The following is a 55,599-nucleotide window of genomic DNA, read 5'->3' as shown; positions in this document are numbered from 1 at the left end:
GTTGCGGCACTGCACTGATTGATGCGGGAGAGGCAGCTCTCCCTCGTTCCTTTACGCTGATTGTTACGCGCCCTGCAAAAATCTTTTGCTAAATTGTTAACTTCTCATTTTTTGTGATTGATGTCATGCTTTCGCCTTCATTGTTCTGTGTCGCCCGACGACACGGTGTCTGGAGTTGAAGTATGAGAATCAATTTTCCGCTGCTGGCCCTTGCCATCGGTGCCTTTGGTATTGGTACCACCGAATTTTCGCCGATGGGTCTGCTGCCGGTTATCGCCCGAGGGGTAGATGTTTCTATTCCCGCGGCAGGTATGCTGATCAGCGCCTATGCCATCGGGGTGATGGTGGGGGCACCGTTGATGACGCTGCTGCTGTCGCATCGGGGCCGCCGTAACGCCCTGATCTTTCTGATGGCGATTTTTACTGTCGGCAACGTGCTGTCGGCGCTCTCCCCGGACTACACCACCCTGATGCTGTCACGTATTCTGACCAGCCTGAACCATGGCGCATTCTTTGGCCTCGGATCGGTGGTGGCAGCCAGCGTGGTGCCAAAGCATAAGCAGGCCAGCGCCGTAGCCACCATGTTTATGGGGCTGACCATCGCCAATATTGGCGGCGTGCCTGCTGCAACCTGGATGGGTGAGGCGATTGGCTGGCGCATGTCCTTCCTGGCCACCGCGCTGCTGGGCGTGGTGTCGATGATGGCATTGTTCTTCTCTCTGCCTTCTGGCGGTGCGGGTGAAAAGCCGGAAGTGCGCAAAGAGCTGGCCGTCCTTCTGCGTCCGCAGGTCTTATCTGCCCTGCTGACCACCGTCCTGGGTGCCGGTGCGATGTTCACTCTTTATACTTATATTGCCCCGGTACTGCATGACCTCAATCAGGCGACGCCGGCCTTTATCACCGCCATGCTGGTGCTGGTTGGCGTCGGTTTTTCCCTCGGCAACTATCTGGGCGGCAGGCTGGCGGATAAGTCCGTAACCGGCACCCTGAAAGGCTTTTTACTGCTGCTTATCGTGATCATGGTGGCGATTCCGTGGCTGGCGCGGAATGAAGTGGGTGCAGCCGTGGCAATGGTGGTATGGGGTATGGCGACCTTTGCGGTTGTCCCCCCGCTGCAGATGCGCGTTATGCGCGTAGCCAGCGATGCGCCAGGGTTATCTTCTTCGGTGAATATCGGTGCCTTTAACCTGGGGAATGCGCTGGGGGCGGCGGCCGGTGGGGCGGTTATTTCCAGCGGGATGGGTTACAGCTTCGTTCCGGTAATGGGGGCGATCATTGCCGGTCTGGGGCTTATTCTGGTCTTGGCCTCCGGGCGAAAACAACCTGAACCGGTTTGCGCAACTGAGTAAAAAAATAACGCCGAAGGAGTTTCCTTCGGCGTTTTGTTTATGCCGCGAAGTTCTTCGCAACAAACTCCCAGTTTACCAGCGCCCAGAAGTGCTCCAGGTAATTCGGGCGCGCATTACGGTAATCGATGTAATACGCATGTTCCCAGACGTCAACGGTCATCAGCGGGGTGGCGCTGGTGGTTAATGGCGTCCCGGCATTGGAGGTGGAAACGATAGCCAGCTTGCCGTCCGCTTCTTTGACCAGCCAGGTCCAGCCTGCGCCAAAGTTCTTCACCGCCGCATCAGTAAACTTCCCTTTAAACTCCGCAAAGCTGCCGAATGCAGCAGTAATGGCTGCCGCCAGCTCGCCCGTTGGCTCGCCGCCTGCATTGGGTGCCAGGCAGTTCCAGTAGAAGGTGTGGTTCCACACCTGAGCGGCGTTGTTAAACACGCCGCCTTCGGAGGTGCGTACGATCTCTTCCAGGGTTTTCCCTTCGAATGCGGTGCCGCCGATCAGGTTGTTCAGGTTGGTGACATAGGTCTGGTGGTGTTTGCCGTAGTGATATTCCAGGGTCTCCGCCGAAATATGCGGGGCCAGGGCGTCTTTTGCATACGGTAATGCAGGTAATTCAAACGACATTGCTACTCTCCTTATTATAGTGATCCATTTAATAGCCATACTAAATGAAGGGATAGAGTAGCAAATTGAAAGGCCATGCAAAAGAGGAACTTACCCCGCCAGCGTACCGGCGGGGCAGGGAATTAACGGAGGGTGTTGGCCTTCATTACGCGACGCGCGCCGACATAATGACGCTGCCAGTAGTCTTCGCTGAGGGAAGTAATCTGGATGTCCTGGCCGGTGCGTGGCGACTGAATAAATTTGCCATTGCCGACGTAGACGCCGACATGATCCGCCGTACCCCGACCCTGGGTGCGGAAGAACACCAGGTCACCGCTCTCCAGCTCACCGCGATCGACCGGTGAGGCGTCACGCAGGTGGTACATTTCGTTAGCGGTACGTGGAATGCGGAATTTAACCAGATCTTTATAGGCGTAATAAACCAGGCCGCTGCAGTCGAAGCCGGTACGCGGCGACGAGCCACCCCAGCGATAAGGTTTACCAATCTGGCCCATCAGTTTATTCATTGCCGTTTTCTGGGCTTTTTGCACCCGAACTTTATGCGCCTCGGCAAGGGTGGTCGTTTTACTGGTTTTCACGCAGTGCGTTTTGCGCCCTTTACGGGTGGTGCATTTTTCTGTCACAACGCGAGAGGCGGTTTGCGTGGTTCGGCTGGCACTGCGTGAGGAGGTTCGGCTTTTTTTGCTGGAATTTGTTGACTGCGTTTTAGCGAGGCTTTTTTTAGTGCTGCTCTTTTTACTGGTGCTCTCTTTTTTTGTGGTTTTGCTGGTACTGCTTTTTTTCTTGGGTTCGGTTGCTTTTGCCAGATGCGTTTTATGCGCGGCAGAAGGCCGCGCCTGCTCTGAGGCGTTAGCCATCGGTGTGCAGGTGAGAGACGTAAACAGCAAGGCACAGAGCGTGATCGAGAATGTATTTATTCGCGCCACTGGGCAATCCCCTGGTAATAGCAGGTTATAAATAAACCTGCGTATGATTTACAAAACTCGTCGATTCTAATCTATAAAAAGGCCCGACGTTAATAAACTTTTTGCATCTAAAACCACGTTTCGTTAGCTAGCGCAAAAATATCACTCTTTCACCTGGGCATTTTGTGTATTAGCTGAACAAAACCGCAGGTAATCGCGCGATAAGGTCGTTTCTGAATGCAACTTTAAGGGACGCGCGGTAAAATCATATAAGTGACAAAAATGTTATTTTCCGTTGTCGGTCTGAAACGCTACAATGTCAGACGATTGCCGTAACAGAAGTTTAAGGAAGCAAAACATGAGCACTACTATTGAAAAAATTCAGCAGCAGATTGCTGAAAACCCGATCCTGCTGTACATGAAAGGTTCTCCGAAACTGCCAAGCTGTGGTTTCTCCGCTCAGGCGGTCCAGGCGCTTTCTGCCTGTGGCGAGCGTTTTGCTTACGTTGATATTCTGCAGAACCCGGATATCCGCGCTGAGCTGCCAAAATACGCTAACTGGCCGACCTTCCCGCAGCTGTGGGTTGATGGCGAACTGGTAGGCGGCTGCGATATCCTGATTGAGATGTATCAACGCGGTGAACTGCAACAGCTGATCAAAGAGACGGCTGCGAAATACAAATCTGAAGAGCCAGGCGCCGAGTGATCCACCGGGCCAGGTAAATAAAAAGCGACCAGAAGGTCGCTTTTTTTATGCGTCGTTATCGGCTTCCGGCAGCGGCCAGCCACCGAGGCGTTTCCAGCGGTTTACGATTTCACAAAACAGTTCCGTTGTGCGCTCGGTATCGTAGAGGGCAGAGTGCGCCTGGGTACCGTCAAACTCAATGCCGGCAGTGATGCAGGCTTTCGACAGCACGGTTTGCCCCAGTGCCAGCCCGCTTAACGCGGCGGTATCGAAGGTCACAAACGGATGGAACGGGTTTCGCTTCAGTGAGGCGCGCTCCGCGGCGGCCATCATAAAGCTGTGATCGAAGGTTGCGTTGTGCGCCACCATAATCGCGCGGTTACAGTTCTGTTCTTTCATGCCCTTGCGCACCATTTTGAAAATGGCATGCAGCGCCTCATATTCACTGACCGCCCCGCGCAATGGGTTATGCGGGTCAATGCCGTTAAACGCCAGCGCCTCTGGCTGCAGGTTCGCCCCTTCAAAAGGTTCAACGTGAAAATGCAGCGTGGAGTCCGGCAACAAATCGCCCTGTTCATCCATTTTCAACGTGATGGCGGCAATTTCCAGTAGCGCATCGGTTTTGGCGTTAAATCCAGCGGTTTCGACATCAATGACTACAGGATAAAAACCACGAAAACGGTCGCACAGACCGGTAAGTTGAGCGTTATCGGACATCTGGATCTCTTACAAGGGGAAAAAAGCAGTGCGCATTATGGCAAATTTTGCAGTGAGATGCAGTAAAACAAAGGGCGCATGGCGCGCCCTCAGGGATCAGTTGCCCAGACCGCGGCCCGCGTCTTTGGCTTCGATCAGTTCGATTTTATAACCGTCTGGATCTTCGACAAAAGCGATAACCGTGGTGCCGCCTTTAACCGGACCCGCTTCGCGAGTCACGTTGCCGCCGTTGCTGCGGATACGCTCGCAAGCTTCTGCCGCGTTATCCACTTCCAGCGCGATATGACCGTAGGCGGTGCCCAGCTCGTACTGCTCAACACCCCAGTTATAGGTGAGTTCAATAACAGCTTCGTCGCTCTCCGGGCCATAACCGACAAACGCCAGGGAGTATTTGTACTCCGGGTTTTCGCTGGTACGCAGCAGGGTCATGCCCAGCACGTTAGTGTAGAACTCGATGGAACGTTGCAGATCGCCAACGCGCAGCATGGTGTGAAGTAGGCGCATATTATCCTCTTAGCTTTTTATCATCTTGAACAGAAACGATGTTTTAGTATAGCGGCGAAAGGTCGCCGCTATCAATGAAGGGATTATAAAGAAGGGTAGTCGGTATAACCTTCAGCGCCGCCGCCGTAGAAGCTCTCCGGGCGCTGCGGGTTCAGCTCGGCTTTGCGCTCCAGGCGCGCGACCAGGTCCGGGTTAGCGATATAGGCGCGGCCAAAGGCCACCGCATCAATCAGCCCTTTGTTGATCAGGTCTTCTGCTTTTTCTGGCGTATAAGCGCCTGCACCAATGATCACACCCGGGAACACGTCCCGCACTTTCTGGCGGAACGCGTCGGTGTAAGGCTCACCACCGGCCCAGTCTGGCTCGGACATGTGCAGGTACGCAATGCCGCGTTTAGCCAGCTCTTTAATCAGGTACAGTGCGTCGGCTTCTTCGTTCGGGCCGTTATCGACATTCTGGAAGGAACCGATTGGCGAGACGCGGATCCCGATGCGATCGGCGCTCCACTCTTTGGATACGGCATCAATCACTTCCAGCACCAGACGAGCGCGGTTCTCTACGCTGCCGCCGTACTGATCGGTACGCTGGTTAGAGGACGGAGACAGGAACTGGTGCAACAGATAGCCGTGGGCACCGTGCAGCTCAACCATGTCGAAACCGGCTTCACGGGCATTGGCGACAGCCTGACGGAAATCGTTGACGATGCCCGGGATCTCGTCCAGCTCCAGCGCGCGCGGCGTGGTGGTGTCGACGCGAATGGCATGACCGTTTTCATCGCGCAGGGAGGTACGGGTTCCTGCGTTAAGGGCAGAGGCTGAAACCGGTGCCTGGCCGTCAGGCTGGATGCTGCTGTGAGAGATGCGGCCAGTGTGCCACAGCTGCACTGCGATGCGACCGCCTTCGGCATGCACGCCGTCGGTGATTTTCTTCCACGCTGCGATCTGCTCCGGGCTGTGCAGGCCAGGTGCGCCAGCATAGCCTTTGGCCTGGGCGGAGATCTGGGTAGCTTCCGAGATGATCAGACCCGCGCTGACGCGCTGGCGATAGTATTCGCCCATCAGCGGCGTCGGGATATCGCCCGGCTCAATGCTGCGCAGACGGGTAAGAGGCGCCATGAAGACACGGTTTGGTGCAACGATCGCGCCCACGTTAAACGGGGTGAATAATTTTTCGGCTGACATAGTGGCTCCTGAGTAGACCGGTCGTCTAGTAAATCGTGAAATAAAAACGCCTGTTATGCACCAGGCGTCGCAATGATGTTTTTAACATGGTCCAGCGCGCTCTCCAGCGGCAGCGCGCTGCGGGACATTTTGGCCTGCAGGTTAGCGCCCAGCCACAGGGAGTAGAGCACCTGCGCCTGGGTCAGCGGCTCACCGACGAAGGCCAGTGATTTTTCATCACGGCCTTTCGCCAGCGCCTGTGCCAACAGGGTGATCACACCCGTGGCCCCTTTATCCATCGCGGTGCGCATATCTTCAGAGAGATCGCACACTTCGGCAGAAAGTTTCACCGTCAGACAGCCGCTGATAATGCCCTGGGCACAAAACTGGGTCAGCGTCTGCTGGTAATAAGCCAGAACACGATCGCGGTAATTGCCGTTGCCGCTGGCAAAGTGCGTGGCCAGTCGCTGGTGATAGCCCGCATAGTGGCGCTCCAGCAGTGCCACGCCAAACGCCTCTTTGGAGCGGAAGTAGTGATAAAACGACCCCTTCGGCACGTCAGCGGTTTTCAGCAGTTCGCTCAGCCCCATTCCGGTAAACCCGCGGTGCATACAAAGTTGCTCGCCGGTGGCCAGAAGGTGTTCGCGTGTATCGTGTTCAGTATGCTTATTCATGTCATCAATGTAATAGACCAATCGGTCTAATGCAAGTCTTAGGTTCGACGGCAGTGGGTGAGCAGATCCATTTGCGGCTGATAGACCGCCGTCCGAATGTTCATCATTCCCAGCACCGTGGAGAAGAGATTATCCTGCGACACCGCCTCTTTCGCCGCCTGGTCGCGCAGACACTGCGCGTCAACGCCGAAGTTCTGTTGGTAGTCCTTTGAAAGCCAGAATATAAACGGAATATGTGTCTGCTGCTCAGGAGCCAGCATGTACGGCGTGCCGTGCAGGTACAGGCCGTTTTCCCCCAGCGATTCCCCGTGATCGGAGAGATACACCAGTGCCGTGTTGAGCGTCGATTGCCGCGCCTTCAGGGCATCAATAGTTTTACTCACCACGCTGTCGGTATAAAGAATGGTATTGTCGTAGGTATTCATCAGCGCCTGATGCGTGCAGTCCTGGATCTCATTGGTGTCGCAGGTCGGAGTAAAGTGACGGTACTGGGCCGGGTAACGCTGATAGTAGGCCGGGCCGTGGCTGCCCATCAGGTGGATCACCAGCACCGTATCCTGTTTCACACCATCCAGCATGTCATCCAGGCGCCAGAGATTCACGTCATCAATACAAGAGTTGTCCTTACAGAACTGCTGAAGCTTCCACTGGGTCATGTCGGTGTGCGGAATGCGGTTGCAGGCGCCTTTACATCCACCGTCGTTATCCCGCCACAGCAGATTAACGCCAGCGTGGCCCAGCACATCCATCAATCCTTCCTGATGGTGCGCAAGATCGGCATCGTATTTTTTCCGGGGCATCCCGGAGAACATACATGGGACGGAGACGGCGGTTTCGGTTCCGCAGGAGGAGGCCTGCGGGAAGTTAATCACATTCTGTTTTTTAAGCTCGGGGTTGGTCTCGCGATCGTAGCCGTTCAGGGAGTAATTTTCCGCCCGGGAGGCTTCCCCGACAACCAGCACCAGTACGGTCTTTTTCTGCTGCGCCAGCAGTACCGGACCTTTTCGGGCATCTTCACCGAGACGGATCAAGGTCTGATCGCCGGCGAACCAGCGCGCCTTGCTGTATTTGGCGATAGCGCTGACGTAGTTAGCCGGTGTCACCATTTTGACGATGCCTTTGTTATTGCGAAAAAGCGAGGCATAGTCCTTATAAAAGACCGCCGCTACCAGAACAATCACCACTGCGCTGGCGAGCATTGCTGCGAGGCGTATCAACAGCGTATGCCACCATTTACCCGGCCGGATGCGAATCATCGCCAGCAGGCTGGCGGGAAGCATTCCGGCGACAACCAGCCACACCACCAGTTGCGGGGTCACCAACGCTGCGGCCTCCTGAGAGTTGGTCTCAAAGACGTTGACCATCATGTTCTGGTCAATCACCGCCCCGTAGGTAAACATAAACCAGGTTGCCGCCGCGCAGCCCAGGGTCAACAGCACCAGCAGCGGTTTGCGGATGAGGGGGATATTCAGGATGCTGAATACAATCACCCAGCCGCAGAAGAGCACCAGCGGCACCGAGAGGGCGAAGAGCACGTCATGCAGCCGGGCGGGGGAGATCACCTGCCAGCTGCGATGAATAAACAGGGCGTTTAACAGCGTAAATAAGAGCGCACAACCCAACGTAAACTTTATGTCGTTACACTGTAACTTTTTTATGGTCAGCATCATCGTTAAACCAGAATGTATTGATGAGGCGATTATAAGAAGCGAAGATTAGTGAAACCTTAATGCCACAATTCTATGATTGACGCCTTGCGTAACCCCGGCTTAAGGTCTTCACTTTAGGGTATTCAAGGGTTTCGGGAGGGTCGTGTGGCTGAACAACTGGAGTTCTTTCCTGTCCAGAGCCCATGCCGGGGGATTTGCCAGTCTGACGAGCGGGGTTTCTGTCGCGGCTGTATGCGCAGCCGGGAGGAGCGTTTTAACTGGCAAAGCTTCAGTGATGCCCAGAAGCAGGAGGTCCTGCGCCTGTGCCGTCAGCGCCTTTTGCGCAAATTGCGCGCAAACAAAGCCCCCGATACCGAAGAACCGCAGCAACCCTCACTGTTTTAGCCTCGTAAATGCGTATACTCCCCCCAGACTTTTTTTAAGGAAATTGCTATGGTTCAGCGTATTACTCTCGCGCCGCAAGGCCCGGAGTTTTCCCGTTTTGTGATGGGTTACTGGCGTCTGATGGACTGGAATATGTCCGCCCAACAGCTGGTCAGCTTTATTGAAGAACATCTTGATCTGGGGGTCACCACCGTCGACCACGCCGATATTTACGGCGGCTACCAGTGTGAAGCGGCCTTCGGGGAAGCGTTGAAGCGCTCACCCGCGCTGCGTCAGCGGATGGAGATCGTCACCAAATGCGGCATTGCCACCACTGCCAAAGCAGAACATGCGCTTGGCCACTATATTACCGACCGCGACCATATCATCAGCAGTGCGGAACAGTCCCTCACCAACCTGGCGACCGACTATCTTGACCTGCTGTTGATCCATCGCCCGGATCCGCTGATGGATGCCGACGAAGTGGCTGAAGCCTTCCTCGCCCTACATCAGAGCGGCAAGGTGCGTCATTTCGGCGTGTCGAACTTTACCCCGGCGCAGTTTGCCCTGTTGCAGTCGCGTCTGCCGTTCACCCTGGCGACCAATCAGGTCGAAATTTCACCGGTTCACCAGCCACTGCTGCTGGACGGCACCCTCGATCAGCTCCAGCAGCTGCGGATCCGTCCGATGGCCTGGTCCTGCCTCGGCGGCGGACGCCTGTTTAACGACGAAGCCTTCCAGCCGCTGCGCGATGAACTCGCCCAGGTGGCGCAGGAGTTGAATGCCGAAACCATCGAGCAGGTGATATACGCCTGGATTTTACGTCTGCCATCGCAGCCGCTGCCAATTATCGGTTCCGGTAAAATCGAGCGCGTGCGTTCGGCGCTGGCGGCAGAACAGCTGGCAATGACGCGCCAGCAGTGGTTCCGCATCCGTAAAGCTGCGCTGGGCTACGACGTGCCGTAATGCCGTATTCGTCTGATTTCCCGGTGAAATCCTTGCCCCTGGTATAAACTTAAGGGGCAAAAAATAACCGAAGGAGGTCATATGAAGCGTTTTACTCTGGCAATGCTGACGCTGGTGGTTTGCGCAGGTGCGCAGGCTGCCAGTGAAGAAGTAAAGATGAACCTCGTCACCCCACAAGGGATAGGCCAGTCCATTGGGACGGTAAAAATTACCGAAACGGATAAAGGACTGGAGTTCTCCCCCGATCTCAACGCCCTTCCACCGGGCGAACACGGTTATCATGTCCACGCCAAAGGCTCCTGCGAACCGGCAATGAAAGAGGGTAAACCTTCCGCCGCTGAGGCTGCGGGCGGACACCTCGATCCACAAAATACCGGCAAACATGAAGGGCCAGAGGGCATGGGCCACCTGGGCGATCTGCCCGCGCTGGTCGTGAACAACGACGGGAAGGCCACCGATCCTGTGGTCGCGCCGCGCCTTAAAAAGCTTGAGGAAGTTAAAGGTAAAGCGCTGATGATCCACGTTGGCGGCGACAACATGTCCGATCACCCTAAACCACTCGGTGGTGGCGGGGCGCGTTACGCCTGCGGCGTTATCTGATCGCTTAAGGTGCCCGGAGCGGGCGCCTGTTCCAGCTGGGATAGCGAGCAGTGCAGACGCCAGATCAGTGCTGCCAGCTCCTGCCCGGCCGGATATGGATGATGCCCAAGCACGTCGCAGATACGCTGTAGTTCATCGAGAGCAGAGGCCAGCGGCCGCTGCTGCACCCCGCGCTCGCTCATGATATCGCGCAGTAGCGACACGGCGACATCCCGCACCCGGGCCAGCGGGTCCGCGCGGGTCTCCCAGTCCCTTAGCTGCCACACCACATGACTGCAGTTGAGCAGCACCACCCCCCAGCGTAACAGCCAGCGGCGCGACAGGGCATCCTGACTGCTGTTGAGCTGACTCACATGGTGATACACCAGCGACTCATAACCATTTTCACTCAGCTGCGGCTTGCGGCTGAGCTGATCGACAAATCCCCGCCGCAGCTCCCGGATATGACGGCGGCTTTTCCGTGCATCCGATCCCGGGCGTAGCACCGCAAAGGCCAGCCACGTCAGTCCTACGCCAAGAATTTTTGCCAGATCGTCATTAAGGAAATCGGCAAAGTCATACACCGGCGGGTTTGTCACCGAAATAAACGAGCCCATAAACACGATGAGTTGCCCCCACAGGCCGGCCAGGGCAGGCATTTGCTGCTTCAGCAGTTGCATGGTGGTCAGCAGCGGGAACAGGAACAGCAGGAACAGCCACAGGTCGGAGATCTGCACCATCAGGCCAAATTTGACCACAAAGCTAAACAGCGAAAGCAGGATCAGGGTGCGTAACAGCAGGGCCAGCGAATTGAAGGGCGAAGCCGCCACCGAGTAAAGCACACTGCTGATCGCTGCCAGCGTCAGGGCTGCCCCTCCGGCATCCCACTGAGCGGCGATGGTCCAGGCGCCCACCAGGCTGAGAGCGCAAAAGGTGCGAAAGCCGCTCCACAATGCCTCCAGATTATCCGTATGCCGTGCCAAAGCAGGGCTGCGCGGGACGGCGAACACAGTGACCGGGGTGGCGTTTTCGACAGCGGCTATCCAGCGGCTGCTGCGCAGGTACAGGCGACAAAAATAGCGCAGCCGCTGCCAGACGGCGCGATGACGGTAGTCGCCGTCAGCACCCGGATTGAGCGGCGCGATGATGCGGGCCACGGTATAGAAATTTGTGTCGGGCCGTGCGAGGGCAGCGAGCAGTTGCTCGATGATCTCCCGGGTCTGCGCTGGCGGGTTGGGCCAGTTCAACAGCATGCGGCGCAGGCTGGAGATGGCGCTCGTCATCCGCAGCTGCTGGTGGAGCAGATAATTCAGCAGGGCATTCTGACGACGAAAGCGGTAGTGGCTCCAGAAAGCCTGAATGCGCAGCAGGTTCATGGTCAGGATCTGGGCGATGACTTTCTCATGCGCCAGGCGAATGGCGTCGTTGGTGTCGGGCTGCCACAACAGGCTGGCGTGTTCCAGCAGTCGGGCGTGCATTGCTTTCAGGGCGTTGATAAGGGCAGTGCCGTCGGAGGTGCTGGGCAGGATCATCATCATCACCCCACCGCTCAGGATGCCGATAATGACCTCGCACACCCGCGCCTGGGCAATATCCCACAGCTGAGTGATGTCCAGAATATTGATCACCGGGAAGGCGATGATTGCCGCGGTATATCCGGCCAGTTGGAAGGCGTAGGCGACGTTATTGCTGAAATGGGCGCAGGCCCAGGTACAGAACCCGAGCCAGGCCGCCATGCTCAACAGAAACAGCCACGGATCGTTTAGGGTGTGACCGGCAATGATCAGCGCCGCGGTGGCCCCCAGCAGGCTGCCCGCGACACGGCCCAGACTTTTACTGATCACCCCTCCGACGGTGGGGAAGCTAACCACCGCTGCCGAGGTCATTGCCCAGTAGGGTTCGTCCAGGTTGAGGCAGTAAGCGACGGTAAGCGCCAGACACATCGCAATCCCGTTGCGCAGGGCATAGCGCCACTGCGCTGGGGTTGCCCTGAGCCACGGAAGGTTGCGCAAATTCACCGGGCGCTTCCGATAGAGACGGTGCAGGTGGTGCCGGAGACCAGGGTCAGATCCGTCGGCAACGCGTCAAAGGCGATGCGTACCGGAATGCGCTGCGCCAGCCGCACCCAGGGGATATTAGGCTTAACGTCAGGCACCAGCCCTGAATCAGTTTCTACGCTTTGATCATAGATAGCGCGACCGATACTGGACACATGCCCCTGTAATCGCGTCGAGCCGCTGTAGAGGACGATTTGCGCCGGGGCACCCTCGCGGATGTGTCGCAATTTGGTCTCTTCAAAATAGCCCACCACGTAAAACGAATGGCTATCGACCAGGGCGAAGACCGGCTGGCCAGTTGTAGCGTAATCACCAGACCGGGTGGAAAGGTTAGTGACCCAGCCATCAACCGGGGCTTTGACAACCGTCTGAGTGAGTTGCCACTGGGCCTGCTTGAGCGTGGCTTCGGCGACGGCAACGCTGGCCTGCATCGCTTTGACGTTGATGTTGGCGGTATCAAGCTCTTCGGCGGAGATATAATTCTTTGACAGATGGCGGCGGCGGTTGGCTTCGTTATTCGCCTTCGCGAGGTCGGACTGGGATTTCGCCAGCTGTGCTTCGGCATTGAGGATCGCGATGTGATAAGGCGTCTCATCAATATGAAACAGCACGTCGCCCGCGTGGACAAACTGGTTGTCTTTAATCTGCAAGTGAGTGATGGTGCCGGACACCTGCGGCGTGATGCTGACCTGCTCGGCGCGCACCTTGCCGTCACGGGTCCAGGGTGACTGCATATAATAATTCCATAACCACCAGCCTGCGATCAGGGCCAGGGCCAGAACAAGTAATGAAGAGAAATATTTTATGGTTTTCACAGTATCGTCACCATGCAATCAACAGAGCCAGACTCAGGCACACCGCCAGCACAAACAGCGAAAGATCCATTAACATCGGGTGCCAGATTTCACCGGAATAGATCCAGTCGCGCAGCATACGGTGGGTGACAAGCCAGATCAGAAAACCCAGCATTACCGCCTTAAAGAGGGGAGGAAAGTAAACCGAGGCGCCGACAATTAAATCCTGAAGCGGTAACCCCGTGGCGTTAAACGTGAAATTCACGAGCCGGTTCCTTAGCAAAAGGGGAAGTGACCATAATAGCAGTCGCATGACACCCGCGGGCGTCTCTACGCAGTGTAAAACAGACGGCCATCAACTTTTAGACCAGTATTGCATTTGTTTTGGCAATATAAATGCTGCACACTATTCTAAAATCAGTATAATAACTTAGCAAGCTAATTATAAGGAGATGAAATTGGAATCGCCACTAGGTTCTGATCTGGCAAGGTTAGTACGCATATGGCGTGCTCTGATTGACCATCGCCTGAAACCTCTGGAGTTGACACAGACGCATTGGGTCACGCTGCATAATATTCATCAGCTGCCGCCCGACCAGTCACAGATCCAACTGGCAAAAGCGATTGGCATCGAGCAGCCATCTCTGGTACGTACGCTCGATCAACTGGAAGATAAGGGTCTGATCTCGCGTCAGACTTGCGCCAGCGATCGTCGTGCCAAGCGGATTAGGCTTACCGAGAAAGCCACGCCTATCATCACTGAGATGGAAGCCGTGATCAGCAAAACGCGTGGTGAGATCCTCTCCGGGATAAGCCCCGCAGAACTCGAGCTGCTCATCTCGCTGGTCGCCCGGCTGGAAAGTAATATTCACGAGCTGCAATCCCGTGACTAACCTTTAAAAAAGCCTTGCTGATGCAAGGCTTTTTCTTTACCGAAATACCACTACCCGGTTACGCCCGGTCTCTTTCGCCTCGTACATCGCCTTATCTGCGCATTCTACGCAGGTTTCCGCGCTGGTATTGGTCGACGTGGCGGTAAATACGCCCATACTGATGGTGATGGGTTCGGGAAGTTGTCCCCCGGAACTGGCGCTGTCAACGCTGCTCAATTTTAACCTTATCCGCTCTGCAATCTGAAGGGCGGCCTCGGAAGAGGTCTGGTTTAACAGTAAAACAAACTCTTCACCGCCTATACGCGCTGCGATGTCCTGAGGCCGTACTGAATCCATCAGTAGTCGGGAGACAAACTGCAACACCTTGTCGCCCTGAAGATGCCCGTAGTTGTCGTTGATACGCTTAAAACGATCGAGATCGCTCACGATAACCGAGACCGGCTCTCGCTCATTTGCGGTGCGCAGCGATTGGTTTAACGCGTCGTAAAAATAGCTTCGATTGTAGAGGCGGGTCAGGGGATCGCGTATCGAGTTCTGGTAAGACTGTTGATACTTCAGATGCGAAGCGCGATACAGATTAAAGACGTCATACAGCAGGATGAAAATAATCAGCACAGTGGCGACCGTTTCAAATAAACGGGCACGATACCAGGTGATATCTTCTGCCTGGTCGCCTAAAAAGAGCATAGCCAGGGTCACAATATAACAGACACAAATAAAATTCCCACCGACCCAAAACATATTGCGCACGCGGGTAATAATCATCAGCGTAGCTAATGTAACAACCCAGAATACAATTAAGGCGACGCTTATCGCCTTTTTCCACAGCAGCATGTAATGCCGGGTTTCATTATCGACCAAATCTAATGATAACAAAGGCGAACAGCTGGAATATATCCAGGCTAACATTACTATTACGACGGTAAAAAGAGAGACACCGAAAAGAAGCGAGAAATGAAACCTTCGCGACAGCGGTTTATTACGAATAGCGTACAGCAGCGCTGAAGTGATAAACAGAATTGACATTAACAAATGACGAAACGTAAAGAAGATCATCGCATCATTGTAATTCACAACGTTGTACTGGTGTAGATCCAGCCAGGCCGGGTAGCTGGACAGCGTCCCCGCCATCAGCATAGCGGAGCCGGTATAGGCGAAGGCGAACGCCATCAGATATAAGCGTTTTCTGTCGCACCAGTATTTCATCACCATGAAACAGGCAATAACCAGGTGAAAGACCAGTAAAAATATGGTCAGCATGGGGAATAAAAGCGGTGAGAATGATGAAACCTTTTCTTCAAGCCCAACAAAGAGAAAGTTTGCAATCCCAATGATAATAATGCATCCAAGAAAGAACTGAACATAACTGTTTTTTATATTCCGACTCATCGCAACCATAGGCATCGTTTTAAAGTAAAAAGCAGAGAGAGAGGATTTGCGAATGGTCTCATGAGCGCAGGGGGAAATACTTTGCGCAGGGACAAGTTAAGCGGATATTAAATATATTTGTGATGAATGTATTTTGTAAATATATTCACGGTAATGTTGTGGAGTGTAAAGGGACGTGGCCGAAAGGCCACGCCCACATTGTTCTTAACGCGGAGAAACGGTAACCTGGCTGCCATTGCTTGCCAGCACGACGCGTTGGCCTGCGGCAAAACGGGTGTTGCCCTGTTTCTGCACCACCATAATGGTGTTGCCGTCGTCTTTGCGGATTTCGAGCTCGACGCCCTGGGTTTTGTTCATTGATCCCTGAACGCCCTGACCGGCCACACCACCGGCAACAGCACCTGCTGCAGTCGCCAGAGAACGGCCTGTACCGCCACCTACGGTGTTACCGAGGAAGCCACCCAGCACCGCGCCGCCAAGCGCACCGATTACGTTATTATCATCTCCACCCTGAATCTGCACAGGGCGAGTGTTCACAATGGTGCCGTAGGTGACGTTTTGTACCTGCTTCGCCTCAGACGCACTGTAAACATCCCCGGAGAGGGAGTCGTTATTAACACAGCCAGCCAGAGTGAATCCAACCAGCGAAACGGCCAGTACACGTAAAATCATTTGAATCTCCTGTTCACCAAAAAACGCTCTGTGAGCATCCGTTATGGCTAAATTATATGGCATCTGGGGCCATAGTTCCTATCTTCGCCTAAACAATAGGAGAATAGTACTTGATTCTGACTTAACCAGATATAAACGGGCGTTGACTTCACCCCATATCCGGTAAGGATAATTCCTGGAATGACTCTAACCTGAAGGTATTGTTAAAAAGTATTATCCGGTCATGGAATTGGTGCCGGGTTTATGGTGGAGTGGGCCATCAACCCAGCGAAGTAAGGAAAACGCATGAAATCGGGTCGCTATATTGGCGTAATGTCAGGAACCAGTCTGGATGGTGTGGATGTCGTTCTCGCGGCAATCGATGAGAATATGGTGGCGCAGCAGGCAAGCCTTAGCTGGCCCATTCCCCAGGAAATTAAACAAGCGATCCTGAATATCTGTCAGGGCCAACAGCTAACGCTGTCGCAGCTGGGACAACTGGATACGCAACTGGGACGTCTGTTCGGCGATGCCGTGCTGGCCTTGATGAACCAGGAGGATTTGCGCCCTCAGGATGTGGTGGCGATAGGCTGTCACGGCCAGACGGTCTGGCATGAGCCGGTCGGAGAGGCGCCTCATACCTTGCAGATTGGCGATAATAACCAGATTGTAGCCAAAACCGGGGTGACGGTGGTGGGGGATTTCCGCCGCCGGGATATGGCGCTCGGCGGGCAGGGCGCGCCGCTGGTTCCGGCCTTCCACCATGCGCTGCTTGCGCACCCGACGGAGCGCCGCATGGTACTCAACATTGGCGGTATTGCTAATCTTTCCTTATTAATCCCCGGGCAGCCGGTACGTGGATTCGACACCGGGCCGGGAAATATGCTGATGGACGCCTGGATCTGGCGCCAGGCGGGCAAACCTTACGATAAAGACGCCCAGTGGGCCTGCAGCGGCAAGGTCATCATCCCGCTGCTGCAAAGCATGCTGTGCGATCCCTATTTTGCCGCCCCGGCACCAAAAAGCACCGGCCGCGAGTATTTCAATTACGGCTGGCTGGAACGTCAGCTGGCGAATTTCCCGGGCCTTGCGCCGCAGGACGTTCAGGCCACGCTGGCAGAGCTTACTGCCGTTTCCGTATCGGAACAGGTGTTGCTGAGCGGCGGATGCGATCGTCTGCTGGTGTGCGGTGGCGGCGGCCGTAACCCGTTGCTGATGGCGCGTTTGGCCGGTCTGCTGCCGGGTACAGAAGTAACAACCACCGATCGGGCCGGGATCAGCGGCGATGATATGGAAGCCCTGGCCTTTGCCTGGCTGGCGTGGCGGACGGTGGCGGGACTGCCTGGGAACCTCCCCTCCGTGACCGGCGCGCGTGAAGCCAGCGTGTTAGGTGCTGTTTTTCCAGCCAATCCGCGGCAAAATCAGAGTTAACCGAATTTCGCTTAAAACCACGATGGGTAGAATTACACGAAAAAACGGGAGGGCGTTTTCGCCCTCCGGGACCTGGAAAGTCTTCGGAACTCACCCATGAAAAAACTGCTTCTTGCTTTAACCCCCTTCCTCCTGGCGAGCTGTAGCGTCTACAACCAGTTTGTCGAGCGCATGCAAACCGACTCCCTGGCATACCAGTGCGATGAAAAACCGCTCACCGTGAAGCTCAACAATCCTCGTCAGGAAGTCAGTTTTGTCTATGACAACAAGCTGCTGACGTTGAAGCAGGGGATGTCTGCCTCCGGCACCCGTTACAGCGACGGGGTCTATGTCTTCTGGTCGAAAGGTGACAGCGCGACGGTATATAAGCGCGATCGTATCGTGCTGAACAATTGTCAGATCGAAAATCCGAAGCGTTGAGATTTTGCAGGGGGGGGCGCACAATAGCCTCACCCATTGTCAATGTCAGCTAACGCCATGTCAGATAACGACGAATTGCAAAACATCGCGCACCTGCGCCGCGAATACACCAAAGGCGGCCTGCGTCGCCAGGATCTCCCCGCTGAGCCGCTGGTGCTGTTTGAGCACTGGCTGAAACAGGCCTGTGAAGCCCGTCTGGCGGATCCCACCGCCATGGTAGTGGCGACCGTCGACGAACAGGGGCAACCCTACCAGCGCATCGTGTTGCTGAAACATTACGACGAGAAAGGGCTGGTGTTCTACACCAACCTCGGCAGCCGCAAAGCGCACCACCTCGAAAACAACCCGCGCATCAGCCTGCTCTTCCCCTGGCATATGCTGGAGCGTCAGGTTATGGTCACCGGTACCGTTGAACGCCTCTCTACCCTGGAAGTGGTGAAGTACTTCCACAGCCGCCCGCGCGACAGCCAGATTGGCGCCTGGGTCTCTAAACAGTCGAGCCGCATCTCTGCGCGTGGCGTGCTTGAAAGCAAATTCCTCGAACTGAAACAGAAGTTCCAGCAGGGCGAAGTACCCCTGCCAAGTTTCTGGGGCGGGTTCCGCGTCAGCGTTCAGCAGATGGAGTTCTGGCAGGGCGGTGAACATCGCCTCCACGACCGGTTTTTATACCAGCGCGATAACAGCGCGTGGAAAATCGATCGTCTGGCACCTTAATCCCCGAAATTTGTTCTTTTAAGCGCTGGTACAACGGGTGTCAGCGCTTTATTCTATGTACCTTTCGCGTCTGGCGAAAAGTCGTGTACCGGCAGAGGTGCAGTCGTTTTATACATGGAGAATTTGATGGCAAGCAGTAACTTGATTAAACAATTGCAAGAGCGGGGGCTGGTAGCCCAGGTGACGGACGAGGAAGCGTTAGCAGAGCGACTGGCGCAAGGCCCGATCGCGCTCTATTGCGGCTTCGATCCTACCGCCGACAGCTTGCATTTGGGGCATCTTGTTCCATTGTTATGCCTGAAACGCTTCCAGCTGGCAGGCCATAAGCCTGTGGCGCTGGTGGGCGGCGCAACGGGTCTGATTGGCGACCCGAGCTTTAAAGCCGCTGAGCGTAAACTGAATACGGCAGACACCGTGCAGGAGTGGGTGGATAAGATCCGCAAACAGGTCGCCCCGTTCCTCGATTTCGACTGTGGTGAAAACTCAGCGATCGCCGCCAACAACTACGACTGGTTTGGCGGCATGAACGTGCTGACCTTCCTGCGTGATATCGGCAAGCACTTCTCCGTTAATCAGATGATCAACAAAGAAGCGGTGAAGCAGCGTCTGAACCGTGACGACCAGGGCATCTCGTTCACCGAGTTCTCTTATAACCTGCTGCAGGGTTATGACTTCGCCTGCCTGAATAACCTTTACGGTGTGACGCTGCAGATTGGCGGCTCCGATCAGTGGGGTAACATCACCTCCGGTATCGACCTGACCCGTCGTCTGCACCAGAACCAGGTCTTCGGTCTGACCGTTCCGCTGATCACCAAAGCCGACGGCACCAAGTTCGGTAAAACCGAAGGCGGCGCGGTATGGCTCGATCCGAAGAAAACCAGCCCGTATAAGTTCTACCAGTTCTGGATCAACACCGCAGATGCTGATGTCTATCGCTTCCTGAAGTTCTTCACCTTTATGGATCTTGCAGAGATCAACGCTCTGGAAGAAGAAGACAAGAACAGCGGTAAAGCTCCGCGCGCCCAGTACGTGCTGGCGGAGCAGGTTACGAAGCTTGTTCACGGCGAAGAGGGTCTGGCAGCCGCGAAGCGTATTACCGCCAGCCTGTTTAACGGTACCCTGAGCGATCTGAGCGAAGCTGATTTCGAACAGCTGGCGCAGGATGGCGTGCCGATGGTGGAGATGGAGAAAGGAGCAGACCTGATGCAGGCTCTGGTTGACTCCGAGCTGCAGCCGTCCCGTGGTCAGGCGCGTAAAACTATCGCCTCAAATGCCATCACAATTAACGGCGAAAAGCAGTCCAACGAGGAGTATACCTTCGTGGACAGCGATCGCCTGTTTGGCCGCTACACCTTACTGCGTCGCGGCAAAAAGAATTACTGCCTGATTTGCTGGAAGTAATCATAAAAGCACAGGGGCGTGGGAAACCACGCCCCTTTATTTTTTCAGGGTTGTGGTAAGAAAATGAAGAATATCCTCGCCATCCAGTCCCACGTCGTGTTTGGGCATGCTGGCAACAGCGCCGCTGAATTTCCGATGCGTCGTCTCGGGGCCAACGTCTGGCCGCTAAATACCGTTCAGTTTTCCAATCATACGCAATACGGCAAATGGACCGGTTGCGTGATGCCGCCTGCCCATCTGACCGAGATTGTTCAGGGCATTGCGGAGATCGACAAACTCAAAACCTGTGATGCTGTGCTGAGCGGCTATCTGGGGTCAGCCGAGCAGGGCGAGCATATTCTTGGTATTGTCCGTCAGGTGAAGGCAGCCAACCCGGCGGCGAAATACTTCTGCGATCCGGTGATGGGCCACCCTGAAAAGGGCTGCATCGTGGCGCCCGGCGTGGCCGAGTTTCATGTCCGTTATGCTTTACCCGCCAGCGATATCATCGCCCCTAATCTGATTGAACTGGAGATCCTCTGCGAACATCCGGTAAATAACGTGGAACAGGCAATTGCGGCATCACGCGAACTGATTGCCAAAGGCCCGGAGATCGTGCTGGTGAAACATCTCGCCCGCGCCGGGATAAGCCCGGACCGCTTTGAGATGCTGCTGGTGACAAAAGACGAAGCCTGGCACATTAGCCGTCCGCTGGTGGATTTTGGTAGCCGTCAACCGGTAGGCGTCGGGGATGTGACCAGCGGCCTGCTGCTGGTGAAACTGCTTCAAGGGGCGACGGTGCGTGATGCGCTTGAGCACGTCACGGCGGCAGTATATGAAATCATGATTGCCACAAAGAGTATGCAGGAATATGAACTGCAGGTGGTGGCGGCCCAGGACCGGATTGCCATGCCGGAGCACCTCTTTAGCGCGACCCAGCTTTAACCTCTATGCCCGGCGGCACTGCGTTTGCCGGGCCTTTAAAGAGTGCCGGGTGAACGATAGCGCCACCCGGCAACAAACACTACCTTACTTCAACCCTTCCGCTTCCAGCGCTGCCGCCACGGCAGGGCGCTCCGCCATACGCTGCATATAGGCGTCAATATGGCTTAACCCTTCCATATTCAGCTTCACGGCCCGCGCCCAGCGCAGAACGGTAAACAGATACGCATCGGCAATGGTAAAGCGTGGGCCGCAAATCCATTGCTCGTCTTTTAACGACTCGTTCACGTATTGCAGCTTTTTCTCCAGCAGAGCACGAACGGTCGGCTTGTACTCTTCCGGGGTATCCGGGCGGAACAGCGGGGTGAAACCTTTGTGCAGTTCAGTGGCGATGTAGTTCATCCATTCGAGGGTTTTATAGCGGGCGATGCTGCCGGTCGGGGCCAGCAGCTGGCGATCCGCGACGCCATCCGCCAGGTATTGCATGATGGCCACCCCTTCGGTCAGTAAGGTGCCGTCTTCCAGCAGCAGTGCCGGGACCTGGCCTTTAGGATTCACCGCGAAAAAATCATCGCCGTTTTCCAGACGCTTTTTCATCAGATCAACACCGTTGAGCGTGAAGTCTTTACCGCTCTCGCGCAGCGTAATATGGGAGGCAAGAGAGCAGGCGCCTGGTTTATAGAACAGTTTCATCGGTCACTCCTGTTTACGTAGGTTTACTCTATGGTAGTGCGGCACCGGCTAAAAAAAAAGCCGCTAACGCACAGTTAGCGGCTTCTGTTCAGTCGTTTCCCGATGACATTACACGGTCGCGGTTTTGCTCGCTTTTGCGGTAGTGTCGTCGTCCTGAGTCATACGATTCAGTTTCGGCGCGGTCAGCATCATCAGCACGGCGATAACTGCGGTAGCGACACCAATCTGCAGGAATACATCGCCATACACGTGCAGTGACAGCAGTGGATCGGTTACATCAGATGGCACGGCCATCAGGTTTGCAATCTTACCTGCGATAATCGCGGCACCGGCAGTGGTCAGGAACCAGCTACCCATGATGAAGCCCATCAGACGCTGTGGCACCAGCTGTGCAACCATCGCCAGACCCAGACCAGAGATCATCAGCTCACCGATAGACTGCAGGGCGTAGCTCAGGATCAGCCAGTTGACTGAGACGATACCGGCGTCGCTGGCGAATTTCGCACCCAGCGGCAGCACCAGGAAAGCACCAGAGCACAGCACCATACCAATCGCGAACTTGTGCGGCATTGGCAGGCGGTCGCCCATCTTGTTGTAGATAGCGGCCAGGATTGGGCTACCCACCATGATCCAGAACGGGTTCAGGGCCTGGAACTGCTCAGGTTCGAACGCGATGCCCAGGATAGAGTGCTCAACGTTACGGATAGCGAAGAAATTCAGCGACGTTGGCATCTGGCTGTACAGGACGAAGAAGACAATCGCTTCAACCATCAGGATGAAGGCAACAATCATCTTACGACGCGCCGCACCCTGCATAGAGAAGGCTTCTTTCGCGAAGATACAGACGATACCCAGAGCAACCACACCCAGTACCGCACGGGCGATACCCTGGTTGTGCAGCAGCCAGGTGGCAACAGCGACCAGAATCACCACGCCGACGATGGTCGCCAGCAGTTTGCCCATCTGTACCGGTGCAAAGTCAGGTTTTGAACCGTAGTCCTTCACCCAGCTGCGGCAGAACAGGAAGTTAACCACGGTGATCAGCATGCCGACGAAGCTCAGGGCAAACGCCACGCTCCAGCCGAATTTCGCTGCCAGCCACGGGGTCGCCAGCATAGAGAAGAAGGAACCGATGTTGATGGACATGTAGTACATGGTGAATGCACCGTCCAGACGTGGATCATCTTTCTTATAGCAGGTTGAAAGCAGGGAAGAAGGGTTAGCCTTGAACAGGCCGTTACCGACCGCAATGGTCGCCATACCCATGTAAACCACGCCGGCATCATGACCAGACCAGGCCACCAGGCCATAACCGATAGCCAAAACGATGGCACCCAGCAGAATAACTCGTTTGGTTCCCAGTACTTTATCGCCGAGCCAGCCGCCAATTGCGACCAGACCGTACACCAGAGCACTGAAAGAAGAGAACAGCGTGATGGAATCAGCTTCGGACATACCCAGTTGTTTAACCAGGTAAACAGCCATGATCCCTTGCAGACCGTAGTAACCAAAACGCTCCCACAGCTCAATAGAGAAAATGAGATAGAACGATTTCGGTTGTTTGAAAGCGTTAAGACTTACGCTTTCCTCAGCTGGTTTATTGTTTGCAGTAGACACATATACCTCTTTTTTTACATCCCATATTAACGGGGGTGTTCATAGCGTGATGACCGTAGTCCGTCCGCTTTATAGTTATAGTGGGAGGGGAAACGGCGGGTAATGTTCACTATCCTGACTCGTCTGGCAAGGTGTTTGCAATAATCTGTTACATATAACCCTGGCACTATAATGCGCCAGAAACCTAAATGTTATTTAGCGTTAAATTTTACCGTTGCGTATAAACTGGTTTTTTTCACTATTAATCAGCCCAAAAAATGCGCAGGTGGCGATATGTTCTGCTGTAAAAGGCAATGTGCAGTGATATGGACTAAGTTCTGAAAAATATCCGGTCATATCTTCGGGTTATCAGAGGTGATTTCTTGATGCAATAAGGCTTTGTCGGCATTTCCAATACATAAAATTAACACAGTGTGAACAGAGTGATCCCCGTCACACTTATATAGAAAATTTCGCTGACAAAAAAACAATTAACCTGTTTGATTGTTATATCGCCACACATTACGCGAGGGGCGGACTCGTGCTCAGGTTGAACAACTGCAAAAGGGGGGATCAGCAGGGAGGCACACTTTCCGTAAGGCATTGAAAAGGTGAAAAACCGTCAAATGACGGTTTCAGTGGTCTGTTTTCTCTTTATATTCGCAGAGATCTTCGATTATACAGGAGCCGCAGCGCGGTTTGCGCGCAATACAGGTATAGCGCCCGTGCAGGATCAGCCAGTGATGGCAATCGACCTTAAATTCCGCCGGAACCACTTTCAGCAGTTTCTCTTCCACCAGCTCGACATTCTTGCCGGGGGCAAAGTTGGTGCGGTTGCACACGCGAAAGATGTGAGTGTCCACGGCAATGGTTGGCCAGCCAAAGGCGGTATTCAGCACCACGTTAGCGGTTTTACGCCCGACGCCCGGCAGGGCCTCCAGCGCGGCGCGGTCTTCCGGCACCTCGCCGCCGTGCAGCTCCAGCAGCATGCGACAGGTCTTAATCACGTTCTCGGCTTTGCTGTTAAACAGGCCGATGGTCTTGATGTACGACTTAACGCCTTCTACGCCCAGCTCCAGCATCGCCTGCGGCGTGTTGGCAACAGGATAAAGCTTTGCGGTGGCTTTATTGACGCTGACGTCAGTCGCCTGCGCAGAGAGCAGGACGGCAATCAGGAGTTCAAACGGCGAGGTAAAGTTCAGCTCGGTCGTTGGGTGCGGGTTGTTATCCCGCAGGCGTTGCAGAATGGTTAAACGTTTCTCTTTGTTCATGAAGCCTTCTCAGGGATCCCTTCCTCGACGCTGCGTGCGGCAGCGCGGCGCTTACGTTTCTCATCAATCAGGTATTTTACCGCCAGCATCATGCCGAGGCCGATAAACGCGCCCGGAGGCAGCATCGCCAGCAGGAACGGGGTATCGGTGTGAAACACCTCAATGCGCAGGGATTTCGCCCAGCCGCCCAGCAGCGCATCTGCGCCGTCGAACAGGGTGCCGTTGCCGAGAATTTCACGCATCGAACCCAGCACGAACATCGCCCCCGTTGCGCCCATGCCGATGGCAAAGCCATCCAGAGCAGAAATGAGCGGGTCATTTTTCACCGCAAAAGCTTCGGCGCGGCCTACCACGATGCAGTTGGTCACGATCAGCGGGATAAAAATCCCCAGTGACTGATAGAGGCCAAAGGCGTAGGCGTTGATCAGCATCTGCACGACGCTCACCACCGAGGCGATGATCATCACGTAAATCGGAATACGAATTTCTGACGGCGTCCAGCGACGCAGGGCAGAGATCGACAGGTTGGTCAGGGTCAGTACCAGGGTGGTCGCCAGACCCAGACCCAGGGCGTTGGTGGCGGTCGAGGTGACCGCCAGCAGGGGACACATCCCGAGCAGCTGAACAAGGGCGGAGTTGTTCTTCCACAGCCCCTGGACAATAACCTCTTTAACCTGACTCATGATCACTCCTCACAGGCGGGCAGATTGTTGAGTTGCGCAGGCAGCGTCTGGGCGTATATGCCCGCACGTTTAACGGCATTCACCACCGCGCGTGGGGTGATGGTCGCCCCGGTAAATTGATCGATCTCACCGCCATCTTTCTTTACTGCAAATGCCGGATCTTCACTGCCATGAATGGTTTTGCCGGCAAAATGCAAAATCCAGTCGCTTAAGCGGGTTTCGATTTTATCCCCAAGCCCTGGCGTTTCGTGATGCTCAGTGACGCGCGTGCCCAGCACGGTGCCGGAGAAGTCGGTGCCGACCAGCAGCTGGATGGCGCCGGAATAGCCATCCGGGGCTGTGGTTTCCATCACTGCGCCAACCGGGGCATCCCCTTTACGGGCAATAAAGATGCGGTGAGTGCCTTTGCCTAAGGGGGCTGCCTCGACAAGATAACAACTTTTTTGCAGGTTGTTATCGTAAAGCTCTGCCGGGATCACCTGATCGAACAGCGCCTTTTGCTGACGCGCCGCCTGTTCGTCGATGGTGGGTTTGGTTAGCCCGTTGACGAGAGCCGTCAGGCCGGTCAGCACAGCGGCAAACAGCGCCAGCGTCACGCCGTGTTTTTGCATTGTTTTTAACATGGCGAGTCCCTTAGCGATGGCCGTACACACGTGGTCGCGTGTAATAATCAATTAACGGTACGGTGATGTTCGCCAGCAGAACCGCAAAGGCCACGCCGTCCGGGTAGCCGCCAAAGCTGCGGATCAACCACACCAGCAGACCGGCCAGAGCACCGAAAATCAGACGCCCACGGTTGGTGGTGGAGGCCGTCACCGGATCGGTAAGAATAAAGAACGCCCCCAGCATGGTCGCGCCGGAGAGCAGATGAAGTTGCGGTGACGCCAGCGATTCCGGCGAGAAGGCCCAGCCCAGCCCGGAACAAATTGCCAGGGTGACCAGGAAGCTCATCGGGATATGCCAGCGGATCGCCTTTTGCCACAGCATAAACAGGCCACCGGCAAGGTATGCCAGGTTAACCCACTGCCAGCCCGCGCCTGCCAGCACGCCGCTGTAAATCGGGTACTGCATGATCTGCTCCACGCTGTGACCGGCGTGCAGAGAGGTTTTAAAGGTATCGAGCGGGGTCGCCTGGCTGATACCGTCCACGCCCATGCGCAAGCTGTTCATATCCGCGCCTGTGGCGGTATGGCCAGAGAAAATTACTTGCAGGGCATCCATAAAGCCAGGCACGGTGGCCGCGATCTCATGCGGCGGTAGCCAACTGGTCATCTGCACCGGGAAGGAAATCAGCAGCACCACATAACCAATCATTGCCGGGTTAAACGGGTTATGCCCCAGGCCGCCATACAGCTGTTTGGCGATGATCACCGCAAACACGGTGCCGAGCACCACCATCCACCATGGGGCGAACGGCGGGATACTGATGGCCAGCAGCAGGCCGGTGAGCAGGGCGGAGTTATCGGCCAGGATCTTACTTACCGCCATCTTACGCAGTTTGAGCACCAGGGCTTCCGCCGCCAGCGCGCTCGCACAGCCCAGGATTATCTGGAACAACGTCCCCCAGCCAAAAAACCAGAACTGAACGGCAATGCCCGGCAGCGCGGCCAGGCAAACCAGCATCATAATGCGCGATGTCTGGCGCCGGTTGTGGGTATAAGGGGAGCTTGCGATTCTGAAAACCATTTAATCCTCGTTAACTGCCTGCTGTGCGGCTTTCTTCGCCTGGACGCGCGCAATGGCGGCAGCAACTGCCGCTTTGCGTGGATCGTCATTGGCTGCCGGTTCTTCTTCATGTTGTGCCGCTTTACGTGCTTTCGCACGGGCAATGGCGGCTTCGACCGCGGCTTTACGCGGATCGACCGGTGTCGGTTCTACCTGAATTTCGTCCTGCTGCGCGGTTTTACGGGCTTTGGCGCGGGCAATAGCAGCCTCGACGGCCGCTTTACGTGGATCGACCGGTGCCGGTTCGGCCTCAACCTCGTCCGGCTGCGCGGCTTTGCGGGCTTTGGCGCGGGCAATAGCTGCCTCTACGGCCGCTTTGCGCGGATCGACCGGTGCCGGTTCGGCCTCAACCTCGTCCGGCTGCGCCGCTTTACGGGCTTTCGCACGGGCAATGGCGGCTTCAACGGCCGCTTTACGCGGATCGACCGGTGTCGGCTCTACCTCGATCTCGTCCGGCTGCGCCGCTTTACGGGCTTTCGCACGGGCAATGGCGGCTTCAACGGCCACTTTACGCGGATCAACGGGTGCCGGTTCGGTCTCAACCTCGTCCGGTTGCGCCGCTTTACGGGCTTTGGCGCGGGCAATGGCGGCTTCAACGGCCGCTTTACGCGGATCGACCGGTGTCGGCTCTACCTCGATCTCGTCCGGCTGCGCGGTTTTACGGGCTTTCGCACGGGCAATAGCGGCTTCAACAGCCGCTTTACGCGGATCAACGGAGGTCGGTTCTACGTCAGTCTCGTCCGGCTGCGATGTCTTACGGGCTTTAGCGCGGGCAATAGCAGCCTCGACGGCCGCTTTACGCGGATCCGCTTCTGGCTGTGCGGCGCCGGACTGGGCCTTCTCGGCCTGACGGGCACGAGCCTCTGCTTTACGCGCTTCGCGCGCGGCAATGGCTTCGCTATTGTCAGGGCGCTGACCCGATGGGATCACCACATCCTGAGCGGCGGTGGCTTTCTTCTCGCGAACACGAGCCAGGGCGGCATTAATGGCGTCCTGATCTTTCGCCGCAGGCTGAACCGCTGCTTTTTTATGACGTTCTTCGCGGGCGGCTTTTTCTCGCTCCAGACGCAGCTGGCGGGCTTCAAAGCGTGCTTTGGCCTCGGCAGCGCGTTTCTCTTCCTGGGCGATGGCGTAAATCTCGGCCTTTTCGACGCGGAAATATTGCACCAGCGGAATATTGCTCGGGCAAACCCAGGCGCAGGCACCGCATTCAATGCAGTCGGCCAGGTTATGGGCTTTTGCTTTGTCGTGGACCTGACCTTTGCTGTACCAGTAAAGCTGCTGGGGCAGCAGATCCGCCGGACAGGCATCGGCGCAGGCGCTGCAGCGTATGCAGCCTTTCTCTTCCTGTTCCTCGCCCATCTCGCTGACGGACGGGGCCAGCAGACAGTTGGTAATTTTCACCACCGGGACATCCAGCCACGGCAGGGTAAAGCCCATTAGCGGCCCGCCCATGATCACCATCTGCTCCGCGCTCGGGCAGAACCCGGCCTGGTCCAGCAGGTGACGAACCGGTGTGCCCAGACGCGCCCAGACGTTGCCAGGGCGGCTGACGGCTTCACCGGTGAGGGTAACGACGCGCTCAGTGAGCGGCTCGCCGTCAACGACCGCACGTTTCACTGCATAGGCGGTGCCGACGTTCTGCATGAGCACGCCGATGTCAGACGAGCGGCCGCCGTGTGGAACCTGCTTGCCTGTTAAAATTTGGGTCAGTTGCTTCGCGCCACCGGAGGGGTATTTTGTCGGGATCACCCGCAGGCTGATATCATGACTTCCCGCCAACACCGCTCGCAGCATTGAGATCGCCTGCGGCTTGTTGTCTTCAATACCGATCAGCATTTCCTTCGGCTGTAAAACATGGGCGAGGATGCGAATACCTTCAACAACTTGCGCTGCACAGTCCTGCATCAGACGATCGTCGGCAGTGATGTAAGGTTCACATTCGGCGGCGTTGATAATCAGAGTCTGAATCTTGTCGCCGCCGCCCTGCAGTTTGGTGCCGGTGGGGAAGCCTGCGCCGCCCAGCCCGGCGACGCCAGACTGGTGGATACGGGCGATCAGCTCTTCGCGGCTGTGGCTACGGTAGTCGCTCCAGCCGTCGCGTTCGATCCAGCGATCTTCACCATCAGCGTCAATCACCACACACAGCTCAGACAGGGCAGAAGGGTGGGCTACCGTGTGCGGAGCAATCGCCGTTACGGTACCGGATGTGGGGGCATGAACTGGCAGCATACGCCCGCGGCCAAAGGTCAGCGGCTGGCCGCGTAACACAGTGTCACCGACCTTCACGCACAGCTCACCCTCAGCACCGATATGCTGTTTAAGAGGGATAACAAAACGGTTAGCCAGCGGGATCTGGCGCAGCGGCGTACCGCTGGACTGGGTTTTCATTTCGGGAGGATGAATACCGCCGTCGAAATCCCAGATCTTCTCTTTTCTGAAGGCAGAAAATAACTTAAGCATGTTGTTCCACAGGAATAATGCGAACCGGAATGGTTTGAAGATCCCATTTCCAGCTGTCGGTCGTTGTCGCTACCGGGCGTAACTCAATGCACTGGGTCGGGCAGGGGGCAACGCAGAGGTTGCAGCCGGTACACAGATCCTCAATCACGGTATGCATGGCGCGCGTGGCGCCTACGATGGCATCTACCGGGCAGGCCTGAATGCATTTGGTACAGCCGATGCAGTTTGGTTCATCGATCACTGCCAGCATACGAACCGGCTCCTGCGCACTTTCGTCACCGTCAACCGGCTGCGGATCGACGTTCAGCAAGGTGGCAATCTTCAGCATCACCGCTTCGCCGCCAGGCGCACAGCGGTTAATTTTCTCTCCGCCGTTACCTACCGCCTCTGCGTACGGGCGACAGCCGGGATAGCCGCACTGCCCACACTGGCTTTGCGGCAGCAGCTCATCAATTTTCTCAACGATCGGATCGTCCTCAACCGCGAAGCGGCGCGAGGCGTAACCGAGAATGATGCCAAATAGCAGCCCCAGTACGCTGATGGCTGCGATGGCGATCCAGATTGCATTCATTACAACTTCACCAGACCACTAAAGCCCATAAAGGCCAGAGACATAAGACCGGCGGTAACCAGCGCGATGGCGTTACCGCGAAACGGTGCCGGGATATCGGCGGCGACCATGCGTTCGCGGATCGCCGCAAACAGGACCATCACCAGCGAGAAGCCGACCGCAGCCGAAAAGCCGTACAGCGCCGACTGCAGGAAATTGTGCCCAAGGTTAATGTTGAGCAGCGCCACGCCGAGCACCGCACAGTTAGTGGTGATCAGCGGCAGGAAGATGCCGAGCAAACGGTATAACGCCGGGCTTGTTTTGCGCACCACCATTTCGGTGAACTGCACCACCACCGCGATAACCAGAATAAAGGCCAGCGTGCGCAAATAGGTCAGGCCAAGGGGGAGCAGGATCCATGTGTCAATCCACCAGGCACAGATCGAGGCGAGGGTCATCACGAAAGTGGTTGCCAGCCCCATCCCCATTGCTGTTTCCAGCTTTTTGGACACGCCCATAAACGGGCACAGGCCAAGAAACTTCACAAGAACGAAGTTGTTTACCAGCACCGTGCCGACAAAAAGCAGTAAGTAATCGGTCATTTTTCAGCCTGAGATAAAAAAGCCCCCTATTATCGGACAAGCCGCGGCAGGCGACAACAGGTTAACTGTAAGGTTATTACGGGTTCACAAAGGTGTTCTTCACGCGTGCCGAACGCTTAAAGTAGGGCACAAACAGTGCAGTCACCAGCAGGGGGAAGAGTAACTGACGCACCGCCAGCGCATCGGAGACGGGCGAAAACGCAAAAGCTTTAATAGCCAGTAATACAGAAACCAGTAGCCAGATAATATAGTGTTTCGGCACAGCCCGACGGCGTTTAAAAAACGCAATGGTTAACCAAAGCGTGTAGTACCACATGGCAATCGCAAAGGCGAAAGAAATAAACCACATGACAATATTACTGGTATTTTGCGCGCCCAGCGTTTTTAACGCGTGCGGCGACGTTAACGCCGTAGAGTAAAGGACGAGTGCCAGCGAAGCGCTTAATAATGCCATTAGCAGCCAGGCAAGCGGAGCCAGTAACCAGCCGCCAATTTTTTCTCCAGCCGTTGTGGTCATGTTCTCTCCCGAAGTCAGCGTAACAGTGCAAACTGCAAATTTGCAGGGGCGAGAGTATATAACATTTCCCGGGAATGGCTACCCTCTTATAGCACGTAACGCCACACGGACTTAGGCACTTCGCCAATGTTGAACAAACGCCCGCCAGAGACCAGTTCAGCGCGGCGATGATCTGCGGCGCGGTACATGCTGATAATCTCCTGGTTATCGCTCAGACTGTAGTTCAGATGATCAAACAACTTTTCCAGACTTTCGAGAGAATTAATTTTGCGAAATTTTAATAAATAGTCCTGAACGGTCATATTAATAATTTTCCATATTAAGAAGGAGTGATACCAAAGAAGTAATTCGGTCGAATAGTAAACGGAACAAAAAAGGCGTAAACATTTGCCGAAGCGTAGCGGCAAAAATAAGAATTTTCTTTACATGGCAAAATCAGGCGTCGGTCGACGCCTGGCGATGAAGGTTAACGCTGTTCATGACGGCTGGCAATATGCAACTGACATCATATGTCACTATTTTTGAGCAGTGCATGCGGCTTGGCTTGATTGACACTATTGACCGGTTCCGGCGGCTGGTAGTTGTCGATATGGCTGGCGATGCCCAGCAATATCACCGACACGCCCAACACAATCCATCCGGCTAACTCGATAATTCGATTAATGATTGTCGTCATGATTCGTTATTTTGTTTTATCCATAAATACAGTTTAAGAATTTTACAGCGCAGATTGCCGCCCGGCAAGCGCTTTGCAGTGTTGTTTTGCGATTGTAATCAGCTAGTTATAATTGTTAATCAGAAATTACTGATTGCATATATCGCCCCGAGGCGCAAAACCCAGTTTTAACCTATTGTGACCAGAGTAGAGATAGTGTGAAATATGTGTGTCAAAAGAAGAGAGGCGACGTCATGAACGACAAAATCCGTGTTGGATTAATAGGTTATGGTTATGCGAGTAAAACGTTTCATGCTCCGCTAATTGATGGCACGCCAGGGATGGAACTGGCGGCAATCTCCAGCAGCGATGCGAGTAAAGTGCATGCAGACTGGCCGACGGTGCCGGTAGTTTCCGAGCCGAAGCATCTGTTTAACGATCCCAATATTGATCTCATCGTCATCCCTACGCCCAATGACACTCACTTCCCACTGGCTAAAGCAGCCCTGGAAGCAGGGAAGCATGTGGTGGTGGATAAACCTTTTACCGTGACACTGTCACAGGCCCGGGAGCTGGACGCGCTGGCGAAAAGCCTCGGGAAATTGCTCTCCGTGTTTCATAACCGCCGTTGGGACAGCGATTTCCTGACCGTGAAAGCGTTGATCGCTGACGGGTCTCTCGGAGAAGTAGCCTTCTTTGAATCGCATTTTGATCGCTTCCGTCCGCAGGTACGCAACCGCTGGCGCGAGCAGGCGGGTCCGGGCAGCGGCATTTGGTACGATCTGGCCCCCCATCTGCTTGACCAGGCCGTTAACCTGTTCGGTCTACCGGTGAGTCTGAACGTCGATCTGGCCCAACTGCGCCCTGGCGCACAGGCCACGGACTACTTCCACGCTGTGCTGAGTTATCCGCAGCGTCGTGTGGTACTGCACGGCACCATGATGGCGGCGGCAGAATCGGCTCGCTATATCGTGCATGGCTCCCGCGGCAGCTACGTGAAGTTTGGCCTCGACCCGCAGGAAGATCGTCTGAAAAATGGCGAGCGTCTGCCGCAGGAAGACTGGGGGTACGACATGCGTGACGGCGTGTTGACCCGCGTTGAAGGCGAAGAGCGTGTAGAAGAGACCTGGCTGACGCTGCCGGGTAATTATCCGGCCTATTATGCTGGTATTCGCGATGCGCTGAACGGCGACGGTGAAAACCCTGTTCCTGCGAGCCAGGCGATTCAGATTATGGAGTTGATTGAGCTGGGGATTGAGTCTGCGAAACACCGCGCGACCTTGTGTCTCGCTTAAAAAAGTAAAGCCCGGCACTGCCGGGCTTTTTCTTATCCGCGTGCGACCTTGTCGCGCAGCGCCTGCTTCTCCGCAGGGGTCAGGAAGGCCATCTCAAGCCCGTTGATCTGCGCCTGGCGTATCTGCTCCCGGCTCAGTCCAGCCAGCGAGGCGGCAACCGTATACTCGTGAATAATATCCACGCCCTGAACCGCCGGATCGTCGGTATTCAGCGAGGCCATCACCCCATGCTCCAGGAAGGTTTTCAGTGGATGCTGCGCCAGCGTCGCCACGGTGCTGGTCTGAATATTGGAGGTCAGACAGGATTCAATCCCGATACGCTGCTCTGCCAGGAAGTCCATCAGAGCCGGGTCTTCAACCGCCTTCACCCCATGACCGATACGCTCGGCACCTAACTCGCGAATGGCCTGCCAGATGCTCTCCGGGCCTGCCGCTTCACCGGCATGCACGGTGATGTGCCAGCCAGCATCGCGGGCGCGGTTAAAGTGAGAGAGGAACAGGCTGCCCGGGAAGCCCAGCTCGTCACCCGCCAGATCCACAGCGGTGATATGGTCGCGGTGCGCCAGCAGCGCCTCAAGCTCCTGCAGGCAGGCGTCTTCCCCGAAGGTGCGGCTCATGATGCCAATCAGACGGGCCTCGACGTTGAAGGTCTTGCAGCCCTCACGCACGCCAGCAATCACCGCTTCAACCACGCCTGCCACCGGCAGTTTATGGGTCATCGCCATGTAGCCCGGCGAGAAGCGCAGTTCGACATAGTGCAAACCGTTGCGCGCGGCATCTTCGATATTTTCAAAAGCGACGCGACGACAGGCGTCCAGCGAGGCCAGAACTTTTACCCCCCAGTCGAGCTTGCTCAGGAAACTGACCAGATCCGGCTCGTTTTCCGTAACCTGCACATGTGGGATCAACGTCTCCAGGGTTTGTGCGGGCAGGGTTAAATTATACTGACGGCCCAGGTCAAGGATGGTCTGGGCGCGGATGTTACCATCAAGGTGGCGATGAACGTCAGTTAACGGGAGGGTGGTATCAATCATGGTCGCACTCTTTATTAGTAGAAGTGCGAGCCATTATACTACAGTTAATTAACCTATTAAAAATGCTGAGAAATTCATGCATTTGCAGAATGAAAGGGGCATATAGGGGGCAATTAACCTAATTTGCTGTTTAAAAACTCCACCTGATCCCGGTCCTTATCACACATCCATTTAGAGTAAACCTTATACACCATACTGGCATCAGTATGCCCCATCTGGCTGGCGATGAAAGAAGGGATCGCTCCTGCAGACAACAACCAGCACGCGTAAGTATGGCGAGACTGATAAGGCACACGGCTGCGTATTCCCGCTTTTTTTAGTCCCTGCTTCCAGCTATAGCCCAGCGCGTTTTTTGAATAATAGGGATTTGGAACGGCAAATTTAATTACGGGACGAAACACAAACCGTACGTGCTGCTGATCAGTGCTCGCATACGCACGATGGTTAAATGTGATTTCTGTCGTCTGGTCTGCACCGGTCAGATGGAACTGATCTCTTAACGCTTCGAGGGCTGGCTCCAGCAATGTGATTGTGCGTTCTCCGGCGGACGTTTTGGGCGGCCCGAACTGATCATAGTTGTTCAGATTCCGACTGACGTGAATTTTTCCATTGACCAGATCAACATCATCCCATCCAAGTGCGCACAGTTCCCCATGACGAAGACCAGCGTAAAAGGCCAGTTTCCATAAGTTAACAACTGAAGCCGGTAACACCGAAATGAATCGCTCGTATTCTTCCATCGTGAATGGATCCGGTGCTTTCCGCGGCCGTTTCAAAGAAGGAATATCTTCAAAAGGGCTGTTGGTAATAATGTGGCTACGTTTGGCAAATTTCAGCATGGCGCAAAGTGTGCGGATTTGCTCGTTTACCGTAGCCGGGGCACGGCCCGTTTTATTCAGATGTGGCACAACATCATTGCGTACATCCCCCAACAACAACTCCTTGCGGTATTTCAGAATGTCGATCTGTTGAATATCGGTGATCAGGGTTTCGCTACCAACGATCCGCAGCAGAATCTTGATGATGGAATGCATGTTCCGCGCTGATGCGTAGGACATTTCCAGCTCTTTGGTTCCGCTGTATTCATCACAAAGTTCCTGGAAGGTACTAATCCTCAACGTAGTTGAGAATTTTTTTGCTGCCTTAGAACCAGGAAACTGCAGGCCATAATCGAATATCCCCATCTGGATATCACTGGTGATCTTCGCTCTGAGCTGGCCTGCTTTTTTGAGGTTGGCGTTCGTCACCAGCCAGCCTTTAAGCGTTTCCCGGCAACGAACCCCTCGATAAATGAACCATATCCGAATCTTGCCATTGTGAATTTCAACACCCGTTGGCGCCACGTCACTGCTCCTGAACGAAACTGTTTATCTTTGGGAAGTTGTACCAAAGTGTCGCCCGCGGAGAGTTGTTATCTCCTTCAGTCTGGGTTACACGCTTAAAATGAATACCTTCGATCCAGCGATGAGCGCGGTAGCAGGTTACCTGCCGCTTTGAGAGTCCCGTTCTCTCACACAGCTTCGCCTCAACCACCCACTCTTCGTTAAAAATCACCTGTGCCATCTTTCACCTCAGGTAACCGACATCATTATAAAGATGCCGGTTGTTAAACATTGATATTTCAATATCAGGCGATCTGCCCGGGTAAGGATCGTAGGCGGCGCATGCCGGTCATTGCCGTGGCCACGTAGCTCGCTTTCCGGTTCACCACCTCCACCCAGACCTTCACTCCTTCCACCCTTACCGTGTACGTCTCTTTCATCCGGCTGCGCCCGTAGTTTCCGTACCGCTCTTGATGGGCCGCCAGGGCGATTTCGCAGGCCTGCCGCGCCAGCGGTGACTGTGTGCTGCGGTTAATCAGTCGCATGGTCATCTCCTTCGATACGCTTAAACTCGATCACCCAGACCCACGGGTTGGCCTGCCAACCGTCGTCGCCGTAGATGCTTTTCCATAGGCTACGAAAGCCAAGAAAGTGCTTATCACCAATGACGCAACATTCAGTCGGCGCGCCTACAGCTTTTGCATCCTCTTCACTGATGCCGTTCATCCGCTCGACCCGCACATTTGTAATCTCCAGCAAAATACGGCTGGCCCAGCGCGGCATGTGGATTGATGGGGTCCACCTCTCAACCACCGCCGGTTTGTTGCATTGCTCAATTGGCACGCGGTGTGTTTGTTGAGTCCAGCTCTGCTGCTCACTGGCTTTATAAACCAGAGTGGCAAGGTCAGTTGCCCGGCTATGTACCCGGAACGTCTCGCGCACCCAGATGCGATCGCTTGGCTTACCGAACGGACTATTCCAATAGTTGCCCGCCGCCAGCTCTCCGGCCAATTCGTTGCCTGCTAACTCACAGCCCATGTTCTTATCGATTACCGGGAATTTAACCGGGCGCCGGGTCTGCGTCTTTCGGCCGCCCAGGATCGCCCGCACCATCTGACCGTTAAAAATCATTCCGCGCTCAGTCATTCCAGGCCTCCAGCTCGTTCTCAATTTCTTCGTCGATCTCGTCGTTGGTGGCATCCTCATTGAGATAGCTCAGGGCTTCTTTCCGATACTGCTCACGACGTTCGTCATACCAGGCAGAGAACTCTGGCGACCAGCCACGTTTATCCTGCTGAAAGTCCACTCTGGCATTATCTTCGGCCATGCGTTCAACCATGCAGTCGGCAGTAATCAGGCCGCACTCTCGGATGTATCCGCGCAGATGGTGCTTGCGCCACCATGGGCTATATTTCGAATCGCAACGGCTTTTGAACTCAACTTCCCAGCGGCGGATACAGCGTGCATTTAGTGATTTGCTCATCTCGTTACCGGGAGGGCGAACCCTCCCGCCTCCCTTAGGCCACGTATTCCGGTTTCATATCTGCCAGGGTGATGCTGAACTTATCGTGCAGATCGTCGCCCAGATGACGTTTTGCCGACGCCAGCACGCGTTCAGCTTCCTCGAAGCGCTCGGCACCATCCGGTTCGCCGGGCTGCGGCAGGGAGTTAATTGCCGCCTCGACCCGGTTATACGCATCCACCAGGTGGTAACGCTTCACGGCCTTGTTTTTCAGCTCGGTGTACAGGGCAGAACCCAGCGCATTTTTGGCGCTTTCGATATCGGCCCGAACTGCTTTGGCGTTATCTACGCCCTGAGCTGCCTCAATGCGATCCCGGAAATCATCAGCCATAGCGTCAATGTTGGTGGCTGATTCCTGCGCGCTATGGGTTGTTGTTACAGTGTCACCAGGGATGTCAGCTAAGTTAACGCGCTGCGGTGCCGGATTGATCTCCTTCTCGGTACGTGGCTCAACTTCATCCGGGCTGTAGACGCCGAGGATGACCTCAGGGCAGTACAGGCGCGCCCAGTACTTCACCGCGAGATAGGCGATCTGCTGCTTGGGTGCCGTTTTCCACAGTGGGGAGTTCCGGGTGGTAATGTCAGCCAGGTAGATGTTCTCGCCCCAAGTGATATCCGTCTCGCCGCGCAGGACAGCGCCAACCCGGACAAACAGGCCCAGCTCATCGCGGCCGTCTTTCTTACCGGCGATCTTTTCCCAGTCGCCGCCGTATTCGTAATGGAAACGGCCCACTATGGCGCTTGAACTGGAGATAACTGCGTTTACCAGCTGCGCTTCGTAACCCAGAACGCCGTTAACCAGGTGCGTTTTCTGGGCGACCGCGTAAGGATTCATGCCCCACTGCATGGCCTGCATGACGATCGCCATGCAGTCGGCTGGTTTACCTGCCAGGTGTTTCGGTACAGTCACGGCAGACTGTGCCATCAGTTCAGCAAATGCTGTCAGCTGGCCGAGTGCCTGCACGTTGAATACTGCGTTGCTGGCAGAAATGGTGTTTGGAGTCTGTTCTGCGGCGATAATATTGGTGTTTTGCATTGTCATTCTCTCCATTAAGCCAGGCGCAGCGCTTCAAGGCGGCGCAGGTCGAAGTCGTTCAGTTCGTCGGTGTAGTCTTCGGTGATCGGCGCTGGCCACACGCCAGTGTCGAAAGCGTTAGCGATGCGATTCATGGTCTGGCGATACTCGAGCATGCCCAGCTCAATCAGTTCTTCGCTGGCCTCAACGATGGCGATCCAGTGATAACCCTCGTCTTTGTTAACGAAAATCCAGAAGAACTGGTCCAGTGCAGCGGTCTGCATGTACATGGCCGCGCTGAGGTGGTAATCGCGGTCGATGATTTCGCGGTGCAGGCGGGCGCGCAGGCCGGACTGCTTCACGTTCCACATGCTGATGGTTTTCAGGTCGGCCCCGATGCGTACGGCGTCGATGTCGATTTCCAGATCCGGGCGCACGCGGATTTCCAGCCCGGTCTCCTCATCGATACCTAAATAGCTCGTCTCAACAGCGCGATCAGGGTGCAGCAGCAGCTTGCCGGCGGTCGGGTGCTCATGCAGCGCTTTCTGAATGGCCAGCGCTGTTTGCATCTGCTGCTGGGTCACCAGAATCTTGTCGCCCGGGTTCTCGCGCCACGCATCCAACAGTTCGTCAGCGAATACCGCATCCGGCTTAACGGACTTCACCGCCTGGATCATCTCTGCTTTGGTGCCGGACACTTTCAGCGGTGCAGGTTTCTGCGCTTCCTGTGCCACCAGGTCAGGGTTGATGATCGCCAGCTGCTCGAGGAGCGCATCACGGCTACCGCTGGTTTTAACCGGCGCGGGCAGGGTGGCGTTGTGCTCTTTGATGCAGGCTTTCATCGCGGCAGCAGTCTGTTTCTGGTCAGCCTCAATGCGCTGGAATTCAGCTGGCAGCGTCATATAGCTCTGCGCTGTTTCCTCCAGGCTGCCGCCCATCGGCACCGGCGCGGGCAGGGTGGCGTTGTGCTCTTCCAGCAGCGCCTTGATGTCGTCAGCACTCAGCTGTGCTGGCAGGCTGGCGTTATGCGCATCGATAAAGGTGCGCAGGGTCGCCGCGGTGGTGAATGCCCCTTCCGGGATCACCGGCTCCACGCTGAACTCCTCATCGAGGTTTTCCGGCTGCAGCGCCAGCGCATGCACCAGGTTACCCATATCCAGCACTTTGGAGCCTTCGCGCGGGATGGTCTTGGCGACGTGGCGCGCGTTGAAGTACATCAGGCTGACGCGGGCATCTTTCACCTGGGTCGAGCTGATCCCGTTCGCTGCGTGATAAACGTTATTCGGCAGACCCTCATAGCGGCCCGGTTCGAAGTACGCCGGGTATTCGGCTACTGGTTCGGCCTGATGCGCTTCTGGCTCGATCTGATTCACTTCTGGTGTGTTTTGATGCGCAGAATCGTCATCCTGATGCGCATTTTCCGCATTTTGGTTCACATCGGCCTGTTCCTGGTTAGCCAGGCACGGCGCTGCGGCGGCCAGAACCTCAGCCGCACTCAGGGCATCTGTTTGCGGATCAGCTGCATCAGCGCTTTCGCCTGGTGGAACCGCGTCACCAGTTTCTCCTTCCTGCAGGTTAGTCTCTTCCATCTGCACATCGCTGGTGGTCTCCGTTACTGTTTCCGTTTTTTCGACTGCATTTGAGGGGGTATTGATGACCGGGTCAGCATTTCTACCAATAAGGTTATCGATAGAGAATACGCCGCCGCCGAGGTTGGCGACCTGTGGCTGGCTGGTAGCAGTCAGGTCTTCTTTAACCCACTTCGGATCGACTGGGTCACTGATGCCGTCAACGAACTCGCCGCGTTCCGCAGCTAACTGCTGATCGACAAAGTGGCTATCAATCTCATTCTCCGCAGGTTCGTCAGTAACAGGCTGAAGGGCCACTAACTCAGTTGCAGCATTGAATTCAGCCGTCATCGTCCGGTTCACGAACTCCAGATGCGCGGCTGGCGTCAGGTGGATATTCTCCGGCGCGATGCGAACCAGGTTAAAGATGGCCGCGCGGTTGACAGCCAGAACGCCTGGCTGGTTGCGCAGGATTTTGCTCCATGATTTCCATGGTTCTTCTTTTTTCGCGACAACCTCTTTGGCGCGGCGGTGAATGCTGCCGGGGATTTCCAGATGGTTGAAGTCCATCGGCAGAAGGGCGCAGGCGATCTCCAGATCGAGGGTTTCCAGGGTGTGATGCGCATCTGCGCCGCGGTCAGTTACATACCCGCCGTCGGCATTGGTGCCTGCGTCAGTGCGTTGCACGTGGCTGATGCGGTTACCTGCGGCCCATTCGCGCGTCAGGATCCCGCGGTCGATATAGGGGGTGGCCACCCAGGCCTTAGTGAACTGCAGCAGCAGCGCCAGTTCATGGCGTTTATCCATGCTGAACACTTTGCGAATGGCAGTCGTATAGCGCCACAGGTCTTTGGTATCGAAAGCCTTAATCTCAGAGCAGCTTTCAGCAGCAAGCAGAAGCGTCTGGACATAGCTGTTGTCGGTATCCATCTCCAGTGCATACAGTTCCGCATGTTCACCGCGGGTGACATGATGGCGCAGTTCGTCCACCGTCAGTTGAGCCAGCAGTTGCTGACGGAACGGCAGTTTGCATACTGGATAACGAGTAAACTCATCACCGGTTTTATGGACCCGCAGGCCATTCTCATACCAGTAATCAGGCTCATCCCTGGCCGGGAGCTTTCCACTCTTCCAGTCTTCAGCCAGCTGATTGCGATCACCAGCTTCAGCCTTAATCCAGCTCGACATGAAGACGGCAAGCAGTGCAGGGTCGTGTTCTTTGTCCTGCGGGAAAACGTCTTTGATGGCCTGCACCAGCTTCCACTCAGCATGCAGGCTGAGATCGCTAATATCAGCAACGTCATTTTTGGCCTTCAGGAGACACTGGAAGTAAACATTCCCCTCATCGCTCGCCAGTTCGTTGGCGACGATGTGCTGCTCCTGGCTGATTTCTGAAAGGTATTTGTCACCCAACAGATGAACGGCGAAGCGGACAGCCGGGGTGCGATTTTCAAGCTGGGAGGTGCTGCCCACCTCTGCGGTATCAGTGGCGGTTACCGCCGCGACCGGCTGATTCTCATCGCTGGTGGTGCTGTCCGGGACGGTGGTGGTTTCGCTCTGAGATGCGGCGTCGGGGATCACGTTCCAGGTGCGCTGGTCGTCGGCCAACTGATAGCGCTTACAGAACTCGAAGCAGACGACACCTTCTTCTGGCAGGTCGTCAACAATCGGCATATCGGTGCGTACAGGCTTGGCGTAGTCCTTACCGCGCCCAGTTTCGATGTCGGCGTCTTCCAGCGCGACATCGAGCGTCAGGGCGGCGCGCGCTGCACTTTTCGCAGTGAACCAAATCACCGCATCTTTCTTGCCAGACTTCTGACTGGCCTTAAGCAGATGGAAAAATTCCATGTCAGATCCTCATTTTTGGATGTAAGATCCCCGGGCCAGAGATAGCGCCCATTGGGTGTGTTTTTGGTTTTGGTATAAATTCCGGTGTAACTTTGGTCGGTGGCACCGGACGTAGACCCCGCCTTGCGCGGGTTTTACGTTAGGCTTCGTGGGCCATCTGGTCGTACGAAGCGCAACGCTTGGAGCAATAATCGAGTTCTTCGCGCGCCAGCTGGGCGCCGCGGATGAAGAGCAATACGTTTTTAACTTCTTTGTCTTTCTCGATTGGTTTGCGGCAGTACGCGCATGTCTTCTGCATCATCATCTCCTCAGAACTTAACCGTGGTTTCCGCTGGAACTTCGTCACTGCGAACGATCCGTTCAACCGGGTAGCAATCCCCTGAAACCTTCTGTTCGATAGCGGCCTGCTCGCATTGCTGCTGACTGTCATAAACATCGAGAACGACATCCTGGAATTCACCATTGGTCATGCCGATGGTCAGGACGAGAGCGAATAAGGTGCCCATCAGTGTGTACCTGCCGGAACCAGATGCGGTTCAATATTGCGTGAGGCATACGGTCGGCGGATGTGGCGCAGATTTCCCTGCGGTTCGTGCCAGTACATGCCTTCGCTGTAGTTAAAAGAGACCAGCCATGCTGCGCCGGTACGCTGATTACGCATTGGAACGGCGCGACCGCTGTTTGGTACTGCTGGATTAATTTTCATCTCAATCACCTGTTTGCCCTTGTCGCCAGGCTGGCGGAACATTTCTTTAACCTGACAACGCTGCGCTTGTTGTCGATGTAGAAACATTACAAGTTTATCTAGAAGCTGTAAAGGTGATTTATAGAAAAACTTTAAATTGAGGTCGTGCGAATTGACGCACATGTGATTGCGTTAAAGAATTTTTAGTTCGAAATGTTTTTGATGATATCTGCTACATCGCCCTTAAGAAGGTCGAGTTCCTTTAAAACGCTTTTCGCGTGGACGATCAGACGATTCTTTTCTGCTTCAGGCATCTGGTTGAATAAAGCCAATAACGCCTGCTCTTTGTCATCCAGTGGGGTAGAACGCGCTAACTCTTCCAGTTCATCTGCAGTTGGCTCTTCACCGGGAGGAAGAAAGAACCAGTGTCCCGGCTTGCCTGTCGCAGCTGAGAGGCGCTTAAGGCGCTCACCTCTTGCAGTGGTGTCGCCTTTAGACCATTGATGTGTCGCTTGTGGGCTAACCATGACTCTACGGGCCAGCTCTGAAAGGTTCCAGCCAGTCTGCGCAAGTACTTGGTTAATGCGGAAGGCAAAGTTCTTATTTTCTTCTTTCATGCAATCCATTTTACAAACCTACCTTGTAAACATCACTTCAAGACTTGTTCAAGAAAAACTAGAAATGCTTGAAGGTTGAATGTATAGTTTTCCTTGAAACGAAAAGGAGAACCCATGAACCCTGAATTAAAGCGCCAGATCTGCACACAGATGAGTCAAACAGACATAGCTATTGCGCTTGGAACTACACCGCAAACTGTAAGCCTATGGTTGAGCGGGCAGGTGCCAGCGAATCGCGTAATCCCTCTCTGTAAGGTTCTTGGGTGGAGCATTACGCCGCATCAGTTGCGTGAAGACATCTACCCGAACCCCACCGACGGTTTACCAAAGGAGGAGCATTAACAATGCAAACACTTTCTTTTCAACAGAATACCAGAGCGCCGACAGAGCGCCTGACATTCCAGTTTCAACAAGATGAGAGGGATAGCCAAAAGATTGATCACCGTGCCATCTGTTCTGCCGTTCGCGCCTGGGCAGCAGCAGAGGGGCGTGTGGCTGTAGCCCTGGCAATCAAAGAGGCGGTTGAAGAGGCGGTGCTGGTAGGGATCGACACCAGCTGCAATGCCGATGTGTGGAATGTGAAGCTGTTTCGATGGCTGGATAACAAGGAGAAGTCTCCAGTCTACCGGGCGAACGTCGAGCAACTGGAGCCGGTCATCATTTCGGTTTTGCCGCTGGCGTACCGGGATCGGGTTGTTAAGCACGATAGCTTCGCGCTTCGCATCGCCAAGTCGGTGAAAGAGGATGCCGAGGCCATTCAGGCAGTCGTTCTCAAAGCCCCCAAACAGGAACGCTGGAAAGAGATCAGCGAAAGCATAGTTGCTAAGTACCTGCTGGATGGACCGGATTCAGTCGCGCCAATTATGGCGATGGTCACGACGATGCTTGGAGGTGCGATTTGACGAGTTCTAAAAAGGCGAAAGCCGCGGTGCGTGAACACCAACGGCTTTCAAGTGCAAAAACTGTGCGTAATTGCGGAGGTGAGTATGTCAAATACCGCTGAGATATTCAAATTCCCCGTTCCAAAGCAGGAACAACAGGAGAGCCGCATGGCTGATCTGGAAAATGGCTATCTTCGTTTAGCCAATCAGATCCAGGATGCCCTGTGTATCGTTGAGCCAGCGCTGAAAGACGGCGTCAGCATCGTCGATTAAATCGAAAGGAGCCATAAATGGCAGGTAATACCCTTACTGGTCTGATCCCGACCATCTATACCGCGCTGGATGTAGTATCCCGCGAGCAAACCGGTTTTATCCCTGCAGTTTCGCGTGACGCCAAGGCAGATGCAGCTGCTAAAGACCAGATTGTGCGCGCACCAGTTGCGCCGCCAACCAAGACCGAAGACATCATTCCAGGACCTTCAGCACCAAATACCGGTGATCAGAATATTACTGGCGTAGATGTCACCATCACCAAAGCCAAAATGGCCCCGGTCAAATGGAACGGTGAAGAGCAACTGGCTCTTGGCCCGGCAGGTACCTACAACACCATTCTGGCTGCACAGTTCCAGCAGGCATTCCGCGCACTGGCGAACGAAGTGGATGCTGATCTGGCTGCATTGTATCTGAACTCCTCCCGCGCAGTTGGTGCACCGAAAGATACTCCTTTCAGCATCAAAGACGATCTGTCCGATGCAGCGCTGGCTCGTCAGATCCTGACCGACAATGGTGCGCCAACTACTGATCTGCGTATGGTGCTCGGCGGCGAAGCCATGGCGTCCATCCGCGGTAAGCAGTCCGTATTGTTCAAGACGAACGAGGCTGGCACAGACCAACTGCTCCGTGAAGGTGTCATTGGCAAAATCATGGGCTTCAATCTGCATGAGTCCTTCAGCATTAAGCGCACAGCGAAGAGTAATGCTGCGGGCTATAAGGTCAATGGCGCCAAGAAAGAGGGTGACATTATTGTTGCTATTTCTGCGGGAACTGGAGGTATTGCAGCCGGTACCGCGGTGAAGTTTGATGGTGATGACAACCAGTATCTGGTTGTGGCTGCTACTTCTTCCAGCATCACCATCAGCTCTCCGGGCTTGCGTCAGGATCTTGCAGATCAGGCTGCGGTCACTGTGCTGAGTGAATTCGCGCCAAACATGGCGTTTGACCGCGGCTCATTCCTGCTGGCCAGCCGTACTCCGGCGATGCCGGAAGGTGGCGATACTGCCGACGACGTGATGAACGTGACCGACCCGAAATCCGGCATCACCTTCCAGGTAGCTTTGTACCGCCAGTACCGCCAGGTGCGTTACGAGGTCGGTCTGGCTTGGGGTGTTGCTGCTGTGGCACCACGTCACTCCGCCATCATCATGGGCTAACCGCTGGGGCTTCGGCCCCTTTGTTATTCAGGAGGCCCAATGGCCGGATTGACCAAAGAGCAGCGCGAACAGCGTGAGGCTGAAAAGCTTGCCGCGCAGAATGGCGCTGAACAAACTCCTGTCCAGCAGGACCAGCAGGGTATTGAGTTGGTGGTGATGGTGCGTGATGCGCCCGAATTCCCCGGCGGCCCGCTGAGCGCTGAGGTTCACCCTGACGAGGTGGATAACTGGCTGGCGCTGGACTGGCGTCTGGAGGACTAACCATGCTGGTTGCCGAACCCCATTCGCCTGACTTCAACAGCTACGCCAGCGTTATTGACCTGCGCACGTTCGCGGCGGGGCGCGGATATGCCGTTCCTTCGGATGATGGCGAATGTAGCCAGATGCTGATGCAGGCAATGGACTATCTGGAAGGCAAGACATGGCGCGGCGAGCGCTCCAGTGCATCACAGCCGCTATCGTGGCCGCGTGCGGGCGTGCGCTTCGACGGCGTTGACCTGCCAGATGACACCATCCCACAGCGCCTGGTTGATGCGCAGTGCCGCCTGGCTCTCGAATCGCAGGAGATTGAACTCACGCCGTCGGTCGCTGGTGGCGGTGCGGTATCCGCGAAAAAAACTGAGGCAGGTCGCCGCAGCGTTGTACACGCCAGGACCGACTCTCGCGGAGTTAGCCGCTTTTGGTTTGACGCCTGAGGACGTGGAGGAAGAGGTGGGGATCCTGCCGTCGGTATGGAAATCATTCACCATCTTCTCTGCACTGGCGACTCAATGGCGCGTTGGCGCGGGCGGGGCGACCGGCCTTGATTACAACGTTCTCCCCTGGGTATTTGGGTTACACGGGGTTGATGATGCGGCGGCCTGCATGGCTGACCTTCAGATTATGGAAAGCGAGGCTCTCAAAGTAATGCACAAGGAGACGAAATAATGACAGACCAGATCGCCTCGATTACTTTGCGGGCCGATGTTTCTGACCTGAAAACTGCCAGCAATGAGCTGGATAAACTCGGTGAAGCCGCGGCTGGTGCCGTCGGCAAAGCTGATGACCTTAACAGCGTTTTCCGCGCTGGTGCTGAGTCTGCAAAGCAGGGCAGCGAAGGTATCAAGGAGCAACAGGCTGCGCTGAAAGGCCTGCTTGAGAATATCGATCCGGTAAACAAAGCGCTGAACCGGCTGGACGAACAACAAGCCGCGCTGCGTAACTTCCAGACCAAAGGCTTTCTGGATACCGATGATTTTCAGCACTACAAAAAAATCCTGGACGATACCCGGCTTAAGCTGACGGATACCGGCGAAGCAGCGGCGCGTGCCCAGGCAGAACTTGCGGCCACTCAGGCGGCAGAGAAGCAATCAGCCGCGCTGAAAAACCTGCTGGGGTCAATCGACCCGACGATCCGCGCATTCAACTCGCTGGACGAGCAGCATGCGCAGCTGGTGGCACACTTCGAAGCGGGGCGCATTAACGGCACCCAGTTCGAACATTTCAACACTATCCTCAACCAGACGCGTGAACGGCTCTCTGGCGTGGCTGACGTGCTGCCTGATGCGCTATCCCGACAGGAGGCCGCTGCACGCCGCGCTGGAATTTCTGTGGGGCAGTACAGTGCTGCACTGCGCACGCTCCCGGCGCAGTTCACCGATATTGCTACTCAACTGGCAGGTGGACAATCCCCATTCCTGATCCTGCTACAGCAGGGTGGGCAGATTAAGGATTCCTTCGGGGGCCTCGGTCCAATGCTCCAGGCTCTGAGGGATGCATTATTTGGCTTTAACGAAGAAAGCAGAGAGACCGCTGAATCGGCAACAAACATCAGTGATGCTGCTGAAGGTCTTAATAACACGAGTGAGGCAGCGGAGAAATTGGGGCGGGCGGGTGGTCTGCTAAATACATTTAACCTTGCTATTGCGGGTTCTTTAGCTGTTCTGGCTGTTCTGGCGGGAGCTGCTTATAGCTCATCCCAGCAGTTCGACAATGTTGCCAGATCGCTCATTTTGATGGGGGGGGCTGGCTTCTCATCAATGCAGCAATTGAATGACGCGGCAAAAGATGTTGCAGAAAATGCTGGCGCGTCCCTGGCTGATTCTGTTGATACCCTGGTACAACTTAATGACACCGGGAAGTATACCGCCGACCAGATGACTAAAATCGCCAAATCCATTATGGCTATGGGGGATGCTGGCCTCGATACGAAGGCTGCGCTGGCGGATTTTTCACGGCTGGCAAGCGATCCCATTGAGGCGCTGGCAAGCCTTAATCAGCAATATGGCTTTGTTGATGAAGCTATGATGAAGCACATCATCACCCTTGAAAAAACTAAGGGCAAAACAGCAGCTGCAAACGAAGCGATAACGTTGTTTGCCAGCACCATGGAGGACCGTAGCAATAAAATTGTTGAGGCCACCGATAATATCGGGCAAGCGTGGAACGGACTAAAGGCTTTTTCTTCCGATGTTTTCGGCCAAATCGGGGTTACAGTTCGAGCCTGGGGTAATCAGGTTATCGAGGTATTTAAGCTGTTGGGTACCTCGTTTGAAGCTTTATTCGTGAAAATGAAAGAACTCTCCCTGGGGATTATGGGGGGGATGATTACCGGCTTCACAGAGATTGCAAACAAACTCCCTGGTGGGGAGTCCCTCATAAAAGGCATGGGGTTTAACGGTCTGGCTGAAAGTGTTGCTAAAAACCGTGAAGCCGCTAACAAAGAGTATGCCCAGCTTACCGCCGACTATAACAAGCATTTTTCAAACTTGAGTAAATCCCAGCGCGAGTGGGAAGAGGAGGCCAAGAACGGTCCTGGCGGCGGGGTAAAAGGCACCGGTTCTGTTGATAAGCAAACTAAGGATGCTGTATCGAAACTCGCCCAAGGTTCAGCAAGGAAAATTCAGGAAGCCAGGGCCACTCTGGACGCTGGCGATCGCACCCTGGAGAACTACCGCGCCCAAGCCCGAAACCTAACTGAAACGCTCGAAACCCTGCGTCAGACCGGCGATCTTCACGCCAAAAACACCGAATTCAGCAAACAGCAATCGCATTTTGCCGAATTAGACGAGGCCGCCAAAACCCGCGCGCTGACTGCGCAGGAGAAATCCCTTCTCTCGAGTCGTGAAGCCATCCTCAACGCCGCTAAAGTTGTGGATCAGAAAAACAAGGAAGTTGAGGCCCAGCAGAAGATTAATGGCCTGGCGCAGCAGGCAAACAAATACGTAACCCAGATGGCAGAGAAGACGGCAGCCCTTCGAAGCGGGTCCGGCCTGAACAGCCGAATGGCTCAGAGGATGAATGAGGAGGCGCAGCTCCGACAGGGGTGGTTAAATGGTGGTGGCAAGCTTGAAGATGCTGGTTATGAAAAAGAACTGGCAGCGCTTCGGAAGTATTACGCTGAAGAGGATAAGCTGCGCGGCGACTGGAAAGCTGGTGCTGTAAGCGGCTGGAATGAGTATCTGGACGCCGCCACGAATACCTACGATGCCGTGAAGAATGTTGCCAGTTCCACGTTGACAGGCCTGAGCGACATGCTTACCGAGCTTATGACAACCGGCAAAGCATCGGTTAAAGAGTTCGGTAAGTCGATGCTTAAGATGATCCTGAACGTGACGAACCGCCTCATGGTTGCCTACGCAGTGCAGGCGGCAATGGGGTGGATCAGTGGTGGTTCTGGAGCTTCGGCTGGTGCAGGGCAATCATTCGCTGTTCCGTCATTCACCCCGAATGCAAAAGGCGGAGTCTATGAGTCTCCGGGCCTAAGTAAGTACGTGAATGGCGTCTATGATACACCTCAATACTTCGCGTTCCAGGGAGCCTCGAAGTTTGCCAAGGGCGGTGTCTTTGCTGAGGCCGGTGCTGAGGCGATTATGCCGCTAACGCGTGATTCCGCTGGCCGACTTGGTGTCAGGGCGCAGGGAGGAGGCGGTGCCCAGCCGCAGGTCAACATAGATATTTATGTCGATAATAAGGGCAATGCAACATCAAACACATCTGGAGACGGAAGCGCTGCAGCACGGGCGTTAGGGAAGGAAATAGAATCTAAGGTGACGGAGATCCTTGCGAGGGCTGCTCGAAGCGATGGCCTGCTTGGTAGACAGTTCCAGTCCAAATAAGCACCGTCTTAAATTCTGAGATGGCAATATCACCCGTACCTGGTTACACCGATGCTTCCCCTGGTTATTATGCTCGAAACCATACTAATCAGGGGATGATAATGAAAAAGGTCTTCACGACTGTGGTGTTAGCAATGGCTCTTTCTGCGTGCGCTGGTAATGGCCCAGGCAATAACGTGCAAAAACAAGCCAAGTATGATGAGCTGTCAAAATGCGATCTGGACTTAGAATTTCCCTCTCAGGCGCCAAAAAATAAAATGGAATTTGCTGAGTATCTTTCAACTCAGGCACGTAACGCATCTGCGGATCAGTTCGTAATTCAAAAGCGGATAGAAATCCTTCAAATGGTTGGGTGGAATGATTCTGTTGCCGATGCAATAGCTACTTGCGGTGTCAAAAGAAAAGACAAACGTAAGGAGTATGCCTCAGGAGTGTTTGAGGCGATGAAGTCAGCTACTACAGGTGCTGATGAAAAGCATGCTCTTATCAATGCCTACAGCTCCTGGGAAGCATATGTGACCAGCCAAACATCTCTCGCCAAACAGGATTTCAATGCCAAGGTGAGTTACTACAAAAATATGTGATTATGCTGATATTTTGACACCAAGCCCCGCCCGGGGCTTTCATGACAGCCCACTCATGTGGGCTACATGTTCTTGCAACCATGCCCAATCACACATGACTGTCTGATTGTAGTAATGCGTTCAGCTGCTTTTTCAATTATGTAATCCTGCGCCAAACCAGCGCAAATTGTGACAATCAACACGATTAGCCAAACCCGGTTCATTTGATCCTCTAAACAAATATGAAGCGATGGTGCAGGGCCGCTCTGTGGCGGATGCCTGTTATTTTATAAGCATGCCCAAACTGGCAGTCGTAACTGTTTGAACGAGCGTTTTCAGGGCTTCTGTTGATAGACCGCCTAAAGCTGCTTTCGCTTTTTCCTTATCAGTATCGTTTAGATTAGATATGGCAATAAGGTCTTCCAGCACTATGACAGCGTCACGGTGGAACTTGATAGTATGCACGTTAAGTATGGAACCCAAACCGCCGTCATCTCTTATGAAATCAATACCTTTACTGGTAATTTTCAAGCTTTCTAGTTGAACTGAAATTTTACCTGACAGATCTTTTAGGAAAAGACATTCAAGTAGTTCGTGTTCATACAGATAATAGAGATTCGCCACCAGGTTATCTAAGTTTCCAAAGGACTGCAAATAATGAGACTTTCGCTCTTGCGTGATCCCATAAGGTGCCCGGTTATAGAGTTCCTGTAATAGTTCGTGCTGAGCAGTTCGATTGTATTTATCCATTGATGATTCCTAGTAATGATGTCTGTAGTAATTATTACAAGGGCATTATTTGAACATGTAAATTTTCTTTTAAGATTAACTACTGCGTTCTGTAACGATACCTTATTTACTGTACGGATGTAGTCTGGAATTATTTTTTATCTTTCGATCCCAGCTCCGGCTGGGTTTTTTTATGGAGTAAACATGGCCATTGAGACTTACAGCTGGCGCTCGCAGCTCGGCGCTGGCCCCATTGAATATGGAAAGACGGTGCGTGCGGCGCAGTTTGGCGATGGCTATGAGCAGGTTGCCGAGAACGGCATCAACTCCACCGCGATCCAGGTGCCGATGAAACATACCGGCACTGAGACAGAGGTAAACGCAGTGCGCGATTTCCTCCTGGCTCACACCGTTAAGGCTTTCATCATCACGCCGCCGGGCGAAGAGAAGGGGCTGTATCGCGTTATCGCCGACTCTGTTCGCAAAAACCAACTGAACAGCAAATTCGCTGAGCTGACATTTACCATTAAGCGCGCCTATGGCGTTTTTGCCTGAGGTAGAACATGACAGCACTGATTGATACAGCGGCGAAGCTGGCGCCAGGTGGCAGGGTCCGCCTGGTCGAAGTGGATGCCTCAGAGTTCAGCGGCGGGATCCATCGCTTTCACTACAGCCCGTTTCCCCACACGCCAGCCGAGATTGACGCGGCGAACGGCGACGAGGCCAGGCTGGGGCCGAAGCCCATCATCTGGGATGGCAACGCCTACGAGTTCTGGCCTTTCCAGGTCACCGACCTGGCGCTTTCAACCGATCAGGCCGCCGAGCCAAAGCTCAGCGTTTCTAATCTGGACGGCCATATCACTGCGCTGTGTCTCCAGTTTAAAGACATGGTGAATGCAAAGGTGAGCATCATCGACACCTACGCGGTTTACCTGGATGCGGTGAACTTCCCGGGCGGTGTTAATCCGACAGCAGACCCGACGATGTTCTCCCTTCAGACCTTCTGGCTGGATACCAAAACCTCTGAAGATGACGAGGTGGTGTCCTGGTCGCTCAGTAGCCCGGCAGACCTGCAGAACCTGGTCATACCAACCCGGCAGATCACCTCGCTCTGCGAATGGGCACTGCGCGGACAATATCGCAGCGGTGACGGCTGCACCTACAACGGCACGGCATATTTCGATGCGAAGGGTAATGCGGTAGCGGACCCGGCGTTTGATGTATGCGGGGGTTGCCTCAGTGACTGCCGCAAGCGTTTCGGCGCCGGGCTGGCAGAACCGAACACTGCCGTTCTTGATTTCGGCGGCTACCCGGCGACAGTTCTCTTCTCCCGATAACCGGATAAACTCATGAACAAAACCATTATGACGGCGATCCGGGCGCATGCGCTGGAGGAATCCCCACGCGAGTGCTGCGGCTTCGTCATTCAGTCAGGACGGCGCCAGCGCTATATCCCGGTGCCGAACAGCCACGAAAATCCAACAGAGCATTTTCGAATTGACGGTGAACACTGGGCGAACGCCGAGGACGCCGGGACCATTGTCCGCGTCATTCACTCCCACCCGGGCGATGGCGCACGGCCTATCCCCTCTGACCTTGATCGCCAGCAGTGCAACAACTCTGATGTGGTCTGGGGCATTTACGCGCCGGACTGCGATGAATACGCAGAGATATCACCAGATGCCATCCCGCTGATTGGCCGCCCGTTCCTCCTTGGTTCGCTCGACTGCTGGGGGCTGGTCATGGACTGGCACACCACCCAAGGCGTCACGCTGAACGATTTCCGCGTAGATTATCCGTGGTGGGAAAGCCAGTACCCGGACAACCTCTATTTCGATAACTGGGAGCTCGAGGGGTTTGTCGAATGCGACCCCGCGCCCGGGTGCATGGTCATCATGCAGGTCGAGTCGGACAAGTGGAACCACGCGGGGATCATCACCGAAGACGGCGAACTGCTGCACCATCTGTACGGCCAGCCATCCTGTATCACGCCTTATGCCCGTGGATATTTTAAAGACCGGACGATGATCTGCGTTCGGCACAAAGACCTGCCGCAGGAGATTAAGCCATGGCGCGCTTAACCACGATTCGATTGTATGGCGCGCTGGGTGCCCGGTTTGGCCGCGTTCACCGGCTGGCGGTGCAGACGTCAGCGGAAGCGGTAAAGGCGCTGTGCATCAACCTGGACGGGCTGGAAAGCTTTCTCATGAATGCAAAAAAAAACGGCATGACCTTCGCAGTGTTTCGTGGCAAACGCAACATCGGCGCACAGGATTTTAAGGAGCTGGGCGGTGACAGTGATATCCGCATCGCGCCTGTGATGGAAGGGGCGAAAAAGGCGGGTATGTTCCAGACGATCCTTGGCGCAGTGATGGTGGTGGCGGGCATCGTAGTGTCTGGCCTCTCTGCTGGCTGGGCCAGTCCGGTCGGTGGCGCCATGATTTCTGCTGGTATCGGCATGGCTGCAGGCGGTATCTATCAGATGCTCTCGCCGCAGCCCAAAGGCCTTCAGGGGCGCGATGACCCTGACAATAAGCCCAGCTATGCCTTCGGCGGCGCAGTGAACACCCTGGCGATGGGCAACCCGGTCGCGCTGCTGTATGGCGAGCGCGAAATTGGCGGCGCCATAATCAGTGCGGGGATCGTGGCCGAGGACATCTGAGAATTTCTTACTCTTCAATTAGCACCCAATCGGGTGCTTTTTTTATGGATGCAATATGGCAACGATTACTGGTGCAAAAGGCGGCAGTCAGAAGCAGCACACGCCTGTTGAACAACCCGATTCCGCGCAGTCGATGGCGCGCTGCCGTATGCTGCTGGCGCTCGGTGAAGGCGAGTTTGCTGGTGGACTGGATGCTACCCGGATCTTCCTTGACGGCACGCCGCTGGGCAACGCCGACGGCTCGATGAACTTCGAGAATGTTTCCTGGGACTTTCGGCCGGGCACGCAGACGCAGTCGCCGATCCCCGGGTTCCCCGCCGTGGAGAACGAGACCAGCATTGGCGTGTCGCTGACGAAGGCCACTCCCTGGACCCGCGCCATCAGCAATACCCAGATTGATGCTGTGCTGGTGCGTATCGGCATTACCGGTCTGCAGCAGCAGGAGAATGATGGCGATATCGTCGGCACTTCCGTCACCTATCACATCGACGTGGCGGTAGATGGCGGGGCATACAGCACCGTGCTCACCAAAACCGTAACCGAAAAGCTCAGCTCACTGTACGAGCTGACCCACCGCATCAATCTGCCGAAGGCAAACACCGGCTGGCAGATCCGCGTGGTTCGCAATACCGCCGACAGCACCAGCCAGATGCTACAGAACAAAACGCAGGTGCAGGCCATCACAGAGGTGATCGACGCGCGCCTGCGCTATCCGCATACCGCGCTGCTGTATGTGTCGTTCAACGCAAAATCCTTCAACAACATCCCGAAGATATCCTGCAAGCCGAAAGGGCGGATTATCCGCATCCCGCAGAACTATGATCCGGTTAGCCGGGTTTATAACGGCACCTGGGATGGGACATTCAAATGGGGCTGGTCGAATAACCCGGCGTGGATCTGGTTCGATGTACTCACGGAGCCGCGCTTTGGCCTGGGTCGTCGGGTAACGGCAGCCATGCTGGATAAGTGGGAGCTGTACCGCATAGCCCAGCGCTGTGACCAGAAGGTGCCGGACGGTAAGGGCGGCACCGGTACCGAGCCGCGCTTCCTGTTTGATGTCTATATCCAGTCGCAGGCCGATGCCTGGCAGGTGATTAAGGATATCGCCGCTGGCTTCAACGGTATGACATTCTGGGGCAACAACATGTTCAATGTTGTCTCGGACATGCCAGCGGACACGACGAAGCTACAGATCCTCACTCGCGCCTCGGTCGTCGGAAAGCCGAACTATTCCAGCGGCAGCGAGAAGAACCGCTACAGTTCGGCGCTAATTAACTTCAGCGACCCGGACAACCACTATCAGGATCGCACCACTGCGGTGATGTTTCCTGACCTGGTTAAGCAGTTCAAATTCAAGCAGACGCAGCTGACTGCCATTGGCTGTACGCGTGAGAGTGAGGCGCAGCGTCGCGGCGGCTGGGCGGTGTACTCCAACTATCTTGATCGCCTGATCACGCTGCAAACCGGGCTGGATGGCTTTGCCTATGTTCCCGGCACCGTGTTCGCTTTTGCGGATGAACGCTTTTCCGGGCGAGTGTATGGTGGGCGCGTTGTGAGTTACAACGCCGGGCTTAAAGCCGTTACAACCGATCGCGGGACCAGCGCCGTTCCGGGCGACACGCTGATGATCCGCACACAGGGCGGCATTGTGGAAAACCGGGTCATTCAGGCGGTCAACGGCACGCAGTTAATCGTGGCCACGGCGTTTTCCTCTGCGCCAGCGCCGGATGCCGTTTTCGTTATCGATGCCGGACAGCTGCGCCTGCAGTATTTCCGTGTGATGAACCTGACGTTCAATGACGAGGAGAACACCTACACCATTACGGGTGCGGAATACAACGCCTCGAAATATGACGCTGTCGATAACAATGCGCGCCTGGACATCCCGCCGATCAGCCTGATTCCTACTGGTGTTGTCTCTCAGCCCGGAAACGTCGTGGTATCAAGCTACGACTCAGTGAGACAGGGGCAGCGCATTGCCACGCTGACGGCCTCCTGGGATGCTCCGCTGGATAAAGCAGGGAAACCGCAGGCAGACGTGATCGCCTACCAGGCACAGTGGCGAAGGGGTGACAGCGAGTGGGTTAACGTTCCGCAAACCGGGCTTCGCAATATCGAAGTGCCGGGGATCTACGAAGGTGATTACCTGGTGCGTGTCAGGGCGATTAACGCTGGCGGCGCATCCAGCCTGTGGGCCACCTCAGTGCTGACGCATCTCAAGGGCCGGGCCGGTGATGTGCCAAAGCCCGCCAATTTCCGTACCACGCCGTTGCTCTGGGGCGTACAGCTGGACTGGGATTTCCCGGCTGGTACCGGCGATACCTTACAGACGGAGATCCAGTATTCCACTGCATCGTCCGGCACAAATCCGCTTCTGCTGGCCGGGGTTCCCTATCCGCAGCATGTTTATCAGCAACTGGGCCTGAAAGCCGGAGTAGGATTCTGGTACCGCGCGCGGCTTGTCGATCGCACCGGCAATAAGTCGGCATGGACTGACTTCATTCAGGGCAGCAGCAGCTCGGTAGCAGCTGATTACCTGGTGGATATCGACAACCAGATCAAACAGACAGACGCGTATAAGGAACTCACCTCGGATATCGCCGATCTCAGCGACGATATTCAGTCAGCGCGCGACGACATCAGCAAAGTCACGACAGAGTCGGCGGCAACCAAAGCAGGCCTGGCACAGGAGGTAACGGACCGTAAGAAAGCCA

The 55,599-nt window shown here is 55.1% G+C and carries 63 protein-coding genes and 1 pseudogene (2 of these 64 running past the window's edge); 27 read left to right on the top strand and 37 right to left on the bottom strand.

Going from position 1 to position 55,599, the window contains the following annotated elements:
- Both ACF8PE_RS01405 and ACF8PE_RS01400 read left to right on the top strand, forming a co-directional pair.
- Positions 1–18, top strand: partial view of a YnhF family membrane protein gene (locus tag ACF8PE_RS01405; protein WP_032617805.1) — the end only. The gene continues 72 nt to the left of window position 1, outside the view; only the last 18 of its 90 coding nucleotides appear in the window; its start codon lies beyond the left edge, outside the window; it ends in the stop codon at positions 16–18.
- 164 nt (positions 19–182) lie between these two features.
- On the top strand, positions 183–1,349 hold the full coding sequence (locus ACF8PE_RS01400) for an MFS transporter (protein ID WP_130588950.1): 1,167 nt from the start codon (positions 183–185) through the stop codon (positions 1,347–1,349).
- Positions 1,350–1,386: 37 nt separating this feature from the next.
- Here the strand turns inward: ACF8PE_RS01400 and sodB are convergent, their stop codons facing one another.
- Positions 1,387–1,968: a superoxide dismutase [Fe] gene (gene sodB, locus ACF8PE_RS01395; protein ID WP_191152834.1), complete on the bottom strand. Its 582-nt coding sequence runs from the start codon at positions 1,966–1,968 to the stop codon at positions 1,387–1,389.
- 122 nt (positions 1,969–2,090) lie between these two features.
- The gene (locus ACF8PE_RS01390; protein ID WP_032617809.1) at positions 2,091–2,894 is read right to left on the bottom strand and encodes a C40 family peptidase; all 804 of its coding nucleotides are present in this window, start codon (positions 2,892–2,894) and stop codon (positions 2,091–2,093) included.
- Positions 2,895–3,231: 337 nt separating this feature from the next.
- Between ACF8PE_RS01390 and grxD the strand changes: the two genes are divergently transcribed.
- On the top strand, positions 3,232–3,579 hold the full coding sequence (gene grxD, locus ACF8PE_RS01385) for a monothiol glutaredoxin 4 (RefSeq protein WP_032617810.1): 348 nt from the start codon (positions 3,232–3,234) through the stop codon (positions 3,577–3,579).
- Positions 3,580–3,624: 45 nt separating this feature from the next.
- On the opposite strand, the gene rnt is transcribed toward grxD, so the two are convergent.
- The 5 genes from rnt to eptA all read right to left on the bottom strand — a co-directional run bounded on the left by rnt (position 3,625) and on the right by eptA (position 8,280).
- Positions 3,625–4,275, bottom strand: a complete 651-nt coding sequence (gene rnt, locus ACF8PE_RS01380; protein ID WP_032617811.1) for a ribonuclease T — start codon at positions 4,273–4,275, stop codon at positions 3,625–3,627.
- Between the two features lie 96 nt (positions 4,276–4,371).
- Entirely contained in the window at positions 4,372–4,779 is a 408-nt protein-coding gene (gloA, locus tag ACF8PE_RS01375; protein ID WP_032617812.1) for a lactoylglutathione lyase, read from the bottom strand.
- Between the two features lie 83 nt (positions 4,780–4,862).
- Positions 4,863–5,960 (bottom strand): alkene reductase, encoded by a 1,098-nt coding sequence (locus ACF8PE_RS01370; protein WP_191152833.1) that lies wholly within the window; start codon positions 5,958–5,960, stop codon positions 4,863–4,865.
- A 53-nt stretch (positions 5,961–6,013) separates the two neighbouring features.
- Positions 6,014–6,613, bottom strand: coding sequence for a TetR/AcrR family transcriptional regulator (locus ACF8PE_RS01365; protein WP_059308115.1), 600 nt, complete (start codon positions 6,611–6,613; stop codon positions 6,014–6,016).
- A gap of 38 nt (positions 6,614–6,651) precedes the next feature.
- Positions 6,652–8,280 carry a phosphoethanolamine transferase EptA gene (eptA, locus tag ACF8PE_RS01360; protein WP_392494496.1) on the bottom strand — a complete coding sequence of 543 codons (1,629 nt, stop codon included), beginning with the start codon at positions 8,278–8,280 and terminating at the stop codon, positions 6,652–6,654.
- Positions 8,281–8,427: 147 nt separating this feature from the next.
- Here eptA and ACF8PE_RS01355 point away from each other — a divergent pair, with 147 nt between their 5' ends.
- From ACF8PE_RS01355 to sodC, 3 genes are all read left to right on the top strand, one after another.
- Positions 8,428–8,667 (top strand): DUF1289 domain-containing protein, encoded by a 240-nt coding sequence (locus ACF8PE_RS01355; RefSeq protein WP_032617815.1) that lies wholly within the window; start codon positions 8,428–8,430, stop codon positions 8,665–8,667.
- A 48-nt stretch (positions 8,668–8,715) separates the two neighbouring features.
- On the top strand, positions 8,716–9,612 hold the full coding sequence (locus ACF8PE_RS01350) for an aldo/keto reductase family oxidoreductase (protein ID WP_392494334.1): 897 nt from the start codon (positions 8,716–8,718) through the stop codon (positions 9,610–9,612).
- 81 nt (positions 9,613–9,693) lie between these two features.
- Positions 9,694–10,212, top strand: a complete 519-nt coding sequence (gene sodC / locus ACF8PE_RS01345) for a superoxide dismutase [Cu-Zn] SodC (RefSeq protein ID WP_148569055.1) — start codon at positions 9,694–9,696, stop codon at positions 10,210–10,212.
- On the opposite strand, the gene ACF8PE_RS01340 is transcribed toward sodC, so the two are convergent.
- From ACF8PE_RS01340 to ACF8PE_RS01330, 3 genes are read right to left on the bottom strand one after another with little or no spacing between them, the layout of a single operon-like run.
- Positions 10,191–12,209, bottom strand: a complete 2,019-nt coding sequence (locus ACF8PE_RS01340) for an FUSC family protein (protein WP_392494332.1) — start codon at positions 12,207–12,209, stop codon at positions 10,191–10,193. The two genes, sodC and ACF8PE_RS01340, sit on opposite strands and share 22 nt — an antisense overlap.
- Positions 12,206–13,063: an HlyD family secretion protein gene (locus ACF8PE_RS01335; protein WP_032617848.1), complete on the bottom strand. Its 858-nt coding sequence runs from the start codon at positions 13,061–13,063 to the stop codon at positions 12,206–12,208. The genes ACF8PE_RS01340 and ACF8PE_RS01335 overlap by 4 nt, the downstream gene beginning before the upstream one ends.
- 7 nt (positions 13,064–13,070) lie before the next feature.
- Positions 13,071–13,307 (bottom strand): DUF1656 domain-containing protein, encoded by a 237-nt coding sequence (locus tag ACF8PE_RS01330; RefSeq protein WP_032617833.1) that lies wholly within the window; start codon positions 13,305–13,307, stop codon positions 13,071–13,073.
- A 187-nt stretch (positions 13,308–13,494) separates the two neighbouring features.
- On the opposite strand from ACF8PE_RS01330, the gene slyA reads away from it, so the two are divergent.
- A complete protein-coding gene (slyA, locus tag ACF8PE_RS01325; RefSeq protein ID WP_032617834.1) occupies positions 13,495–13,935 on the top strand; it encodes a transcriptional regulator SlyA in 441 nt (146 codons plus the stop codon).
- 36 nt (positions 13,936–13,971) lie between these two features.
- Here the strand turns inward: slyA and ACF8PE_RS01320 are convergent, their stop codons facing one another.
- Positions 13,972–15,333 carry a GGDEF domain-containing protein gene (locus tag ACF8PE_RS01320; RefSeq protein WP_032617835.1) on the bottom strand — a complete coding sequence of 454 codons (1,362 nt, stop codon included), beginning with the start codon at positions 15,331–15,333 and terminating at the stop codon, positions 13,972–13,974.
- 195 nt (positions 15,334–15,528) lie between these two features.
- Complete coding sequence (gene slyB, locus ACF8PE_RS01315; RefSeq protein WP_032617836.1) at positions 15,529–15,996, bottom strand: outer membrane lipoprotein SlyB; 468 nt, start codon at positions 15,994–15,996, stop codon at positions 15,529–15,531.
- 285 nt (positions 15,997–16,281) lie between these two features.
- Here slyB and anmK point away from each other — a divergent pair, with 285 nt between their 5' ends.
- The 5 genes from anmK (at position 16,282) to pdxY (ending at position 20,865) form a co-directional block, all read left to right on the top strand.
- Positions 16,282–17,406, top strand: coding sequence for an anhydro-N-acetylmuramic acid kinase (gene anmK / locus ACF8PE_RS01310; RefSeq protein WP_032617837.1), 1,125 nt, complete (start codon positions 16,282–16,284; stop codon positions 17,404–17,406).
- Positions 17,407–17,502: 96 nt separating this feature from the next.
- Complete coding sequence (gene mliC, locus ACF8PE_RS01305) at positions 17,503–17,826, top strand: C-type lysozyme inhibitor (RefSeq protein ID WP_032617838.1); 324 nt, start codon at positions 17,503–17,505, stop codon at positions 17,824–17,826.
- 57 nt (positions 17,827–17,883) lie between these two features.
- Entirely contained in the window at positions 17,884–18,540 is a 657-nt protein-coding gene (pdxH, locus tag ACF8PE_RS01300) for a pyridoxamine 5'-phosphate oxidase (RefSeq protein WP_032617849.1), read from the top strand.
- A 126-nt stretch (positions 18,541–18,666) separates the two neighbouring features.
- Positions 18,667–19,941 carry a tyrosine--tRNA ligase gene (gene tyrS, locus ACF8PE_RS01295; RefSeq protein WP_077226662.1) on the top strand — a complete coding sequence of 425 codons (1,275 nt, stop codon included), beginning with the start codon at positions 18,667–18,669 and terminating at the stop codon, positions 19,939–19,941.
- A gap of 63 nt (positions 19,942–20,004) precedes the next feature.
- Entirely contained in the window at positions 20,005–20,865 is an 861-nt protein-coding gene (gene pdxY / locus ACF8PE_RS01290) for a pyridoxal kinase PdxY (protein ID WP_032617841.1), read from the top strand.
- Between the two features lie 84 nt (positions 20,866–20,949).
- On the opposite strand, the gene gstA is transcribed toward pdxY, so the two are convergent.
- From gstA to blr, 12 genes are all read right to left on the bottom strand, one after another.
- Positions 20,950–21,555 carry a glutathione transferase GstA gene (gene gstA / locus ACF8PE_RS01285; RefSeq protein WP_191152831.1) on the bottom strand — a complete coding sequence of 202 codons (606 nt, stop codon included), beginning with the start codon at positions 21,553–21,555 and terminating at the stop codon, positions 20,950–20,952.
- Between the two features lie 108 nt (positions 21,556–21,663).
- The gene (gene dtpA / locus ACF8PE_RS01280) at positions 21,664–23,172 is read right to left on the bottom strand and encodes a dipeptide/tripeptide permease DtpA (RefSeq protein ID WP_032617843.1); all 1,509 of its coding nucleotides are present in this window, start codon (positions 23,170–23,172) and stop codon (positions 21,664–21,666) included.
- A 614-nt stretch (positions 23,173–23,786) separates the two neighbouring features.
- Positions 23,787–24,422 (bottom strand): endonuclease III, encoded by a 636-nt coding sequence (nth, locus tag ACF8PE_RS01275; protein ID WP_103793193.1) that lies wholly within the window; start codon positions 24,420–24,422, stop codon positions 23,787–23,789.
- Positions 24,419–25,105, bottom strand: a complete 687-nt coding sequence (locus ACF8PE_RS01270) for an electron transport complex subunit E (RefSeq protein WP_032617845.1) — start codon at positions 25,103–25,105, stop codon at positions 24,419–24,421. The genes nth and ACF8PE_RS01270 overlap by 4 nt, the downstream gene beginning before the upstream one ends.
- 2 nt (positions 25,106–25,107) lie before the next feature.
- Positions 25,108–25,728 carry an electron transport complex subunit RsxG gene (gene rsxG / locus ACF8PE_RS01265; RefSeq protein ID WP_392494326.1) on the bottom strand — a complete coding sequence of 207 codons (621 nt, stop codon included), beginning with the start codon at positions 25,726–25,728 and terminating at the stop codon, positions 25,108–25,110.
- Positions 25,729–25,738: 10 nt separating this feature from the next.
- A complete protein-coding gene (rsxD, locus tag ACF8PE_RS01260; protein WP_204230964.1) occupies positions 25,739–26,791 on the bottom strand; it encodes an electron transport complex subunit RsxD in 1,053 nt (350 codons plus the stop codon).
- The gene (rsxC, locus tag ACF8PE_RS01255) at positions 26,792–29,293 is read right to left on the bottom strand and encodes an electron transport complex subunit RsxC (protein WP_392494324.1); all 2,502 of its coding nucleotides are present in this window, start codon (positions 29,291–29,293) and stop codon (positions 26,792–26,794) included.
- Entirely contained in the window at positions 29,286–29,864 is a 579-nt protein-coding gene (rsxB, locus tag ACF8PE_RS01250) for an electron transport complex subunit RsxB (RefSeq protein WP_032617851.1), read from the bottom strand. Before rsxB ends, rsxC begins: the two co-directional genes overlap by 8 nt.
- Complete coding sequence (gene rsxA / locus ACF8PE_RS01245) at positions 29,864–30,445, bottom strand: electron transport complex subunit RsxA (RefSeq protein WP_032617852.1); 582 nt, start codon at positions 30,443–30,445, stop codon at positions 29,864–29,866. Before rsxA ends, rsxB begins: the two co-directional genes overlap by 1 nt.
- A 76-nt stretch (positions 30,446–30,521) precedes the next feature.
- Positions 30,522–30,962 (bottom strand): DUF2569 domain-containing protein, encoded by a 441-nt coding sequence (locus ACF8PE_RS01240; RefSeq protein ID WP_032617853.1) that lies wholly within the window; start codon positions 30,960–30,962, stop codon positions 30,522–30,524.
- A gap of 86 nt (positions 30,963–31,048) precedes the next feature.
- Complete coding sequence (gene ydgT / locus ACF8PE_RS01235; RefSeq protein ID WP_032617854.1) at positions 31,049–31,264, bottom strand: transcription modulator YdgT; 216 nt, start codon at positions 31,262–31,264, stop codon at positions 31,049–31,051.
- Positions 31,265–31,467: 203 nt separating this feature from the next.
- Positions 31,468–31,626, bottom strand: a complete 159-nt coding sequence (gene blr, locus ACF8PE_RS01230) for a division septum protein Blr (RefSeq protein ID WP_051916144.1) — start codon at positions 31,624–31,626, stop codon at positions 31,468–31,470.
- A 245-nt stretch (positions 31,627–31,871) separates the two neighbouring features.
- On the opposite strand from blr, the gene ACF8PE_RS01225 reads away from it, so the two are divergent.
- A complete protein-coding gene (locus ACF8PE_RS01225; protein WP_148569059.1) occupies positions 31,872–32,912 on the top strand; it encodes an oxidoreductase in 1,041 nt (346 codons plus the stop codon).
- A 32-nt stretch (positions 32,913–32,944) separates the two neighbouring features.
- Here the strand turns inward: ACF8PE_RS01225 and add are convergent, their stop codons facing one another.
- The 12 genes from add to ACF8PE_RS01165 all read right to left on the bottom strand — a co-directional run bounded on the left by add (position 32,945) and on the right by ACF8PE_RS01165 (position 42,523).
- Positions 32,945–33,946 (bottom strand): adenosine deaminase, encoded by a 1,002-nt coding sequence (gene add, locus ACF8PE_RS01220; RefSeq protein WP_130588944.1) that lies wholly within the window; start codon positions 33,944–33,946, stop codon positions 32,945–32,947.
- 113 nt (positions 33,947–34,059) lie between these two features.
- Positions 34,060–35,289 carry a site-specific integrase gene (locus tag ACF8PE_RS01215; protein ID WP_279868909.1) on the bottom strand — a complete coding sequence of 410 codons (1,230 nt, stop codon included), beginning with the start codon at positions 35,287–35,289 and terminating at the stop codon, positions 34,060–34,062.
- Position 35,290: 1 nt separating this feature from the next.
- A complete protein-coding gene (gene xisR, locus ACF8PE_RS01210; protein ID WP_059308102.1) occupies positions 35,291–35,509 on the bottom strand; it encodes an excisionase family protein in 219 nt (72 codons plus the stop codon).
- A 64-nt stretch (positions 35,510–35,573) separates the two neighbouring features.
- On the bottom strand, positions 35,574–35,813 hold the full coding sequence (locus ACF8PE_RS01205) for a DUF4060 family protein (protein WP_156654750.1): 240 nt from the start codon (positions 35,811–35,813) through the stop codon (positions 35,574–35,576).
- Positions 35,800–36,414: a hypothetical protein gene (locus tag ACF8PE_RS01200; protein ID WP_279868915.1), complete on the bottom strand. Its 615-nt coding sequence runs from the start codon at positions 36,412–36,414 to the stop codon at positions 35,800–35,802. Before ACF8PE_RS01200 ends, ACF8PE_RS01205 begins: the two co-directional genes overlap by 14 nt.
- Positions 36,407–36,751: a hypothetical protein gene (locus ACF8PE_RS01195; RefSeq protein WP_279868917.1), complete on the bottom strand. Its 345-nt coding sequence runs from the start codon at positions 36,749–36,751 to the stop codon at positions 36,407–36,409. The genes ACF8PE_RS01200 and ACF8PE_RS01195 overlap by 8 nt, the downstream gene beginning before the upstream one ends.
- Before the next feature lie 34 nt (positions 36,752–36,785).
- Positions 36,786–37,826, bottom strand: a complete 1,041-nt coding sequence (locus ACF8PE_RS01190) for a recombinase RecT (protein ID WP_279868919.1) — start codon at positions 37,824–37,826, stop codon at positions 36,786–36,788.
- Between the two features lie 14 nt (positions 37,827–37,840).
- Positions 37,841–41,221 (bottom strand): RecE family exodeoxyribonuclease, encoded by a 3,381-nt coding sequence (locus tag ACF8PE_RS01185; protein WP_279868921.1) that lies wholly within the window; start codon positions 41,219–41,221, stop codon positions 37,841–37,843.
- 139 nt (positions 41,222–41,360) lie between these two features.
- On the bottom strand, positions 41,361–41,525 hold the full coding sequence (locus ACF8PE_RS01180; protein WP_234548927.1) for a YdaE family protein: 165 nt from the start codon (positions 41,523–41,525) through the stop codon (positions 41,361–41,363).
- A 4-nt stretch (positions 41,526–41,529) separates the two neighbouring features.
- Positions 41,530–41,727, bottom strand: coding sequence for a DUF1482 family protein (locus ACF8PE_RS01175; RefSeq protein ID WP_032611886.1), 198 nt, complete (start codon positions 41,725–41,727; stop codon positions 41,530–41,532).
- Positions 41,727–41,969, bottom strand: a complete 243-nt coding sequence (locus ACF8PE_RS01170) for a hypothetical protein (protein ID WP_032611883.1) — start codon at positions 41,967–41,969, stop codon at positions 41,727–41,729. The genes ACF8PE_RS01175 and ACF8PE_RS01170 overlap by 1 nt, the downstream gene beginning before the upstream one ends.
- Before the next feature lie 140 nt (positions 41,970–42,109).
- Positions 42,110–42,523: a transcriptional regulator gene (locus ACF8PE_RS01165; protein ID WP_234548926.1), complete on the bottom strand. Its 414-nt coding sequence runs from the start codon at positions 42,521–42,523 to the stop codon at positions 42,110–42,112.
- Positions 42,524–42,637: 114 nt separating this feature from the next.
- Between ACF8PE_RS01165 and ACF8PE_RS01160 the strand changes: the two genes are divergently transcribed.
- From ACF8PE_RS01160 to ACF8PE_RS01120, 9 genes and pseudogenes are all read left to right on the top strand, one after another.
- Entirely contained in the window at positions 42,638–42,865 is a 228-nt protein-coding gene (locus ACF8PE_RS01160) for a YdaS family helix-turn-helix protein (protein WP_213841880.1), read from the top strand.
- Between the two features lie 2 nt (positions 42,866–42,867).
- On the top strand, positions 42,868–43,425 hold the full coding sequence (locus ACF8PE_RS01155) for a toxin YdaT family protein (RefSeq protein WP_234548925.1): 558 nt from the start codon (positions 42,868–42,870) through the stop codon (positions 43,423–43,425).
- 78 nt (positions 43,426–43,503) lie between these two features.
- Positions 43,504–43,641, top strand: a pseudogene (locus ACF8PE_RS01150) (hypothetical protein); the annotation flags it as partial.
- A 53-nt stretch (positions 43,642–43,694) separates the two neighbouring features.
- A complete protein-coding gene (locus tag ACF8PE_RS01145; protein ID WP_234548903.1) occupies positions 43,695–44,834 on the top strand; it encodes a P22 phage major capsid protein family protein in 1,140 nt (379 codons plus the stop codon).
- Positions 44,835–44,873: 39 nt separating this feature from the next.
- On the top strand, positions 44,874–45,095 hold the full coding sequence (locus ACF8PE_RS01140; protein ID WP_234548902.1) for a hypothetical protein: 222 nt from the start codon (positions 44,874–44,876) through the stop codon (positions 45,093–45,095).
- Between the two features lie 2 nt (positions 45,096–45,097).
- Positions 45,098–45,529: a DnaT-like ssDNA-binding protein gene (locus tag ACF8PE_RS01135; protein WP_392494317.1), complete on the top strand. Its 432-nt coding sequence runs from the start codon at positions 45,098–45,100 to the stop codon at positions 45,527–45,529.
- Positions 45,519–45,761, top strand: a complete 243-nt coding sequence (locus ACF8PE_RS01130; protein ID WP_392494315.1) for a DUF1799 domain-containing protein — start codon at positions 45,519–45,521, stop codon at positions 45,759–45,761. The genes ACF8PE_RS01135 and ACF8PE_RS01130 overlap by 11 nt, the downstream gene beginning before the upstream one ends.
- Positions 45,761–48,931: a phage tail tape measure protein gene (locus ACF8PE_RS01125; RefSeq protein WP_234548893.1), complete on the top strand. Its 3,171-nt coding sequence runs from the start codon at positions 45,761–45,763 to the stop codon at positions 48,929–48,931. Before ACF8PE_RS01130 ends, ACF8PE_RS01125 begins: the two co-directional genes overlap by 1 nt.
- Positions 48,932–49,032: 101 nt before the next feature.
- Positions 49,033–49,515, top strand: a complete 483-nt coding sequence (locus ACF8PE_RS01120) for a hypothetical protein (protein WP_172747879.1) — start codon at positions 49,033–49,035, stop codon at positions 49,513–49,515.
- Positions 49,516–49,776: 261 nt separating this feature from the next.
- Here ACF8PE_RS01120 and ACF8PE_RS01115 read toward each other — a convergent pair whose 3' ends face one another.
- Positions 49,777–50,244, bottom strand: a complete 468-nt coding sequence (locus ACF8PE_RS01115) for a hypothetical protein (protein WP_234548892.1) — start codon at positions 50,242–50,244, stop codon at positions 49,777–49,779.
- A 183-nt stretch (positions 50,245–50,427) separates the two neighbouring features.
- Here ACF8PE_RS01115 and ACF8PE_RS01110 point away from each other — a divergent pair, with 183 nt between their 5' ends.
- The 5 genes in view from ACF8PE_RS01110 to ACF8PE_RS01090 are tightly spaced (at most 55 nt apart) and all read left to right on the top strand, a layout consistent with a single transcriptional unit that may run on beyond the window.
- Complete coding sequence (locus tag ACF8PE_RS01110) at positions 50,428–50,778, top strand: phage tail protein (protein WP_234548891.1); 351 nt, start codon at positions 50,428–50,430, stop codon at positions 50,776–50,778.
- Between the two features lie 8 nt (positions 50,779–50,786).
- Positions 50,787–51,560 carry a phage minor tail protein L gene (locus tag ACF8PE_RS01105; protein WP_234548890.1) on the top strand — a complete coding sequence of 258 codons (774 nt, stop codon included), beginning with the start codon at positions 50,787–50,789 and terminating at the stop codon, positions 51,558–51,560.
- Positions 51,561–51,572: 12 nt separating this feature from the next.
- Positions 51,573–52,304 (top strand): C40 family peptidase, encoded by a 732-nt coding sequence (locus tag ACF8PE_RS01100; RefSeq protein WP_234548889.1) that lies wholly within the window; start codon positions 51,573–51,575, stop codon positions 52,302–52,304.
- Positions 52,292–52,885: a tail assembly protein gene (locus ACF8PE_RS01095; protein WP_392494312.1), complete on the top strand. Its 594-nt coding sequence runs from the start codon at positions 52,292–52,294 to the stop codon at positions 52,883–52,885. Before ACF8PE_RS01100 ends, ACF8PE_RS01095 begins: the two co-directional genes overlap by 13 nt.
- Positions 52,886–52,940: 55 nt before the next feature.
- Positions 52,941–55,599: the 5' portion of a DUF1983 domain-containing protein gene (locus ACF8PE_RS01090; protein WP_392494310.1), read on the top strand. Its footprint extends 2,270 nt past the window's final position; 2,659 of the gene's 4,929 nt are visible here — the first part of the coding sequence; it begins with the start codon at positions 52,941–52,943; its stop codon lies off the right edge, out of view.

The organism is Leclercia sp. GLN_9 (assembly GCF_043105735.1).
Classification (GTDB): domain Bacteria; phylum Pseudomonadota; class Gammaproteobacteria; order Enterobacterales; family Enterobacteriaceae; genus Enterobacter; species Enterobacter adecarboxylatus.
This window is presented reverse-complemented; position numbering and strand designations above follow the sequence as displayed.

Coding starts and splice junctions, on each gene's coding strand:
- ACF8PE_RS01155 (WP_234548925.1), top strand. CDS start 42,868: ATGCAAACACTTTCTTTTCAACAGAATACCAGAGCGCCGACAGAGCGC.
- slyA (WP_032617834.1), top strand. CDS start 13,495: ATGAAATTGGAATCGCCACTAGGTTCTGATCTGGCAAGGTTAGTACGC.
- gstA (WP_191152831.1), bottom strand. CDS start 21,555: ATGAAACTGTTCTATAAACCAGGCGCCTGCTCTCTTGCCTCCCATATT.
- ACF8PE_RS01365 (WP_059308115.1), bottom strand. CDS start 6,613: ATGAATAAGCATACTGAACACGATACACGCGAACACCTTCTGGCCACC.
- rsxC (WP_392494324.1), bottom strand. CDS start 29,293: ATGCTTAAGTTATTTTCTGCCTTCAGAAAAGAGAAGATCTGGGATTTC.
- ACF8PE_RS01170 (WP_032611883.1), bottom strand. CDS start 41,969: ATGTTCCGCCAGCCTGGCGACAAGGGCAAACAGGTGATTGAGATGAAA.
- ACF8PE_RS01115 (WP_234548892.1), bottom strand. CDS start 50,244: ATGGATAAATACAATCGAACTGCTCAGCACGAACTATTACAGGAACTC.
- ACF8PE_RS01270 (WP_032617845.1), bottom strand. CDS start 25,105: ATGAGTCAGGTTAAAGAGGTTATTGTCCAGGGGCTGTGGAAGAACAAC.
- rnt (WP_032617811.1), bottom strand. CDS start 4,275: ATGTCCGATAACGCTCAACTTACCGGTCTGTGCGACCGTTTTCGTGGT.
- ACF8PE_RS01125 (WP_234548893.1), top strand. CDS start 45,761: ATGACAGACCAGATCGCCTCGATTACTTTGCGGGCCGATGTTTCTGAC.
- rsxB (WP_032617851.1), bottom strand. CDS start 29,864: ATGAATGCAATCTGGATCGCCATCGCAGCCATCAGCGTACTGGGGCTG.
- ydgT (WP_032617854.1), bottom strand. CDS start 31,264: ATGACCGTTCAGGACTATTTATTAAAATTTCGCAAAATTAATTCTCTC.
- ACF8PE_RS01225 (WP_148569059.1), top strand. CDS start 31,872: ATGAACGACAAAATCCGTGTTGGATTAATAGGTTATGGTTATGCGAGT.
- ACF8PE_RS01135 (WP_392494317.1), top strand. CDS start 45,098: ATGCTGGTTGCCGAACCCCATTCGCCTGACTTCAACAGCTACGCCAGC.
- ACF8PE_RS01240 (WP_032617853.1), bottom strand. CDS start 30,962: ATGACCACAACGGCTGGAGAAAAAATTGGCGGCTGGTTACTGGCTCCG.
- slyB (WP_032617836.1), bottom strand. CDS start 15,996: ATGATTTTACGTGTACTGGCCGTTTCGCTGGTTGGATTCACTCTGGCT.
- ACF8PE_RS01400 (WP_130588950.1), top strand. CDS start 183: ATGAGAATCAATTTTCCGCTGCTGGCCCTTGCCATCGGTGCCTTTGGT.
- pdxY (WP_032617841.1), top strand. CDS start 20,005: ATGAAGAATATCCTCGCCATCCAGTCCCACGTCGTGTTTGGGCATGCT.
- ACF8PE_RS01180 (WP_234548927.1), bottom strand. CDS start 41,525: ATGATGATGCAGAAGACATGCGCGTACTGCCGCAAACCAATCGAGAAA.
- gloA (WP_032617812.1), bottom strand. CDS start 4,779: ATGCGCCTACTTCACACCATGCTGCGCGTTGGCGATCTGCAACGTTCC.
- ACF8PE_RS01100 (WP_234548889.1), top strand. CDS start 51,573: ATGAACAAAACCATTATGACGGCGATCCGGGCGCATGCGCTGGAGGAA.
- ACF8PE_RS01140 (WP_234548902.1), top strand. CDS start 44,874: ATGGCCGGATTGACCAAAGAGCAGCGCGAACAGCGTGAGGCTGAAAAG.
- ACF8PE_RS01350 (WP_392494334.1), top strand. CDS start 8,716: ATGGTTCAGCGTATTACTCTCGCGCCGCAAGGCCCGGAGTTTTCCCGT.
- ACF8PE_RS01160 (WP_213841880.1), top strand. CDS start 42,638: ATGAACCCTGAATTAAAGCGCCAGATCTGCACACAGATGAGTCAAACA.
- anmK (WP_032617837.1), top strand. CDS start 16,282: ATGAAATCGGGTCGCTATATTGGCGTAATGTCAGGAACCAGTCTGGAT.
- ACF8PE_RS01370 (WP_191152833.1), bottom strand. CDS start 5,960: ATGTCAGCCGAAAAATTATTCACCCCGTTTAACGTGGGCGCGATCGTT.
- ACF8PE_RS01175 (WP_032611886.1), bottom strand. CDS start 41,727: ATGGGCACCTTATTCGCTCTCGTCCTGACCATCGGCATGACCAATGGT.
- ACF8PE_RS01120 (WP_172747879.1), top strand. CDS start 49,033: ATGAAAAAGGTCTTCACGACTGTGGTGTTAGCAATGGCTCTTTCTGCG.
- ACF8PE_RS01320 (WP_032617835.1), bottom strand. CDS start 15,333: ATGGTTGCGATGAGTCGGAATATAAAAAACAGTTATGTTCAGTTCTTT.
- sodB (WP_191152834.1), bottom strand. CDS start 1,968: ATGTCGTTTGAATTACCTGCATTACCGTATGCAAAAGACGCCCTGGCC.
- rsxD (WP_204230964.1), bottom strand. CDS start 26,791: ATGGTTTTCAGAATCGCAAGCTCCCCTTATACCCACAACCGGCGCCAG.
- nth (WP_103793193.1), bottom strand. CDS start 24,422: ATGAACAAAGAGAAACGTTTAACCATTCTGCAACGCCTGCGGGATAAC.
- grxD (WP_032617810.1), top strand. CDS start 3,232: ATGAGCACTACTATTGAAAAAATTCAGCAGCAGATTGCTGAAAACCCG.
- ACF8PE_RS01190 (WP_279868919.1), bottom strand. CDS start 37,826: ATGCAAAACACCAATATTATCGCCGCAGAACAGACTCCAAACACCATT.
- rsxG (WP_392494326.1), bottom strand. CDS start 25,728: ATGTTAAAAACAATGCAAAAACACGGCGTGACGCTGGCGCTGTTTGCC.
- ACF8PE_RS01195 (WP_279868917.1), bottom strand. CDS start 36,751: ATGAGCAAATCACTAAATGCACGCTGTATCCGCCGCTGGGAAGTTGAG.
- tyrS (WP_077226662.1), top strand. CDS start 18,667: ATGGCAAGCAGTAACTTGATTAAACAATTGCAAGAGCGGGGGCTGGTA.
- ACF8PE_RS01185 (WP_279868921.1), bottom strand. CDS start 41,221: ATGGAATTTTTCCATCTGCTTAAGGCCAGTCAGAAGTCTGGCAAGAAA.
- mliC (WP_032617838.1), top strand. CDS start 17,503: ATGAAAAAACTGCTTCTTGCTTTAACCCCCTTCCTCCTGGCGAGCTGT.
- ACF8PE_RS01110 (WP_234548891.1), top strand. CDS start 50,428: ATGGCCATTGAGACTTACAGCTGGCGCTCGCAGCTCGGCGCTGGCCCC.
- ACF8PE_RS01105 (WP_234548890.1), top strand. CDS start 50,787: ATGACAGCACTGATTGATACAGCGGCGAAGCTGGCGCCAGGTGGCAGG.
- eptA (WP_392494496.1), bottom strand. CDS start 8,280: ATGCTGACCATAAAAAAGTTACAGTGTAACGACATAAAGTTTACGTTG.
- sodC (WP_148569055.1), top strand. CDS start 9,694: ATGAAGCGTTTTACTCTGGCAATGCTGACGCTGGTGGTTTGCGCAGGT.
- pdxH (WP_032617849.1), top strand. CDS start 17,884: ATGTCAGATAACGACGAATTGCAAAACATCGCGCACCTGCGCCGCGAA.
- ACF8PE_RS01165 (WP_234548926.1), bottom strand. CDS start 42,523: ATGAAAGAAGAAAATAAGAACTTTGCCTTCCGCATTAACCAAGTACTT.
- xisR (WP_059308102.1), bottom strand. CDS start 35,509: ATGGCACAGGTGATTTTTAACGAAGAGTGGGTGGTTGAGGCGAAGCTG.
- ACF8PE_RS01145 (WP_234548903.1), top strand. CDS start 43,695: ATGGCAGGTAATACCCTTACTGGTCTGATCCCGACCATCTATACCGCG.
- ACF8PE_RS01200 (WP_279868915.1), bottom strand. CDS start 36,414: ATGACTGAGCGCGGAATGATTTTTAACGGTCAGATGGTGCGGGCGATC.
- add (WP_130588944.1), bottom strand. CDS start 33,946: ATGATTGATACCACCCTCCCGTTAACTGACGTTCATCGCCACCTTGAT.
- rsxA (WP_032617852.1), bottom strand. CDS start 30,445: ATGACCGATTACTTACTGCTTTTTGTCGGCACGGTGCTGGTAAACAAC.
- ACF8PE_RS01205 (WP_156654750.1), bottom strand. CDS start 35,813: ATGCGACTGATTAACCGCAGCACACAGTCACCGCTGGCGCGGCAGGCC.
- ACF8PE_RS01095 (WP_392494312.1), top strand. CDS start 52,292: ATGGCGCGCTTAACCACGATTCGATTGTATGGCGCGCTGGGTGCCCGG.